Source organism: Algibacter ulvanivorans (genome assembly GCF_048381495.1).
Taxonomy (GTDB): Bacteria; Bacteroidota; Bacteroidia; order Flavobacteriales; family Flavobacteriaceae; genus Algibacter_B; species Algibacter_B ulvanivorans.
Genome location: NZ_JBLWGD010000001.1, coordinates 634,387 through 692,057 on the forward strand (window position 1 = coordinate 634,387; position 57,671 = coordinate 692,057).

A 57,671-nucleotide genomic window follows, 5' to 3' on the forward strand; every position below is an offset into this window, starting at 1 on the left:
TTGATGGGTATGTTACCATTAATGCCGATAAATTATTTTTGTGTAATTCGGCTTTTTCTCTTAAATCATCTACATCTATATTACCTTCGGCAGTAGATTTTGTTACGACAACCTTCATACCAGCCATAACTGCACTTGCAGGGTTTGTGCCGTGAGCAGACGATGGTATTAAACAAATGTTTCTATGGTTATCTCCACGAGATTCGTGGTATGCTTTTATAACCATTAATCCAGCAAACTCACCTTGAGCTCCAGAGTTTGGTTGTAGCGATGTAGCAGCAAACCCAGTAATTTCTGTTAATTGATCTTCTAATTCTTTTAATATAGTTAAGTAGCCTTTTGCTTGTTTTAATGGTGCGAAAGGGTGAATGTTACCCCACTTAAACCAGCTTAACGGAAGCATTTCTGATGCAGCATTTAATTTCATGGTGCAAGAGCCTAATGAAATCATAGAGTGATTTAAGGCTAAATCTTTGCGTTCTAAGCATTTTATATAACGCATTAATTCGGTTTCAGAATGGTAAGTATTAAATACAGGCTCAGTTAAAAAGTCTGATTGCCTTTGTATTGTTTCTGAAATATTATTGGCTTGCTCAATATTTGTAATTACAATCGTTTCTTTTTTTGCAGCCTGTGCAAAAATGGCAATTAGGTAATTAATGTCTCGAACAGAAGTTGTTTCGTTAATTGAAATAGTAACAGTTTCTGAATTTGGGTAGAAGAGATTTACCTTCTTGTCTGTCGCTATTTTTTTTATCTTTTTTGCTTTAGTTTTTATTTGAAGCGTATCGAAATACGATGTGTTTACTTGGCTGTAACCAAGTTTTTGTAAAGCAGTAGCAAGCGTTGCGGTTTTATTGTGTACTTTATTTGCTATAAATTTTAAACCTTTAGGGCCATGATAAACACCATACATACTAGCCATAACAGCTAATAATACTTGAGCTGTACAAATGTTTGATGTGGCCTTGTCGCGTTTAATATGTTGCTCTCTAGTTTGTAAAGCCATACGTAAGGCGCGGTTACCGTTGGCATCTTTTGTTACGCCAATAATTCTACCTGGGATATCGCGTTTGTAAGCTTGCTTTGTTGCAAAATAAGCAGCGTGAGGGCCTCCATAACCCATAGGGATTCCAAAGCGTTGTGTTGTTCCTACAACTACATCTGCACCAAATTTACCTGGAGCTTCTAGTTTAACTAAGCTTAAAATATCTGCAGCAATAGCAACTTTTATTCGGTTGTTATTGGCTTGAGATATAAATGATTTTATATCTGTAATTTGCCCGTCTTTGCCTGGGTATTGTAAAATGGCTCCGAAAAAGTCTTCAGAAAAATCAAAATGTTCTTCATTACCCACTACCAATTCAATTCCTATAGGATTGGCTCTGGTTTGTAATAACGATAAGGTTTGAGGTAGTATGTTTTCTGAAACAAAAAACTTATTTATGCCTGCTTTTTTTTGGTCGCGCTCGCGTACTGCAAATAATAAACTCATAGCTTCGGCTGCAGCTGTACTTTCATCCAGTAACGAGGCATTGGCAATTTCCATTCCAGTAAGGTCAATTACCATGGTTTGAAAATTTAATAATGCTTCTAATCTGCCTTGTGCTATTTCTGCTTGATAAGGCGTGTAAGCTGTATACCATCCTGGATTTTCAAGAATGTTTCTTTGTATTACAGCAGGAAGAATAGTAGGGTGATATCCTAAACCAATATATGTTTTATAAGCTTTATTTTTTTTTGATAAATCATGAATATGTAATAAATACTCGTGTTCTGTCATAGGTTCATCCAGATTTAAACCATTTTTTAAACGAATATCGTCCGGAATGGTTTCGTAAATTAACTGGTCTAACGAGTCTAATCCTAAGGTGTTTAACATTAATTTTTGGTCGTTTTCTCTAGGACCAATATGACGCAAAGCGAAAGCATTTGTATTCATTAATCAGAAATTTATTATATAATTCGCAAAAATACGTAATATTTAATGTGTTTTAATGAGTAAAATAGAAAGTTTTTAACTATTGCTAAACGTTATCAACACTTTAGTTATTTTTGTTTTATGGTGTTTTTTAAACAGTTTTTTAATTTCTATATTAATAGTAGTATTCATGTGGGTTTGTCTGTGTTCTCGTTAACATGGATTACTTTGCTTATGTTGGGTTTGGAGTATAACGAACCTGTATTATATTTTGTGTTTTATGCTTCGGTTACAGGATATAATTTTGTTAAGTATTATGGTTTGGCAAAGTTTAGGCATAGGCAGTTGGCAAATTGGTTAAAGCTAATTCAAATCGTTTCATTAATTTGTTTTTTGTTAATGTGTTATTATGCTATTGGGTTAAATTTTAGTACTTATGTTTTTATTTCTTTTTTTGCAATTTTAACTGTTTTGTATGCTATGCCTTTTAAGGCTAGCCGCAGAAAATCGTTAAGAGATGTTAGTGGTTTAAAAGTATATGTAATTGCTTTGGTCTGGGCTGGTGTAACTGTTTTTGTGCCAGTAATTGATGCGGGTTATAGTGTTAATACAGATATTGTTTTGCTTGGCTTACAAAGGTTTGTGTTTGTGTTGGTGTTAATGATTCCGTTTGAAATAAGGGACTTAAAATTTGATAATAAAAAACTATCTACCATTCCGCAAAAGTTAGGAGTGAAAAATGCTAAAATATTAGGTGTGTTTCTGTTAGTTTTCTATTTTTTAATAGAATTTTTTAAAGATGAAACTACAGCTAATATTATAAGCGTGCAGCTGTTAATGTTAGTAATTACAGGTGCGTTAGTGGTGTTTAGTAGAGTTGAACAACAAAAATATTATAGTTCGTTTTGGGTAGAAAGTTTGCCAATTGTATGGCTGGTTTTATTGTTGTTTTTTAATTAGAAACTTCTTTTAGGGCTTTGTTGAATTCTTTTTTCATTGAATCTTTACAGTCTTGGTCTAAACACTCAACTTCAGCTTTTTCTAAAGCTTTGGTAAGCTTTTTGTTTCGTTTGTAATAGGCTTTTGTGTACTTACACCAAGATAACCGAATGGTTAACTCAATCCTTTCCCAAATAGTAGATTCATCATATTGTGATTTATCACATATGTGTTGTGCTTCTTCGCAGCTTATAAATAAAAACCTCTTTTTCATTATTAAAACCAATTTTTTTCAAGACAATCGGCCATAGCTGTTCTTGCTCTATGGATGATTACCCAAAGGTTAGACGCCGTTATATCTAATTCATTACAAATTACTTCAGTTTCATAACCTAAAATAGTTTTCATTTTAAAAACATCTGCTTGTTTTACTGGTAACTTTCCTAAACAGTCATGAATGGCATCACTCAATTCACTATTTTGTAAACTATCTTCAGCAGTTTTATCAAATGGATCTGCTACACGTTCTTCAAGCCAATCACCTTCATTTTCATTATCATTATAATTAATTCTTACTTCGGCTTTGCCTTTGTTTGAATTAATTTTTCTGTAGTGATCAATAATTTTTCGCTTTAAAATAGATATTAGCCAAGTACGTTCGCTGGCTTCTCCTTTAAAGTTTTTCATGGATTTTAAACCTGCTAAAAAAGTGTCTTGAACCAAATCTTGAGCTTTTTCTCGATCGCTTACACGGGTTATGGTGTAGTTAAAGAGATAATCGGAATAAAGATCGATCCAATTATTAGGATTAATTTGATGGTTAGGCATTAATGTAACAAGTTTTTTGAGTTCCAAAAATAAGCTAAAAAAATGAATTTATTAAATATGAATTGTTCTTGCTTTAATTATTGTAAAAGCTCTTTTATGCACAAAGATAAAGCCATTAATAAAGTTTGTTTTTTTGTAATATAATTTTATTAATGGCTTGTAATTAAATTAATCCGGCGCGTTTTAGTAAGGCTTCCGGCTTTGGTTCTTGACCTCTAAAGCGTTTGTAAAGGGTCATTGGGTTTTCGGTCCCGCCTTGGCTTAAAATGTTGTTCTTAAATTTGTTGGCTACATTTTTATTGAAAATGCCTTCTTCTTTAAAGTACTCAAAAGCATCAGCATCTAATACTTCTGCCCATTTATAACTGTAATAGCCTGATGAGTATCCGCCTTGAAAAATATGTGAGAAAGCTGTGCTCATACAGGTTTCTTTAGTTTCTGGGTATAGCGATGTGTTTTTGAAAACGAAGTTTTCAAAAGCTTTTACATCTTTTATGTTTGTTGGGTTTTGCCCATGCCAACTCATATCTAGTAATCCAAAGCTTAACTGGCGTAAGGTTTGCATACCTTCGTGAAATGTAGCCGATTCTTTTATTTTTTCAATTAAATCCATAGGGATAGTTTCGCCAGTTTCATAATGTGTTGCAAAAAGTTCTAGAGCTTCTTTTTCGAAACACCAATTTTCCATGATTTGGCTTGGTAATTCAACAAAGTCCCAAAATACACTTGTTCCAGATAAACTTGGGTAGGTGGTGTTTGCTAGTATGCCATGAAGGGCATGACCAAACTCATGAAATAAAGTGGTTACTTCGTTAAAAGTTAATAAAGATGGTTTTGTTTTTGTGGGTTTTGTAAAGTTGCAAACTATAGAAATGTGTGGTCTGCTATTTTCTCCATTTTTTATGTATTGCGGTTTGTATGATGTCATCCAGGCTCCATTGCGTTTACCAGCTCTAGGAAAGAAATCGGCATAAAAAACCGATACAAAATGACCTTTAGAGTCTGTTACTTTATAGGTTAAAACATCTTCATGGTATTTGTCTATGGTATTTATTTCTTCAAAATTTAAATCGAAAAGTTTATTGGCTATTTTAAAGGCGCCATTAATAACGTTTTCTAGTTTAAAGTAAGGTTTTAGTTTTTCGTCATCAAGGTTAAAAAGTTTTTGTTTTAGTTTTTCAGAATAATAAGAACCGTCCCATTTTTCTAATCTATCTATAGCGTGTAATTCTTTAGCGAATTTTTCTAGTTTTTTAAATTCGCGTTCGGCGGCCGGTTTTGCTTTTTCAAGTATTTCTTTAGAGAAATTAAGAACAGTTTCTGGTGTTTGTGCCATACGTTCTTCTAAAACAAAGTGTGCGTGCGTTTTGTAACCTAATAAGTTGGCACGTTCTTGTCTTAGTTTAGTAATCTCTAAAACGTTGTTTTGGTTATCTAGCTCGTCATTTTTAAAGGCTTTGCTGCCAGCGGCGAGCGTTAGTTTTTTTCTTAGTTCTCTATTATCTGCATAGGTTACAAAAGGGATGTAGCTTGGGTAGTCTAGTGTAAATAACCATCCTGTTTTGTTTTTAGATTCGGCTAGTTGTTTTGCTGCTTCTTTAGCACCTTCAGGAAGTCCAGATAAATCGTCTTCGTTTGTAATTAGCATTTTAAACTTATTAGTTTCTGCTAATACATTTTCGCCAAATTTTAATTTTAATTGACTTAGCTTTTTGTCTATGTCTCTTAGTTTGGTTTTGTCTTCTTCTGGTAAGTTGGCTCCGTTTCTTGAAAAACTTTTATACTTTTTATCAAGTAAAGTGGTTTGCTCGATATTTAGGTTTAATTTAGATTTAGATTCGTAAACCGATTTAACACGTTTAAATAGGTTTTCGTTTAAAGTAATATCGTTACTAAATTCTGATAATAAAGGGGAAACCTCTTGAGCAATTTTTTGTATTTCCTCATTGGTTTCGGCAGCATTTAAATTGAAAAATATATTAGAAATTCTATCTAGCTGTTCTCCCGAAAAATCTAAGGCAACAATAGTGTTATCGAAAGTTGGAGATTCTGGGTTGTTAACTATGGTGTTAATCTCTTCTTTTGCTATTTTAATAGCTTCTTTAAAAGTGGGTAAATAGTCTTTGTTTTGAATTATTCTGAAAGGAGGGGTGTTATATTTGGTTTTAAACGGTGTTTTTAGTTCTTTTTTTATCATTTTTCTAATAAATGTGTTAAAGTTAAAGGTTTACTATGTGCGCATAGTAAATTTACTATATTTTTGCAGCCGATAATACGAAGAGTGACTAACTCAAGAGAATTATTTGTTAATAGCTGAAAAGCCCTGAATTTATTCAGGGCTTTTTTCATTATAAATCTTTTGCAGATTCGTTTACTTTAACTTTTAATCCTTCTTTATAGGCTATAATTTTATCAAGAATACAAGTATCGTTTGAGCCTATAATTTGAGCTGCTAATATACCAGCATTTTTTGCTCCGTTTAAAGCTACAGTTGCTACAGGAACACCGCCTGGCATTTGTAGTATAGAAAGTACAGAATCCCAACCATCAATAGAATTGCTGCTTTTTACAGGAACTCCTATTACGGGTAGTGGAGACAGGGAGGCAATCATTCCTGGTAAGTGTGCGGCACCACCTGCTCCAGCTATTATAACGGCAAAACCTTTTGTATGCGCATGTTTCCCATAATCAAATAATTTTTCTGGTGTACGGTGCGCAGAAACAATATCTACTTCAACTTCAATATCAAAACCTTTTAAGATGTCTATGGCATCTTGCATAACAGGAAGGTCGCTTTTACTTCCCATAATTACTCCAACTTTACTCATAAAATGTGTTTTTTGTTTAGCTAAAACCATTCAAAATTTATTTTAAATGCGTTTAAATAAACATTATTCGCTTATTACTTTTATACTTTTTTTAACTTGTTCTGCAATACGTCTAGCTTCATTTAAATTTTCATTTACAATGGTAACATGCCCCATTTTTCTAAAAGGACGTGTTTGTTTTTTGCCATAAATATGAGGTGTAACACCTTCTAATTTCATAATGTTTTCAATATTTTGGTAAATAACATTTCCTGTATAGCCTTCGGCACCAACTAGATTTACCATAACACCACCTACTTTGCTATCTGTTCTTCCTAAAGGTAGGTTTAAAATGGCTCTTAGGTGTTGTTCGAATTGTGAGGTATAGCTAGCCTCTATGGTTTGGTGTCCAGAATTATGAGGTCTAGGGGCTACTTCGTTTACTAAAATATCGTCATTTTCTGTCTGAAACATTTCAACAGCTAATAAACCAACATGGTTAAATGCTTTTGATGTTTTTAATGCTATAGCTTCGGCTTTTTTTGCTACTTCATTAGAAATTCTAGCCGGACAAATTACGTACTCAACTTGGTTAGCTTCAGGATGAAATTCCATTTCTACAACAGGATAAGTTTTGGTTTCTCCGCTAGCATTTCTGGCAACAATAACAGCTAGTTCGTTTTTAAACGGTATTAAATCTTCGGCAATACATTCGCCTTTAGGTAAGCCATCTAAATCTTCAAGTTTTCTAACTACTTTTACGCCATTACCATCGTAACCAAATTGAGCGGCTTTCCATACAAATGGAAAATTTAAACCTCCGTTGTTTATGGTATCTTCAATTTCCGATAGGTAAGCAAAACGAGTAAAACTTGAAGTTGGTATGTTGTTATCTCTGTAAAATAATTTTTGTTTCGCTTTGTTTTGGATTTGTTGTAATGTTTTAGAACTTGGATAAACTTTAACACCTTCTTTCTCAAGAGCCTCAAGAGCATTAACATTAACGTTTTCAATTTCAATAGTTAAAATATCTACTTGTTTTCCAAAATTATAAACAGCATCAAAATCCATTAAGTCTCCTACATGAAACTCGTTACTAGCCATTCTAGAAGGTGCTTCAATACTCGAATCGAGAATTGAAGTGTAGATGTCAAACTTACGTGTATTGTAAAGTAGCATTTTACCTAATTGACCTCCACCAAGAATACCTAATTTAAAATTTGAAGAGAAATAATTCATTTTAATGTTTTTATAGCGCCTAAATTAATGATATGCAAAAATACACTTAAATCTTAAAATAGTTCTTAAATCGTAAATCAAAAAAAGGACTTATATTAAATGTATTGAGTATATTGATTATCTTTGCGTTTTTAAAATTCAATATCTTTGATAAAGTTACACGACAAATACTTTAAACCCTTTATTTCTGCTAAAGAAATTGATGATGCATTAGAACGTTTAGTAGCTGAAATAGCTAAAGATGTTGGAGACGAAATTCCTGTTTTTATTGGTATTTTAAACGGTTCGTTTATGTTAACAAGCGATTTTGTTAAAAAATACCCTAAACCCTGCGAGGTAACATTTATAAAATTAGCCTCTTATGAAGGTTTAAAATCTACAGACGATATTCAAAGATTAATAGGAATAACCCAAGACTTAACAAACAGAACAGTAATTATCTTAGAAGATATTATTGATACAGGAAAAACACTACACGAGGTACACAGGATTTTTAAAAACGAAAACGTAAAATCGTTAAAAATAGCAACGCTTTTTTACAAACCCGAAGCCTATAAAAAAGACTTTAAACTACATTATGTAGGTATAGAAATTCCTAATAAATTTATAGTAGGTTATGGGCTTGATTACGATGGGTTAGGAAGAGATTTACCAGAAGTATATCAATTAAAACAAACACAATATATGACCAACTTAGTATTATTTGGCCCTCCAGGCGCAGGTAAAGGAACACAAGCAGAATTTTTAAAAGAGAAGTATAAATTAGTACATATTTCTACAGGCGATGTGTTTAGATACAACATGAAAAATGATACAGCATTAGGAGCATTGGCTAAATCTTACATAGACAAAGGACAGCTAGTACCAGACCAAGTAACCATAGATATGTTAAATGCCGAGGTAGAAAAAAATGCAGATGCAAATGGGTTTATTTTTGATGGTTTTCCGCGAACAAACGCTCAAGCCGAAGCTTTAGATAAATTAATGGATGGTAAAGATTCTCAAATTAATGCCATGATAGCTTTAGAGGTAGATGATGAGGTTCTAGTAAAACGTTTACTAGAAAGAGGAAAAACTAGCGGCCGAAAAGATGATGCAGACGAGGCGGTAATAAGAAATAGAATACAAGTTTATTACAATGAAACAGCCATTTTAAAAGACTATTATGCAGCCCAAAACAAATATTTTGGAGTTGATGGTGTTGGGAGTATTGAAGATATTACAGAACGATTAAGTACTGTAATAGATAAACTATAAATTTTAGCGAAAGCAAAAATTTAACAATTAAAAACTATAACTTTAATTTAAAGTTATAGTTTTTGTATTTTTAATAATAACAAATTTTAGCATAAGCTAAAAAAGTATAAAAGCAAGAACAAGCAAGCTTATAAATTCTAACTTTAAATAAAATCATGACAGAAGGTAATTTTGTAGACTACGTAAAAATGTATGTGTCTTCCGGAAATGGAGGTAAAGGCTCTACACATTTACATCGCGAAAAATATATTGCAAAAGGAGGCCCAGATGGTGGAGATGGAGGTCGTGGTGGTCATGTTATTGTTCGAGGTAAAGCAAACTTATGGACCTTACTACACTTAAAATTTAAAAAGCATATTAGAGCTGGTCATGGCGAGCACGGAAGTAGCGGCCGTAGCTTTGGGGCAGATGGCCAAGATGTCTATATTGATGTGCCATTAGGAACCGTAATTCGAGATACAGAAACCAACAACATTCTTTTTGAAATTACCGAAGATGGCGAAGAGCAAATACTAGCCCAAGGCGGAAAAGGAGGCCTAGGAAACTGGCACTTTAAAAGCGCAACCAACCAAACGCCACGTTATGCACAACCAGGTATTCCTATGGAAGAAAAGTACGTAACCATGGAGCTAAAGGTACTAGCCGATGTTGGTTTAGTAGGTTTCCCAAATGCAGGAAAATCCACATTACTATCTGTAGTAACATCTGCAAAACCAAAAATAGCCGATTACGAGTTTACAACCCTAAAACCCAACTTAGGTATTGTAAAATATCGCGATTTTCAAACCTTTGTCATGGCAGATATTCCAGGAATTATAGAAGGCGCAGCCGAAGGCAAAGGATTAGGTCATTATTTTTTACGTCACATAGAACGTAATTCCATTCTATTATTCATGATACCGGCCGATGCCGATAATATTAGAAAACAATACGATGTTTTGCTAGACGAATTACGACGTTACAACCCAGAAATGCTAGATAAAGAGCGCATTATAGCCATAACAAAAAGCGATATGCTGGATGATGAGCTAAAAGCAGAAATGAAAGAAGAATTAGATAACGAGCTACCAATTCCGTATTTATTCATATCATCAGTTGCACAAAAAGGCATAACCGAACTTAAAGATAAACTCTGGAAAATGTTAAATAATTAAATAGTTTTGGGCGTTACCACAAGGGTCGGGCTTTCGCAAGTCGCTCTCTGCGAGGAGTTCCAACAATAGCTCAATCCCTAACGCGGTAACCAAACTAAAATTAAAATATGGAATAATATTTGATTATTTTTATAAAAAAATAAAGCAACATGAAATTCCTAAACATAACAATTCTAGCTATATTAATAGTATCGTGCGCGCCAATTCGAGTAAATTACGATTACGATAAAACAGCTAATTTTAATACCTATAAAACATACCAATACTACGGCAGTATGGAAACTGGTTTAAGCGAATTGGACACACAACGTTTATTAAACGCTATTGATGCCAAAATGAAAGCCAAAGGCTTTGCTATTTCAGAAAACCCAGATTTTTTTATCGATATTAAAACACAACAATATCAAGCCGCCCAAAGGCAAACCGTTGGTGTAGGCGTAGGTGGTACAGGACGAAATGTTGGAGGAGGCATTTCCATAGGTTTACCTATTGGTCAAGCTAATATAAACCGTCAAATAACTATCGATTTTGTAGACGAAAACAAAAAACAACTTTTCTGGCAAGCTGTTAGCGAATCTAGTTTTAACCCAAAAGCATCACCAGAAAAACGCGAAGCGCGATTGCAGGCTATTGTAGAAAAAGTATTTGGTAGTTACCCACCAGAAAAATAATTTAATTTTTTACTAGCCTTTTGCTAGCAATACGCATATTTCCAGAATAGAAGTTGGTAATATAAACGCCTTGACTTAAATGGCTAATATCTATTTGGGTGTTTTGGTAACCCGAAAGTGTTTCGGTTTTAACTAGTTTTCCATCAATGCTTATAATTTCAGCTTTAACTTTAGCATCAGAAGGACTTTTAACCTCCAAATTTAAAATGTTTTCTGTTGGGTTTGGATACATTGATATGTTATACGTGTTAACTTCAGTTTCAATATCATCAATACCTAATGTAGAGTAATTAATAGTCCAAGAAATGGTATGTATATTTAAGGTTTCATGATTATCTATTTTTAGCATTGCTGTATTATCTATTACAGAAACACTTAAAATATTTTCTCCTGTTTGTAAATCGGTATCAGAAATTGAAACATCGTCTACATCATTAGCAAAATTAACAGTATTGAGTGTCCAAGTGCTATTTAGTGTATTAGGGATGGGTTTAACTAAATTCAATTCGAAATTTAATGGTAAACTAGGGTTGTTTACCGTAGTATCAGTAGGTGTAAAAGAGTCAATAGGAGAAACAAGATCATATATTTTTTCAATCATACCTTCTTTACAAACAGAATTGAAAGATTTGTCTATAAATTCCATAATAGAATTTTCATGCGGTTTATACCAATTTGTATATTCATTTGTTTCACAACCATCACATGTATATTGGTACACGCCAACATTGTTTGTGGCAATCCAATTTTTCCACTTTACCAAGTTAGGGTTGGTTTCTTGAGTCATATTTATAGCTTCTCCGGCAAGTAAATCGCCAGGATAATATTCGTCTTTTAAATCGAATAAAGAATGTCCTAACTCGTGCATAATTATTTTAGAGGCCCAATAACCATTGTAAGCCATAGGGAATTTGCCGCCACTACCACCATATTTTGAGGAATTTACTAAAATTAATGCATTGTCGTAATTTGGAAAATTATCAGCTAAAACAGATAGTATTTTGGCTTCGGTGTTATTAGCGTTATTGCCATCTATTTCATAGTAAAGAAGGTAAGGATTGCCAAAAGCGTTATGGGTTGCATTAAAGTATGTATCTACAAATGTATTGGTTTCTGGGTCGTCTGCACCACTTTCGTTAGATGGTACTTTTACGGCATAGATATTAAAATAGTTTGCGTATTCTTTAAAAGGCGATTCATTAAACATTTCATTCGAAAAGTTTGTAGCATCTGTAATAAAATTAGCGAGTTCGCTAGCTTGATATCCTTCACTTAAAATGACTAAGTTTATACGTTTATCATCATCTCCAGAAACTTTTATAGGTTCAATATCAAACACCTGAGCAGATAAACTGTAGGTGTTAAAAATGAGAAGTATAGCCCCTAAAAAAGATTTCATACTAATTAATTTGGGTTTTTATGAGGGTGTTATTTGTAGCAAAGTTACTAATTGTTATGAATTTAGTGTCATTTTTAAGCTGTAACCTAATAGAGAACTGCGTTTTATCGAGTTTAATAACTTGGGTTTGGAATTTCCTCGACTCATTAACAAACTCAATGTTTTTTATTAAAGGGTTTTTTATTAGCAGTTGATTAATGATTTTAGATTTTGAATTTAGTTCTGAGAAAACCAAATCGCCTTCAACACCGTTTTCTAAACGCTCTAAATCATTACGTTTTAATTTACCTTCTACTATTTTTTTGTTGATAAAGGTAATAGTTGTTGTTCCATTTAAGTTTTTACTTATGTTATAATTAAGGAATATGATTTTTGGTGTATTCGCTATTGAATTATTAGTCGAGTTTTTATAACTTTTGCAAGACATAAATAAGAAAACGAGAATAAATGATAAAAGTAAATACTTTGTTTTAATCATATTATTTACTGTTTACTGAAATTCTAACACCTTCGCTATGGCTACTAAATTCTGGTGCATACATGCTTTGAATTGTGGTTATACCATTACTCATATTACCCGCATTGTTAACGCGTAAATCGTATTCAAACACATAAACTCCTTTTGGTAAATAATCAAAAAAGAAATTTGTTGATGCATCTTTCGTGCTTTCATAGTACCCTAAGCCGTCTTGCCATTTATAAGTTGATATTACATTTGTTGGCTCTAATCCAGAAGCTCGCATGTCTTTCATGTGGATAAATTCCATATTTCTGTCTGCGCGCAACTCAATTCTAACTCTTACTAAATCGCCAACTTTTAAATGAGTTTTAGAAGTGATTTCAGATATCTCTTCGCCAGTATCGGTATTCGTTTTAAGGAATAGTTTTTTCTTTAATTTAAGAGGGGTTTCGGCTGATGTAATTTTATCTAAATCTTCAAAATATTGCCAGTATAAACTTCCCCAAGCGATACCTTCACCTTTTTTAGAAATCTTAACTTCTCCCATTTTTGGTTTAATTTCAGAAGTATTCCATGATGTTTTGTAGTAACCTGTACCAGCTTCAGCTTTAACGGCTTCAAGTTTTGATGGTTTAATATTTTGTCCTCCTAAAATCACATTAACCATATCTGTAACACTTAACCAATCGCTGCCTTGAAGCAGTAAAGCGTAAACAGCATCGGTAGTTGCTTTTGTTGTTTTCCATCGGTTGGTTTGCTTGTTTTTAAGTAACCAAATTTTTAAATTATCGATAGTTTTGGTGTCTGCTTCAATTTCAGAAAAAACTTCTATTAGCAATGCCTGTGTTTCAATTGGTGCTTGATACCAGAACCATGAATTTGTGTTGGCTTTCCAATACATACCTAATTCTTCTGAAGTGATGCTTGTTTCTTTTAGTGATTTTAAAATCTTAGAAGCCGTTTTGTTATCATCATTTCTATGGGAAATTAAAGCCATCAAACCTTTTGAGTATAAGGAACGACTTAACCAATATTTTTCAATTTGCGATTGGTAATACGCCATAATAGTTTCAACTTCTTTCGATTTTTTAATCTCAGGAAAAAAGCTTCGCATGTATAAATAATGTAGTTGCGTATGGCTTAAATGATCTTTTTCTAAATCAATATCTTTATTATATTTTTTTAAGTTTTTATATTCTTTTACAAATTCATTGTCAAGATAATTCATGGCTTTTTTAATCATAGATGCTTCAATGTTACTATCAATAACATTGAGTTGTTTTAAATGCCCAAAACCAGTAATAATATGTTGTGTAATATATCTGTTTTCGTAACCACCGTTAAACCAAGCCCAAGCTCCAGAAGGCATTTGGTTGTTTTCTAACTTTTTAATGGCAGATTGTAGCTCATTATTCATTTTGTTTAAATCGAATAGTAAAGCAATGCGTTTTTTCTGCTCGGTTTCAGTTTGTGCATCGCGTAACCAAGGGGTTTCTTGAATTAAGATAGACTTTAATTCTTCATTCTTTTCTAAGTTAGAAAGTAAAGCATTTGTGTTTTTCCATTGATTAAAAACCTCTTGAATTCTAGGGTTTGAATTTGCAATATGGCTTGCTAATGCATTAGCATAGTATCTAGAGAAAGTTTGCTCGTTACAATCATAAGGGTATTCCATTAAATACGGTAATGCTTGTACAGCATACCAAGCTGGGTTGGATGTTATCTCTAAAGTTAACTTATGGTTTTTTAGTGTGGTTGAGGTGTTATTTACTAACTTATTTAAAGTAAATGTTTTGGTTTGGTTACTTTTTACCCACATTGGTAAAGTTTCTGTAACTAACTTACGATTACTTAAAACAGGTAATGCGTTTTGCTCGCCATCGCTAAAGGTTTCCGATTTTGCAAGTACTTTGTATTGTACTGCTTGTACATTATCTGGGATTGTTAAATTCCATGATACTTGAGTGTTGCCTTGGGCATTAACAGTAAAGGTTTTGGTGTTTTCTGAATTACCAAGATTTACATTAATATCTTTTCCGGAAACAGCATCAGTCAAAATTAATTTGGCTTGCCCAGAAAGTTGTTTTTCTGTAAGATTAGCAATTTTTGTGCTTATTGTAATATGGTCGCCTTCGCGTAAAAAACGTGGTGCATTTGGCGTAACCATCAATTCTTTTTGTGTAACTGTGGTTAAGGTTTTGGTTGCGTTTTCTAAAGTTTTAGTATGAGCAAGAAGTTGTAATTTCCATTGTGTTAAAGCTTCTGGAGTTGTAAAACTAAAACTTACATTTCCAGATTCGTCTGTTTGTAACTGCGGAAAGAAAAATGCTGTTTCTTGCAGGTTTTTACGAATTTGAATGTTGTTGAAGCTTGTATTCTCATCATTATCTTTTGTGTCTTTATCTGTTTCTGGAACAGCAGATCCAGTTATAATTACTTCATCTAAATTAGAACTGTCGTTTGTTTTCATAAATGCAACCGACTCTTCAACTTCCATTTCGTCTGATACGATTTGAACACCAGATACACGGCCGCTTAACGATTTAGAGATGCTAGCATTACCTCTTATTCTTATAGTATAGTTATGCCCAAAATGAAGCCCAAACCAATTTAGTTGGTCAAAGTGTTGTTGCGAGTAATTAAAACGAGTATAATTATTATAAACCTTAAAGTTTTGTGTACCAAAACTAGTATTAGCGCTTCTATTGCTATAGGCATAATAACTGGGTTGTTGTATTGGGTTGAAATTCCAGTTATGTGGTTTAAATTGATCTAAAGATGCATCGTACATGCTAGCCAATAACTCGCTACTTACTTTTTCGCCTTGAGGGCCTTTAATTTTAAACTGCCAAGTTTCGTTAGTTCCTGATTGTAATTTATCTCTAAAGGTTAGTGTTTCAATTTCTAAATTTGTTTTAGGATATGGCACCGAAATTATCTGCGAACCCGATTTAAAACTATTAAATGCTGCAAAACTATAATGCACAACAAAGCCACCTAAATCGTTTGTAGTTACAGGAATAGAAATTGATTTTTTATTCGCATTAAGCTTAATAACTTCTGTTTTAATAATTTTTTTATTCTTCTCTACAGAAACAGTTACTGTAACATTTTGTGCCGCAGAACCTATTGTAATTTTAGCAGTTTCTCCAGTTTTATAGTGTTGTTTATCTGTTGAAATTGTAAATAATTGATTGTCTGCAGGAACAGTATCATCTGTGCTAAAAAGAGTGGTTTTAATTTCGTCTTTAACCTTTTGTCCGAATTTATCTTTACTTTCTAAGGTAATAATGTATTGGCCAGGTTGCCATTTTTTAATTTTACCTAGTTGTACAGTTTTAGATTCTTTGGTGTTAAACGATTTTTCTAAAACCAGTTCACCTTTTTCCCAAAGACTTGAATTGTGTTCGTTTAAATATGCCTCATGTGGAAACAGGTTTTTAAATTCGTTTTCAGAAATATCTTTATAATCTGGTGCAGCCCATGGGCGTTGTCTTAAAACGCTATTTGGAGCTTCAAGTTTATATATTTTTATACTTCCTTTGGCAGGAACAAATTCGCCATTTAGATTTTTTGTATCAATAGTTATTTTGTGGTCTTTATTGGTTTTGTCTAAAACATCATCAATATATATATTAGCTGTTAAAGCATGGTAACCAACGTTTACAATACTAGTTGCACTTCGTGTTTCGCCATTTAAGTCGGTAACATCGGCTGTGATTTCATAATTAAAAATAGGTAAACTATTTTTATCAACGCTTTGGTCTGGAATGGCTTTAAAAGTAATTTCAAATTCGCCTTTGTTATTGGTGGTTGTTTTACCATGTGTTATTTCTTGAGGCTCGCTGTTAGCCCAAGGTCTGTACCAAAAATACCAATGCGGGTACTGTACTTTTCTGTGTACACGATAAACCACTTTGGCATTTGTAATATTACTTCCAGCATATGCAATCGCATGACCTTTTACGGTTACAGAATCATTTATTTTAAAGGTTTCGGTTACAGGATTGAATTTTGTTTCAAACTTTGGACGTTTATATTCTTCAACAGAAATGGATGTGTTGCTTCTAAAATATTTATTAGCACTAGAGTTAAATTCAATTCTGTAAAGCCCGTTTAAACTATTGTTTGGTAAAATAAACTCGCCAGAAACCGAACCAAATGCATTGGTTTTAAATTCTAATTTTCCAACCTCTTCGTTATTTGTGTTATATAAAACTGCAAATACTTTTTCGTTTTCTAAAACTTCCGATTTACCATCGTTAGTTTTCATTGCAATGGCTTTAAAATAAACAGTTTGCCCTGGCCTATAAATGCTTCTATCTGTAAATAAAAACGATTTATAAGTAACTTTTTCTTCGGGTGTATTATATGTTTGGTTAATGTAAAAGTTACCAAAGTATGCAACATCGTTGTCGTTTTCTACTTTTAAATTTACGTTCCTATACCAACTTTTATCTTTATCAATTTTAATTTCGCCCAAGCTATTTGTGGTATAGCTTTTAGTTATTGTTTTTCTGTTGTTTCTGGAATCATAGGACACTTCAACTTTAGTATTAGCAATTGGTGCTCCATGATTTCTATTAATAATTTGAAATATTTTTTGATTTAAAGCTTCGGTTTCTACCAAAGCCATGTTAGTAACCTGAAGATTTGAAAAAGCATAGGTTTCTGTTTTATTGTTAACAAAAGCAGCAATTAAATATCTGCCAGAATTTAATTTTGGCATTAAAACTTCTGTAGAATGTATTTGGAAATCGCCTTCGTTTCTTAGATTATTATTCCAAGTTTTAGTTACATCTAAGTTTTTTATAAAACTAAGTTGTTCTTCCTTTCGGTATATTTTAACAAAGGTTTTATATTGTTTTTCTGAAAATTTGTAAGCATTAAAAGTTACAGCTTCAAGGTTTTTATAGCGTATTAATAATCTAGCATATTTTTGAATTGGCAGAAAATCTTCGGTAGTAATTTGAAGCGAAGATTGTTTTATTTGAGATTTTAAAATAGTACATTTTTCTGCGCCTTTACTTTTAGGGAATTTAGAAATTACTTGTTGGCATAACTCTAAAGCGTCTTTAGCTTTCCAACGCTGTTCTTCGTTAGATTTAGGCTGATGCGACTGACTTTGCTGATAGTAAATTGAAGCCACTTCAAAGTCATACAAACCAGAAACTTCATGGGTTTTAAGTTGCTCGCTTTCTTTTTTTAAAGCATCCAATAAGATAGCTTGTTTATTACTAAATGTGGCATACTGATTTACAAAATTTAAACGTTCAATGTTTACATCTGCTAATGCAAACTGCGACTCGTTTTTTAAATGAAAACGAATTAGGTTTTTATAGATTTTTAAAGCTTGTAATTGCAACGAAGTAGAATCTTTTGATGCTATATTTAATTGAGAAAACGTTTCGGCGTTAGCTAAAAACTCTGGATTATCAATTTCAAATTTATAAGCAGGTTTTGTAATTTGAGTCTCGTTAGTTTTGTAAAATTGTAAGGCGTTATGGCTAAGGAAATCAAATAATGTTGGCCTATAGATTTTTGAACCTTTCTGCTTTTTTAATAAAGCGTTATATTGTTTCAGCGGTTCTTGTTGTAACATTAAACCGTTTTGTAGTGATGCTTGATAGTGGGTATGGATTTCGGTAAAAAGCGTTTCTAAATCCCAAGTTCTAAAATCGTTATTATCTACTTTTTTATTGGTTTTTGTACGGTTATAAAATTGCCATCTGTGTTGGTTAAAATATTGCCAATATAAATTAGCTAAAATGTTTTCTAGAATGTTTTTTGTTGGAAAAGCACTCAATTTAATTTTAGCTTTAAAATTATTAATAATACTTAACTGTGCATCCTCTTCTAAAACCAAGGCATATTTGCTTTTAAAAAGCATAGATTTTATAAGTTGCGGGGTGTTTTTATCTTTTACGGCATGGTTTTCAATAGTTTCAACAATTTTTAAAGCCGATTTAGGTAAACCATCAACTTCAAACTTCTCAACTTGAGTCCATAAATCTTCATAGTTTAGATTTTGAGCTTGAGAAAAGGTTGAAAAAAGTATTATCATAAATAAAAGTAGTAAGCGCATCGTGTATTTAATTTTGTCTCTAAGGTATATTCAAAATCCGTTCCAAAAACTATAAATTAGTAAAATTTGAAGTTGAACGAGTTAAGTTAAGCATTTTACTAGTAAAATAATTAAAACAGGTATTATAAAAATATGAAATCCTTAATATTATCTTAATCTAAAATAAAACAACTAACAGAAAGCTTATTTTTGTATTTACCGAGTGTATGCCATGAAAAACATTTTGCTACTTTTATTAATACCTTTTGTAAATTTTGCACAAGTAAATTTAGATACTGTGCAAGCTTTAATAGAGCAAAAAGCGTTTAAAAAAGCCGAAACCAGCCTTCATGAATTTTTAAAAACACAGCAAAATAATTTAAAAGCAATCGAGCTTTTAGGCGATGTGTATGGGCTCCAAAAAAGCTGGGATAAAGCTAAAGAGAATTACAAAATATTAGTACAAGCAAAGCCCAATACAGCCAACTATCATTATAAATACGGAGGTGTTTTAGGCATGAAAGCTCTAGAAAATAAGTTAAAAGCCATAGGCTTAATAAGCGATATAAAAAGCGCATTTATTACAGCAGCAAAATTAGATAAAAACCACATAGACGCCCGTTGGGCATTGGTAGAACTTTATATGCAACTACCAGGCATTTTTGGCGGTAGCAAAAGCAAGTCTTTAAAATATGCCCAAGAGTTAGAAAACCTGTCTAAAGTAGATGGATATTTAGCAAAAGGCTATATTTACGAGTACAATAAGCAACCCAAACAAGCCGAAATATATTATAAAATGGCCATACAAGAAGGCGGTTCGTTAACCTGTTATAATAAATTAACACAGTTTTACGAAAACCAAAAACACCCTAAAAAAGCAATACAAAATATAGAAACGGCACATAAAAAATTACACCGTAATGCCTTGCATTATCAAATAGGAAAAGTAGCTGCCGAGTATCGTGTAGAACTCGAAAAAGGAGAGCAATGTCTGCATGTTTACCTTAAAAACTACTCAGCTGCAGATGGCGTTCCAAAAGCCTGGGCGCATTACCGTTTGGCACAAATACACACCCACAAAAACAGCAAAGCAGACGCCTTAAAACACATTAATTTGGCATTAAAGCAACTTCCAAAAATTAAACCATTTAAATTGCAAAAAGAAAAAATTTTAAAGCTTTAGTGTATGGGCGTTACCACAAGGGTCGGGCTTTCACTACTCGCTGCCTCCTACCGTCGGCGAGCTCAAACACACCGTTCAATCCCTAACGCAAAAATTACGCAATCCATTTTAACCTTTTAAGTTATTTAATAATAATTTGGAATTCAAATATTCTAGCAAGATATTTGTTATATGAATGTACATTTTATAGCCATTGGCGGAGCAGCAATGCACAATTTAGCACTTGCATTACACAATAAAGGATACCAAGTAACAGGAAGCGACGATACTATTTTCGAACCCTCAAAATCTAGATTGCAGGCACAAGGATTATTACCAGAAACATTCGGGTGGTTTCCAGAAAAAATAACAGAAAACTTAAATGCTATTGTGTTAGGTATGCATGCCAAAGCAGATAATCCAGAGTTATTAAAAGCTCAAGAACTAGGGCTTAAAATATACAGTTATCCAGAGTTTTTATACGAACAATCTAAACATAAAACCCGCGTAGTAATAGGCGGTAGTCATGGAAAAACAACCATAACCTCTATGATTTTGCATGTCATGCATTACCATGAAAAAGAAGTAGATTATATGGTTGGCGCACAATTAGAAGGCTTCGATGTTATGGTAAAACTTACCGAGCATAACGATTTTATAGTACTAGAAGGCGACGAGTATTTAAGCTCGCCCATAGATAGACGGCCAAAATTTCATTTATATAAGCCCAATATAGCATTACTAAGTGGCATTGCTTGGGATCATATAAACGTGTTTCCAACCTACAAGAATTATGTAGAACAGTTTAGTGTTTTTGTAGATTCTATAGTTAGTGGCGGTAGTATAAACTATAACGAAGAAGACCTAGAACTAAAGCGTGTAGTCGATGCTAGCGAAAACACCATTAGAAAAATACCATACCAAACTCCAGAATACCAGGTACAAAACGGAGAAACACTTCTAGAAACATCAGAAGGCGAATTGCCAATAGAAATTTTTGGTAAACATAACCTAAATAATCTTGCAGGAGCCAAATGGATATGCCAGCATATGGGTATAGACGAAGACGATTTTTACGAAGCCATTTCAACCTTTAAAGGCGCCAGTAAGCGTTTAGAAAAAATAGCCGAAAGCAAAACAAGTGTAGCTTATAAAGACTTTGCACATTCGCCAAGTAAAGTAGCAGCAACAACAAAAGCAGTTAAAGAGCAATATAGTAACAAAACCTTAGTTGCTTGTTTAGAACTGCATACTTATAGTAGTTTAAACGCAGAGTTTTTAAAAGAATATAAAGGCGCACTTAATGCAGCCAATGTAGCTGTGGTATTTTATTCGCCACATGCTGTAGAAATTAAAAAGTTAGAAAAAGTAACCCAAGAGCAAATAGCAGAAGCCTTTCAACGCGACGATTTAATTATTTATACCAATCCAGACGATTTTAAAGATTTTCTGTTCTCACAAAACTTTAATAATAAAGCCTTGTTACTTATGAGTTCTGGTAATTATGGTGGGTTGGATTTTGATGCTGTGAAAAACTTAATTAAATAATAATTTCTTGTTGTTATAGCTAATCAATAGACCAATCTAATGCTGAGCTAATATCATTCATTCCAAAGTATATATAGACTGTACCATTTGGTTTTATTAATAAATGATTTATTTTGAAATTAGATTTATTAAAAAATAAGTTTTCTAATAAATTATATTCATCTGAATAAATATGATTTTTTTTATCAGTTATAATTCCAAAATCTTTTGTTGCTATTAAAAAAGATTGATAACGTTTGGAGTTTCTTTTTATCCATCTCCAATAATGCTTACGTTTAGTATCTTCAAATATTTTTTTATTATTCTTACTATATAAATGAATCATAGTCTTAATTTCTGGACTATAGTCTGAGCCTATAATTTTTGTTAGAAGCATTTTTACTTGTTGGAGCTTAACAGAATCAAGTGTTTTTACTTTTTTACGCAGATAAATATTCTGAATTATAATACTATCATTTTCGATTTTTTTAGTGTAAATTTTTTCTTTGTTAAGTGTTTCAAAATAAGATTTAGAAATTTTTTCATCTTCAAAATAGTAATAAACCTCTTTGTCTGAGTTTTGCCCAAAAATTGAATTAATAGAAATAAATATAAATATTATAAAGGCTTTATTCATTTGTTATAAACTACTTTTTGGGTTATTTAAAAGCCTAAAAATAATAAGTTTTCGGCTCTTAATTCGACTTATTAAGTTTCAAAACATTTCTCTAAAAAAGCTTCAATATTTTCTTTATTAGCTCTAATTAATTCTGTTCTAGCATTTTCTATATCTTCAGGTTTTTTGTCTTGCGAGAGTTTAAATTTTCCTTCCCAACTATCAATAGTTATTTCAAACATTTTAATATAATCTAGGTAATTGTTCATGCTTTTATTGTCTGGTTCTAAAACATACTTGTGTTTTGGCGATTCTAAAAACTCAGTCATCGTAATTAACGATTGCTTTAAAGCTGCTTTGCTTTCAATCGCTTTTACTTTGCCTTTTAAATGCACTTTAATATAATTCCAAGTTGGTAATTGTTTGGTGCTATATATACTTGGCGATATGTAGCATTGCGGACCGGAAAATATAACAGTAATATCATTATCGTTATTTAAAAGTTTGGCATGTGGGTTATAAATATCAATATGTCCTATAAGCTTCCCTTCTTTATTGTAAATTAAAGGTAAATGTGTAATTAAAGGTTCGTTATTTTTAACCGAAACAAGTGTTGCTAAAGGGTACGATTTAATAACTTCTATAAGATGGTCTATGTTGTTGTTTTGGTGGTGTTTAGGAGGGTATTTCAAAACTGTCTTGTTAATTTAATTGTACAATAAAATGTTAATATATTAGAATAAAAATATCTGAAATTTACAACAATAATAGTTTATTTAAAAAAATATTATTATGTGTAAATCCCTACATTATAAAATATTATTTCCGACAAAATGTTGTATATTTCCGACAAAATGTATATTTTTGATTCCCAAATGAAACCATAATGAAAGTTCAACAAAAAACTATAACAGAAAATAATTGGCAACACAGTATAGATTCTGTAACCATTAAGGCTAACTTATTTTTATTGTTTGTTTCACCTAAATTTAATTTAAAAAATGAAGTTTTAAATACAGTAAATAAAAAATATCCAGATTCTATAATTATTGGATGTTCCACAGCTGGCGAGATATCAGATGTTACTGTAAAAGACAATACCATTTCATTAACCGCAATTCAGTTAGAAACGACAACTTTAAAAAAGGTAGCTTTTCAAATTAAAGATATGAATTGTAGTTATAAAGCTGGTGAAGAAATAGCAAGTAAATTGGATGATAATGATTTAAAGCATGTTATTGTTTTAAGTGATGGTTTAAATGTTAATGGAGCCGATTTAGTATCTGGTTTAAAATCTAAAATACCAAGTGTTAGTATAACAGGCGGGTTGGCCGCCGATGGAGCAGATTTTAATAAAACATTTGTAATTAATAACAATAAAATAGTTGATAAAACTATTGTAGGTTTAGGTTTTTATGGAGAAAAATTAAAAGTAGGTTTTAGTTCTAAAGGCGGCTGGGATAGTTTTGGAATAGAAAGATTAGTAACAAAATCTGATAAAAATATACTTTATGAGCTAGATGGTTTGCCAGCATTAAAAATTTATAAATCATTTTTAGGTGAACATGCAAACGATTTGCCAAGCTCTGGCTTACTGTTTCCTTTAAGTATGAGAAATAGCGAAAATGCAACGCCGTTAGTAAGAACCATTTTAGCAATAAACGAAGAAGATCAAAGCTTAACCTTTGCAGGAAATATACCTCAAGACTCTTATGTAAGGCTAATGAAAGCAAATATAGACAGGTTAATTAGCGGAGCAGAAAACTCTGCAATTTCTGCAAATAAAGATTTAAAAAACTCGTCAGAGTTAGCATTACTTATTAGTTGTGTAGGTAGAAGATTAGTTTTAAAACAACTGGTAGAAGAGGAGGTAGAGGTAGTAAGAGATGTTATAGGAGAAAAACCATCTATAACTGGTTTTTACTCGTACGGGGAAATAGCACCATTTGGTGAGTTTTCACCTTGCGAGTTACATAACCAAACCATGACCATAACAACATTATCAGAATGTTAAACAATAACTTACATAGACTATTAAAGCGCCAGCTTAAAAAAGCAGATTTAGATACGCTTAACAACCCTAAGTTTACTGCATTTTTAAACTCAGTAAACGAAGCTTATAAAAGTTTTGATAAGGATATTTATCACATAGAAAATATTCTAGAACAAAGCTCTAAAGAGTTGTTTTTAGCAAATCAAGAATTAATAAGCGAAAGAGATTCTACAAAAATAAAACTAAAGAATATAGTTGATAATGTAGGCGGTGTTATTTTTGAGACAGATCTTGATGGTAATTTTACATTTTTAAATAATGCTTGGGAAAAATACTCTGGATACCCTGTTGAAAAAGCCATTGGTAAAAGTTTTATAAATTTTATAGCAGGCGAAAATATTATTGGACATGAAAATAGGTACAATTTATTTACAAAAAAGCAGAAACGAATAGAGTTTATTTTTAAACACAAAATAGACGGTAATTTAAAATGGTTTGAGCTAAAATCTAAACTAATAAATAATGAAGAAAACAAGCCTTTAGGGTATATTGGTATTATTACAGATGTAACAGATTTAAAAGAAACCGAACTAAAATTAAAAAAAGCGAGTGCATCAAAAGATGAGTTTTTATCAACAATGTCTCATGAGATAAGAACCCCATTAAACGCCGTTACTGGCTTAACAAATATTTTATTAATGGAAGATTATCTTCCAGAGCAGATAGAAAGTCTTAAAGGCTTAAAATATTCAGGAGAACATTTATTAGGCTTAATAAATGATTTGTTAGATTTTGATAAAATTAAATCGGGTAAATTAAAAGTTGTAGATAAAGACTTTAGCCTAAACTATTTTTTAGAAAACATTAAATCTCACTTTCAATTAAGAGCCGAAAGTAAAGGCATAATTTTTAAAGTTATTAAAGAAAATGATATTCCAGAAAATATTATTGGAGACAAACTAAAACTTACACAAATTGTAAAAAACCTACTTAGTAATGCTTTAAAATTTACCGAAAAAGGAAGCATAATTATTAGTGTAAAAAGTTTAGGTATAAGTAATAATAAAATTACACTAAGGTTTAAAGTAAAAGATACCGGAATAGGTATATCTCCTACAAGGCAAAAAACTATTTTTAAAAGCTTTATGCAGGCTAATCAAGATACATCTGTAAAATATGGTGGTACTGGACTTGGTTTGTCTATTAGCAAAAAACTATTAAAACTTCAAAATAGCGATTTAAAAGTAAAAAGCCAATTAGGAGAAGGTGCTACATTTTCGTTTAAAATAAAATATAAAGTAAGTAATAGGCTTAACTTGTACGAACCTAAAATGGTTAAAATGCAACCCAATTACAAACCTTTAAGCCTAAACGTTTTAGTAGCAGAAGACAATAAAATGAATGTGCTTATTTTAAAAAGATTTTTTGCCAAGTGGAACGTAAGCTTTAAAGTAGCACAAAATGGCGAAGAGGTTTTAGAGTATTTTAAAAGCACGAATTTTAATTTCGATTTGGTTTTAATGGATATACAAATGCCAATTTTAGATGGCTACCAAACCACAAAAGCTATTAGAAAACTTCCAGATACGTTAAAAGCTAATATTCCAATAATAGCATTAACAGCATTTGCCCAAACCGATATTAAAGAAAAAACAAAACGATACAACATGAATGGTTTTATGGGTAAACCATTTAATCCAGAAAAACTGTATACGTTACTTAATTTTTACTCAACCCAAAATATTAAAACACGAGTGGGGTAATAAAGATAAATTAAAAACAATTTTATTGTTTCTAAAATATTCTATATTTATCTTTAACCAATGCAAGAAAAACCAGCATCATTTTCAATAAAAAACTGGAGTCAAGATGATCAGCCACGAGAAAAGTTACTACATAAAGGCAAATCAACTTTAAGTGATGCAGAGTTAGTAGCTATTTTAATAGGTTCTGGAAACCGAGAAGAAAGCGCAGTCGATTTATGCAAACGCATATTAGCAAGTACTAATAACAATTTAAACGCATTAGGAAAACTATCCATTAAACAACTTATGAAATTTAAAGGCATTGGCGAAGCAAAAGCCATAAGTATTATTGCAGCCTTAGAATTAGGACGACGACGTAGAGGAGAAGAAGCACTCGAAAAAAAGAAAATTACCTCAAGCACTTCGGTTTTTGAGCTAATGCAACCTATAATTGGAGAATTACAACATGAAGAATTCTGGATTATATATTTAAACAACTCTAATAAAATACTACAAAAAAACCAATTAAGTAAAGGAGGAATTACAGGTACTTTGGTAGATGTAAGATTGGTACTTAAAAATGCCCTAGAAGTTGGCGCGGTAGGTTTAATATTGGTACATAACCATCCATCAGGAACATTAAAGCCTAGTCAGGCCGATAAGCAAATTACTCAAAAATTAAAAATAGCAGCCCAGAGTTTAGATATTAAAGTACTAGACCATGTTATAATAACAGAAAAATCATATTTTAGTTTTGCTGATGAAACCTTACTTTAATGCTCTTAGTTTATACTCATAAAATATCGCCCAGATTAAAATATGTTTTTAAGCATATTTGTGCTCGTATTTTAGATGTAAAAGTTGGTTTTACTACTAAAATAGAAGAATTTATTGCCCATGATAGCTTAAAAATGTCTTACACTAAGCAACAATTAGGTAGCGAATTTTTTATTAAAAGTCACGATATTTTATTTGAACAAGGACTTAATGATATAGACATTAATATTCATGATTGGGAAAACACCAAATGCTTTTTTTACTTAGGTGAAAAGAGTGCCCTACCGTTTGATATTTTTTCGGCGTCTTTTTATTTATTATCCAGATACGAAGAGTATTTACCACATGTAAAAGACGAATACGGACGTTTTACAGCTACCGAAAGCTTGGCTTATAAGGAAGGTTTTTTACACCAACCCGTGGTAGATATTTGGGCGTATAAATTTAAAAATGCTTTACAAAAACAGTTTCCCGAATTTGAGTTTCCTAAAAGAAACTATAAAATAAAACCAATAATAGATGTGCCAAGCGCTTACCATTACAAATTAAAAGGTATTATGCGAACCTTAGGAGGCACACTTAAAGATTTGGCGCGTTTTAGGCTTAAAAGTCTATATACAAGATTTGCTGTGCTTTTAGGGTTTAGACATGACCCTTATGATACTTTTAAGTATATAATAAACAGGCAAAAAACATCTGCATTTAAGTTTCTTTTCTTTTTTTTAATTGGCGATTATTCTACTTACGATAAGGGAATTAACCCTAATAAAAAGAAATTTGTTTCGCTTATTAAACATGTTGGAGATTATTGTAAAGTAGGCTTAAAAATATCCTATTTTGCACTAGAGGATGAGCAACTTTTAAAAAAGGAAAAACAAAGAATGGAAGATATTTTAAATACCAACCTACAAGCCTCTAGGCAATCGTTTTCTAAGCTTAATTTGCCTGAAACCTACAGGAATTTAATAGCCCTAGAAATTCAAGAAGATTATACCATGGGATATGTAAATCGCATAGGTTTTAGAGCAGGTTCTTGTACGCCTTTTCTATTTTACGATTTAGATTATGAAGTGCAAACACCACTAAAAATAGTACCTTATCAATTAATGGATTTTACACTATTAAAATATAAATCTTTACTTGATAAGAAGAAAGTTTTAAATGAAATAATTAATGAAATAAAACAAGTTGAAGGAGAGTTTGTTCCAGTTTTTCATAATTATACCTTTAGCGATTCAAGAAGATGGAAAGGTTTTAAAGATTTGTTTAATTTAATTTTAGATTCGCCAAATGAAGCTTAAAGGCATTACAGATGTGTTTTTTGATTTAGATCATACCCTTTGGGATTTTGAAAAAAACTCTGCATTAACATTCAAAAAAATATTCGAAATCAATGCAATAAAAACGAGTGTTGACGATTTTTTAATTCAATATATACCCATAAATTTAAAATACTGGAAGCTTTTTAGAGAAGAAAAAATAGAAAAAGAAATATTGCGTTTTGAAAGGTTAAATGAAGCATTTAAAGCCATTAACTACCAAGTTAATAACGCATTAATACATAAACTAGCTGACGATTATATTACACATTTAAGCACATTTAATCATGTATTTGAAAATACTTTTGAAATTTTAGATTATTTAAGCATAAATTATAATTTGCACATTATAACAAATGGTTTTGATGAGGTGCAATACAAAAAAATGAGCCATTCTAAAATTGACCATTATTTTAAAACAGTTACCAACTCTGAAATTGCTGGAGTAAAAAAGCCTAACCCCAAAATATTTAATTTTGCTTTAAATTTAGCTAATGCCCATGCAAATAATAGTGTAATGATAGGCGATAGTTACGAGGCAGATATTTTGGGAGCTAAAAATATGGGGATGGAAGTTGTGTTTTTCGATCAACACAACACAACTGTAAATACTAATATTAAAAAAATAAATAACTTAATACAATTAAAAAAGTATCTATAAGTTTTATAACATCAAGTATCTATTTAACATCCCAAATCGTATATTTACAAATAGAATAATAAATTTAAAAACATGAAAGTTAAGTTTCTTTATATAGCAATAACCTGTTTTATAACGACTTCTGTATTTGCGCAAACTAGTATTAATAATTATAAGTATGTAATTGTACCAGAAAAATTCGATTTTTTAAAAAATAAAGACCAGTATCAACTAAACTCTTTAGCCGAGTTTTTGTTTAATAAACACGGTTTTATAGCTGTTATGGAAGGAACAGAATATCCTGAAGATTTATTATCGAATAGGTGCTTGTCTTTAAAATCTAATGTATTAAAAGGGTCTGGCATGTTTAAAACGAAACTTACTGTAGAACTTAAAGATTGTAATGATAGAGTTATTTATACAACGGCAGAAGGGGAGAGTAGAGAGAAAGAATATAAAACGGCTTATAATTTAGCGTTACGCGATGCTTTTAAATCTATTGAAGCACTAAATTATAATTATAAACCAAATACAGATATAACTTCAATTGGTAATGGTCAGGCTCAGGTTAAACCAGAGGTTTCTGCCGAAATTGAACAATTAAAAAAAGAAATACAAGATTTAAAAAAAGAAAAAGAAACCGAGGTTACTATAAAAGAAACGCCTAAACCGGAGGTTACTACTACACAGCCAAAAGCTATCGAGAAAGCCATACCTACAGCTGCTACAGTAATTCAAGGCGATACTAATGTACTGTATGCTCAAGCTATAACTCATGGTTTTCAGTTAGTAGATAGTTCGCCTAAAGTGGTTTATAAAATAAAAAAGACAAACTTAAAGGACGTGTATCTTGTTGAAAGCAAAAACGCTATAATTTATAAAAAAGATAACGATTGGGTTATCGAGTATTATGCTAGTGGTATTTTACAGCAGGATGTTTTAAATATTAAGTTTTAAAGTTAAATAAAAACGTGTTTTGCGTTAGGGATTAAGGTGTTTGTTGGAGCTCTTTTTGTGTTGTTGCACCTATGCAACACAAAAAAGCGACCACCGAAAGCCCGACCCTTGTGGTAACGCCCAAGTTATTAAATAGCTAAGTTTAGTAGTTGTATTTATCTTTCCAACGTTGTTTTAAAAATTCGCGATGTGCGTTTTCTCTAGCATTGTTTCCGGGGTCGTATAGTTTTTCGTTTTTTATCTCGTCTGGTAAGAATTCTTGAGGTGCAAAATTATTTGCGTAGTTGTGGGCGTATTTATAGTTATTGCCATAACCTAGCTCTTTCATAAGTTTGGTTGGCGCATTTCTTATTTCTAAAGGCACACTTAAGTCGCCAGTTTGTTTTACCAATTGTTGGGCCTTACCAATGGCCATATACGCAGCGTTACTTTTTGGAGAACAGGCTAAATATGTAGCACATTGGCTTAAAATTATACGAGACTCTGGGTAGCCAATTGTACTTACCGCTTGAAAGGTGTTGTTTGCAATAACTAGCGCAGTTGGGTTTGCATTGCCAATATCTTCGCTAGCCGAAATAAGTAAACGCCGTGCTATAAATTTTACATCTTCGCCGCCTTCAATCATTCTTGCTAGCCAATAAACGGCACCGTTGGGGTCGCTACCTCGAATGGATTTTATAAAAGCCGAAATTATATCGTAATGCTGTTCGCCAGTTTTATCGTAACGTACCGTATTGTTCTGTATTTTTTCTAATACAATGGCGTCGGTAATTTCAATATCATCAGTATTAAAAGAGTTAACTAGAAGCTCAAAAACATTAAGTAGTTTTCTAGCATCGCCACCAGATAACCTTAAAAGTGCATGGGTTTCTTTTAAAACAATATTTTTTTTAGAAAGGTGTGAGTCTTTTTTAATGGCACGCTCTAAAAGTGTTTCTAAATCGGTTTTATCAAAAGCATTTAAAATATAAACTTGGCAACGCGATAATAAAGCCGAAATAACCTCGAAACTAGGGTTTTCTGTAGTTGCTCCAATAAGGGTAATCCAACCTTTTTCAACGGCCTGTAATAGCGAATCTTGTTGCGATTTGCTAAATCTATGTATCTCGTCAATAAATAAAATAGGGTTTTTAGTAGTAAATAAACCACCGCTTTGTTTGGCCTTATCTATAACGTCTCTAATATCTTTAACACCAGAATTTATAGCACTTAAGGTATAAAAAGGCCGGCCAGATTCAGTTGCAATTATATTGGCTAAAGTTGTTTTGCCCGTTCCAGGAGGTCCCCAAAAAATCATAGAAGGTATAAGGCCTTGTTTAATATGTTGGGTTAACGATCCGTCTTTGCCTACCAAATGAGATTGACTCACGTAGTCTTTTAACGTTTTTGGTCTTAATCGTTCTGCAAGTGGCTCGTTTACATTCATAAACACAAAATTAAATTAAAAAATTACATTTATCATTACTACTATGCCTTAAATGATAGCTATTATTTTGGCGTGCCCCGAAAAGGGTCGGGCTTTCACTACTCAATCTTTTTGCAAAAAAGCAAAAAGGATTTCAAACAAGCCGTTCAATCCCTCACGCAACCCATTAACTGCCAATTTAGCATTGCGTATAACATTGGATAACTATTTGCTATCTTTAAAATAATGAATAATAAAGAACATTTTAAATTTACAACAGGAGTACTTGCTTATCCTGTATGTTTTGTGCTAATAATCTGGTTAGTATTTTGGTTTGAAGTCCGTTTTGGCTACAATTTTAGTAAATATGGTGTTTATCCGCAAACGTTTAAAGGTTTACGAGGTGTTTTTTTAAGCCCATTTATTCATGGCGATATAAAACACATTTACCATAATACGGTACCGTTATTCGTGCTATCTACGGCCTTGTTTTATTTTTATAGGCACATAGCATGGAAAGTTTTATTTTTTGGTATTTTATTATCTGGTTTCTTTACTTGGTGTATAGGTAGGCCATCTTATCATATAGGAGCAAGCGGACTTATTTATGTTTTAGTAAGTTTTACCTTTTTTAAAGGGGTTTTTGCCAAACATTACAGATTAATTGCCTTATCGCTTCTTGTAATATTTTTATATGGTAGCATGATTTGGTATACATTGCCCATAGAAAAAGGCATTTCTTGGGAAGGGCACATGGCTGGTTTAATTACAGGGTTATTATTTGCTTTAGTTTTTAGAAAAGAAATAGCAAAACCCAAAAAATATGTTTGGGAACAGGAAAATTACAACGAAGATAACGACCCTTTTTTAAAGCATTTTGATGAGAACGGAAATTTTATTGAGTTTAATGAACCAGAAATAGAGGTAGAGCAACCCCAAATTAATTACCATTTTAAAAAGGAAAGTAATAAGAAAGAGTAATTAAAATAAATTGTTGTTACTTTAAACGCTGCCTTACAGCTTCATATAAAAACGCACCACAAGCCACCGATACATTTAAGGATTCAATATCGCCAAGTAAAGGCAGTTTGGCTTTCGCATTAACAACCTTTAAAGTAGAAGGGTTAATACCTCTGCCTTCAGAACCCATAATTATAGCGCATGGTTCTGTAAACGAAACATCGTATAAAGTATTATTTGTTTTTTCGGTTGCTGCAATAACTTTTATACCCGAAGCTTGCATATAAAACACAGCATCCTTAATATGGTCTACTTTACAAATAGGAATTTTAAATACCGCACCTGCACTAGTTTTAATAGTATCGCCATTTACAGGAGCGCCACCTTTTTTCTGAATAATTATACCATTTACACCTGTACATTCGGCAGTTCTAATAATGGCACCAAAATTTCTAACATCGCTTAGTTGGTCTAAAAGTAAGAATAATGGTGTTTTTCCAGATTCTAATACATTTAAAACTAAAGTTTCCATGTCATGAAATTCGATTGGCGAAATTTGAGCAACCGCACCTTGGTGGTTTTTTTTTGTTAATCTGTTAAGTTTTTCAACAGGAACGTAAGATTTGTTTATTGATTTTTTATTCAATAAAGACTCTAACTCAGCAAATAACTCACCTCTTTCACCTTTTTGTAAGAAAACTTTATCAATAGTTTCGCCCGCATTTATAGCTTCAATTATGGCTCTTATCCCGAATATTTGTGTTTGGTTTTCCATGCCTGTAAAGGTATAAAAAGCAATAGTAATTAAATTATAATTGGCTTAATTTATTAATTATATCTATTTACAAGTTATTATAAATATAAAAGCCATCTAAAATAATTTTAGATGGCTTTTTAGAATATTTAATGGTAAATTACTTTATCATTATTTTATGAGTTGTTTCTATGTTATCTTTAGAAAACTTCATTAAATATAATCCAGATTGTAAACCGGTTAAGTTTAATTTACTTTCAGTTTTAGATAAATTTAAATTACTAGAATATACTCTTTTCCCAGAAATACTATAAACACTTAGTTTAGCATTTTCAATATAATCTTTAGAAACTATATTTACATTTCCGTTAGATACCGTAGGGTATATTCTTAAATTAGAATTAGAGAATACATTATCGGCAGTACTTAAAGGAGCAGCAGTAAATGGTCCAGAGAAAACACCTCGACCATGAGTGGCAGCAAATACCATGTTATCATCTCTTAAATCTAAGTCTAATACCTTTACATTACTCATTCCGTTGTATGATGTGTTCCAAGTAGGGTTAGCATCAGAGAAATTGTTTGTGTACCAAACACCAAGTTCTGTTCCAATAATAACTTCTTCTAAATTTAAAGGATTTTGTAAAATGGTTTTAACAGGTAAATCTGGTAAGTTACCATCTTTAGCTTGCCAAGTAGCACCTTTATCATTAGAATACCAAACATTGTTTACACCATAATTGTGCATAGTTACAAAAATATCATTTTCAGTTTGTCCAAATTCTAAGTCAGAAACACTACCAACAAGTTTGTTACCATCTAAATTCGTCCAAGTTGGGCTAGCACTATCTGCATTTTCAACTAATAAAACATCGCCTAAAACAGTTCCTACAAGAAGTGTAGAAGATGTTGTAGTATGTGTTGACACTGTAAAAGCTGTTGGTGTGGTTGTTAACTCTGCACTTGTTAAGTCTGTTTTAGTTAAAGTACCAGCACTTTTAATACCTGCATATCTTTTTACAATATAGTTTCCTCCTGCAGAGTAATTTGTATACAAGATATCTAAGTTTGAATCTAGAGCACCTGGATTAATAAATGCACCATTACTTAAATCTTCACTATTAATTGTAACGTTAGCACCATCAAAGTTATGTAGTGTTATAGCATCATTATATACGTAATTAGAAATTACATATCTATCGGTACCATCTTGATCGAAAAATGTATAAGCACCATCACCACCAGCAATTTCTGTGGCATTAGAATCTCCAGCTGGATCACCATTTTCTGTTAATTGCGTACCGTTATCTTGTAAGCCGCCAGCAAAATGATCGCCAGAAGGGAAAGCAGTAGTTGGTCCTACAGCTACTGTATAATATTGTGCCGTATTATAACCTACATTTCTAGATTCTGTTGTTACTCCACCATCTGCAGAATAGTATACACCACCATCATTACCAAATATTACTTTATTAGCGTCATTATGCCCAAAAGCAGCTATATGCTGGTCTGAGTGTACTTCTTGAAACCCAAATCCACCATACCAATGTGATATTTGATTCCAAGCTGTAGCACCATTAGTGGTTTTAAATAAATCGATACCACCTGTAAAAACAACTTCATCATTTGCAGGACTTACATCTAATTGTAAGTCATAGAATGCTTGACCACGAGTAAAATCTGCAGCTGTAATTCCAGTATCCGCATCATTTGGTAATGCTTTAGTTTGTACTAAAAATGTTGGATGAAAGGCATTAGTTGTTCTTTCTATAACAACACCTCCAGTTGTAAGTTCAGAAAGAACATATAATTTACGAGGGTTAGCAGGATCTGAAGATATAGCTATTTGAGTTCTTCCTCCATCAGTAACTTGGTAAGATGGATAAGTGCCATTAGCAACATCTAAAGGTTGATCGAAATTAATACCATCATTAGAGTTAAATATCATACCACCACCATCATTAAATAATTTACTTCTTGTAGTAGCTACCCAAACTCTACCATCAGTTCCAATTTCAATATCATTTGGACAATGTTTGTTGCCGTTTTCAGTTAATGGAAGTGCAATTTCAGTCCAGTTAGCACCAGCATCAGAAGATTTGTATAAGCCATAAGAAAGACCTCCAACTGTTGTAGCTGCATTTGAAGAACCATATAAAGCATCAGCAGCGGCTACAAAAACCTCTGAAGTGCCACCATTATCTCTAACTCTTATATCGTTTATATGTTGTATACCTGGCACTACGGTAGCTGTAAAGTTACCAGAAGCTGGGTTTAATGAAGCATTCACAGTTCCAGAGCCTAAAGCAGCTTCTAAAATATCACCATTTTCTTTAGTAATCATTACAGCAGGAATAGTAATTGTTGCATCTTCGCCTCCCATTGGGATAGGTTCTCCAGAAACATTGTTTAGCATAATAACACCAATAGCACCAGCATCTTGTGCATGTTTAACTTTTTGAACAAAAGAACAATCTCCTCTTCTAATAACTGCTATTTTACCAGTTGCATCTGCTCCAAAAGCATTACATCCTTCTGTAGGTTCTCCAGTTGAGTCATTTGCCAAAATAAGATCAGCTGTAATAACAGTTGTAATTTCAGACCCAAAATTATCTGTAGGGAAAGATTCGTAATTACCAGCAATACCAGCAGGACTGTTTACTGTTATATTTGAAGCCGAAACAAAATAACTAACTCCGGTATTTCCTCCAAAAATGTTAGACCATGTGTTACCGCCATCTGTAGATTTCCAAATACCATCTCCATTTACCGAACCATCAGTATGCCCAACGTAAGATTCTCCTGTACCAACATAAAAGATATTGGTATTGTTTGGGTCGTAAGTAATACAAGAAACAGCTAAGTTTTCTGGAATACCAACTCTTACCCATTCTGAATTTGGACTGCTAATATTTGTGTTTTTCCATAAACCACCAGCTACACCACCAGCAAAAACTGTATTGTCACCAGCGTCATTTGGATCGAACATGATAGCTCTAGTTCTTCCTCCAACATTGTTGGGTCCTCTGTCTATCCATAAATTATCGGCTTTATCACCTGGAGTACGAGAAGCAAATTTAGTATTTAGTAATTCTTTTTGAAGTTCAGCAACTTTATTAGGAGTAGGCCTACCAAGTTCCGGGTTCATGGTTAAAACCCATTGCTCTTCGTTATATTTATTAGGAGGAATTCCTAATTGTTTACGTTCTTTTTTTGAAAGCTTTAAAGTTTCAGTAAAAGGATGTTTTTTTAAATTTTGTTTATGTAGTTCTTTTGTTTTGCTTATATCAGTCAAGTTAGATTCTTCAGAATTTAAATTATAGACTAAATAAACTCCAAAAGCAACTACTAAAACAGAAAGAATAGTTTTTTTCATAGTTTTTAAAAATTAAAAACACCTCTGAAAATAAATAACAGAGGTGTTTTGTTTTAATAATAATATTTATTAGAATAAATATACCTCAAATTAGAAAGGAGCTACAGTATAGTTATATCCACTTTTTGTTACTGTTGCAATTGCAATAGTCCCTCCAGCAGAATCTGTTGTGTAGTCGCTAGTATTTGTTATAGTTCCACTATTGTCAAAGTTATCTTGACTGTAGTTTAGGTTTACAGCAACTGTTTCTCCTAATTCTAAACCACTTAAGTCGTTACCATATAAATCTACAACGATTATGTAGTCTCCATCTGGCATACCACTACCAAAAGATACATGTTCTGGACATGCTCCTGTAGCACCATCATAAATACCAGTATCTGCGAATGAAGCATCGTAAATTAAAATATCAAAATCCATTGCACATAAGTTATAAGTTGCAGTTACATTGTCTTCATCAATGGTAACTTCTCCATCCCAGTTTAACTCAATATCTAAGAAATCTGTTACATAATCATCTGAAATAGTAGCAGAGAAAGTGTATGGAGCAATGTCAAAATTAGCTCTAGACTTACCAGAAATTTCTAAAGTCTCAGTCCCTTCTATTTCACCTGTTTGTAAGATATCTACAGTCGCAGAGCTAGTTAAAGAACCGGCAGGAATAGTAATAGTATGAGCTTCAAAATCGCCTGCATCAGCAGAACCTCCAGATTGAACTAAATCTATTACAGCGTCAACAGGTTGCGCTTCTGCTAAGGTAGCTGTAATTTCGATTTGATAAGTACTTGCAACATCAGCATTAATTCCGCTTTCAGCAAATGTTGTAGGTGAAGATGATGATAAAGTTACTGTTGCTGGAGAATAGTTAAGTATTGAATCTCCTGTGTTATCATCAGAATCACAAGAAGTAAATGCTAAACAAGATAGAGCAAATACCCCAATTTTATTTATTATATTTTTCATAATTATAAAAGTCTATTTTTAATTAGTTTTTAAACATGGTATATGCACCTCCTTGAAGCCCTGTACCAGCAACACTTACTGAAGTCCATACTAAATTTCCATCGGCATCTACATAACCAGTTCCTGAAACAGGGTTACCTCCAGAGAATCTCCATTCGTTAATATCGAATGATATTACTCCACAAGTATCAGTAAATCTAACCCAGTAACCAGAAGTTGGCCATCCAAGCATTTGATCACTTTCATATTTACCAGGAGAAACCTCAGTAACGTTATAAATAGCTGGGCCACTTGTATAGTTTACAGTATAAGAACCAGCTAAATCTGATGCACAGTTAATTACTAAAGAGTAATCACCCATTGAAGAATTAAAGTAGTATACGCTACCATCTGTTTTATAAACTTTAGTTCTAAAGTTTAAAACGTCTCCAATTCTTAAAGCATTAGCAGCAACACCAGTACCAGCTAATAAATCATCAAGAGATGATACTTCAAGAGTATAAGGTAATGAAGTACTTTCTCCAAGAGAGATTTCTTCTCCACCGTTAAAAGACTTTACGATTTCAATTTTTTCTAATTGATTAATAGATCCAGCCGTTTTACTAACTGTCATGTTTAGGTAAGCATTAGTTACAGTTACTTCTGCATCTTCTAAATCAACTCCAGGAGCAGGGTTACCTAAAATAGAGCTATTAGATGTAGCAGAAACACTTACTAAAAGACCAGCTTCATCTTTAATCTCGGCTACGGTATCCGCATCCGTTTCGCAAGCAACAAACGCTAGCAAAGCCGCTGTTGCTAAAAATAATTTTCTTAAATTTTTCATCTTTTTCTTTTTTTTAATTTTGCCACCAAAGTGGTGTAGTTAAATTGTCCGTACCTTGAGCTGAAACAGCTGATGTATAATTTTCATTATTTAAAGACTGTTGCGATAGTGGATAGTTGTATCTAGAAGGAATACTAGATTCAACAGCATCAATAGCTAAAGGTAAAGCAGGGATACCAGTACGTCTCCATTCTGCCCAAGATTCAAGACCTTGCATATATAGAGCTACCCATATTTGTTCTCCAATTTGAGTTAAACCAGTAGCGCCACCAGCGTAAGAAATTGCTGGGAATCCACCAACTCCATTATTTGCTACAGAAGCTGCAACACCTTTGTTAAAGTAATCAGCAGCACTACCACCAATATAACCTTTTTCTGCAGCTTCAGCCATTAATAAGCTTAAGTGCGCATAAGTCATAAAGTAAAAAGGTTGTTCTGCTTCTAAATATTTTGTTCCTATTAAAGATACATTGTTAGAATCACCATAGAAAGAATCACCAATGGCTCTAATACCTGCTGGTTTACCAACATAGCCACCACCAGAACCATCTCCACCAACTTCTTGAGCGTATACAGGTAATCTAGGGTCATTTGAGTCTGACATATAGTTAACTAACTCTTCTCCCATACACCATTCTGTATCACGACCACCATCAACTAAAGCTTCGAAGAAAGGGTTTGCGTTTGGTGCAGCTGATAAGTAAACTAGTTTAGCTTCATCATCGTTACCTGCAAATAAGTTTCCTGAGTTTACTAATGCAGTTAACTCTCCAGAAGCATTATATCCACCTGAAGCAGCACGCATTAATACTTTGAATTTTAAAGATGCTGCATATTTCTTCCATAATGTCCAGTCTCCACCGTACATTAAATCTTGACTAGCATCAATAGAACCATTTCCGTTTAAAAGCCCAATTGCTTTGTCTAACATCTCTAATATTGCAGGGTATACTACAGTTTGGCTATCATCATAAACTGGAGTAATAATTCCGGCATCACCTTGTAAAGCTTCAGACATAGGAATGTTACCATATAAATCTGTTAGTATATGAAAAGCATTTGCTTTTAAAACTATTGCAACACCTTCTAAGTTGTTGTTACCTTGAGCATTTGCTAACTCTTCCATAATAGCAGCATCTTTAGCTACTACATTGTATAAGTTTTGCCAAACCCCATCAATAGTTGTTTGTCTAGGAATATAAAGTTCATTTGTGTTGTAAACTGGTTTTCCTAGGTGTTGTACCCAACAAGAACCTGTTTCACCACCGTTAAAAGCACTACCAACAGTATTACCAGTACCTCTAATAACACCAGCTAATAATAACTCTGCAGGAACTTCACTTGGATCGTTTGGATTTGAGTTGACTTCGTCAAATCCGCTATCGCAACCAGTAATCATGAATACTGGACTTAAAGCAATAAGTAATATTAAATATTTAAGTTTTTTCATTTTCTTTTTTTTTTAGAATTTAACATTTAAGCTAAAACCAAGACTTCTTGTTGGAGGAATCTGAGCATATTCAAGACCTTGTTGACCTGTAGAACTACTAAATGCAGATTCTGGATCGATGTGTGGTACTTTTTTGTAAAGAATAGCTAAATTTCTTGCAGTTAATCCAAGAGAAATTTGATCTACAGCTATGTTAGTAAATAATTTAGCAGGAAGTGTGTAAGTTAATGAAAGCTCTCTCCATTTAACAAAAGAAGCATCATAAACTGAAGACTCAGCAATGTTTTGTGAATACGTAGAGCTAAAGTGAGTTTGAGCAGGTACAACTACGTTGTTTTCAACATATCCGCCGTTTCCGTCAGACATAACACCAACTCCTATAATACCAGTTTCTCTTCCTTGCATTGTTTCTTCAAGAACACCTGCTAATTTACCCCAAGAGTTTGTTTGCGAGTAAATATCTCCACCTTTTTTAACATCGAATAAAGTTGTTAATCTAAGGTTTTTGTAAGACATGTTTATTCCTAAACCACCAGTCCAATCAGCATTAATGTTACCTAATACTTTGTTTGTAGGGTCTATTTGAGCAATACCATTTTCGTAAATAATATCACCATCATCTGTTCTAAGGAATGCAGGACCATATAATGCACCTACAGCTTCTCCTTCTTGTGCAATTACATCAACGTTCCATAAGCCTCCTAATACTACACGACCATTGTTTGTTGTTGGGTCATCATCAATGTTTTGAGCTTCACCTACGTTTTTAGCAAAGTTTATATTCATGCCTAAGTTGAAACCGTCATCATTTTTAATAATGTCCGCTCCAAGAGAAATTTCAATACCTTTATTTGTAATATCGGCAACGTTGTCCCAATATGCAGTATTACCTGAAGAAGGATCAATATCTTTAGCCATAATAACATCGGTAGTTTCCTTGTTGTAGTAAGTGAAATCTAAACGTACTCTACTTTTAAATAAACGTGCTTCAAACCCAACTTCTTTTTCTACAGTATCCTCATTTTTGATATCTGGATTCCATAAAGTACTTGGGAAAAATGCTACTGGAGTTGTTCCCCATGGCTCACCAGAAAATGCGAAACTTGGTTCTATACTGTATGGTGCTAAAGGACCAGCACTACCAGTTTTAGACCATCCACCTCTTACTTTTAAGTAAGATACGAAATCGTTAGACATATCGAAAATATCACTAACAATAGCACTACCTGTTACACTTGGGTAAAAGAAACTGTTGTTTTGTAATGGTAATACAGATGCCCAGTCATTTCTTCCTGTTACATCTAAGAATAAAAAGTCTTTATAAGAAACTCCCATAAAACCAAAAACACTATTTATTTTTCTGTCTTGGTGTTCTTGGAATAATCCAGGAGATACACCATCTCTTGTGTTTGAGATATTGTATAAATCTGGAATTTGTAATTCTGAAGCAACCATTTGTAATCTGTGGTAGTTGTTAACCATGTTGTTACCACCAATGTTAGCATTGAATTTAACATCTTCTCCGATGTTTGTGTTAAAGCTTAAAATAGCTTGAGAGTTTATCTCATATCTAGTACGTTGGAACTCTTCATAACGACCTCTTACGTCTTCATAAGTACCAAATGCACGTCTTTTTGTATCTAAAGAACTAAAGTAGTCAATACCTGTTTGTGCGCTAAAAGAAAGTTTATCGCTTATTTGGTAGCTAATAGAAAAGTTTCCTAATAACCTGTTTCTATCAAATGTATTCGTGTTAGTGTCTAAAGACCAGTAAGGGTTGTTGTTGTAAGCTAAGTTCCAGTTTATTGGAGTAGCTACATCTGCACCAGCTGCAAATCCTGTAGGTAAATTTTTGTAGTCTCTTAAAGCGTTCCAATCTACATTACGACCAGACCATACAATTTGACCTAACTGGTTGTTAGCATCTCCATAACCTACAGAAGGTAAGTTGTCACTTTCTGTTTTAATATAGTTGGCACTTAAACCTACAGTCCACTTATCAGATAAGTTTAGGTTTATTTTACCACTAAAGTTATATTTTTTTAAGTCAGTATTATAAAGAATACCTTTTTGGTCTGTTAAACCGACAGATATTCTACCATTATAATCTTCATTTCCTTTAGAAAATGAAAGGTTATTGTTAGTCGTTAAACCAGTTTCAAAAAAATCTTTAATATTATCTGGTTGAGAAACCCATGGTAAAGCTTCTCCATTTTCTGAATTCCATTGGATGAATTCTAAACCTACATCTAGAGCAGGACCCCAGCTTTCATCAACTCCACCGTCACCAGTTACACCATCTGTAAATTCGAAATATGTAGAACTTGGTCCTTGACCGTAAGAGTTTTGGTAGTCAGGTAATACATAAGCGTTTTCTATACTTACACTAGAAGAAAATTCGATACCTAATTTGTTGTTGTTTTTACCAGATTTAGTTGTTACAACAATTACACCGTTAGCACCACGCATACCATAAAGAGATGTTGCAGCACCACCTTTTAATACGTTTAGTGTTTCAATATCGTCTTGGTTTAAATCGGCTAAACCGTTTGGTGTACTATTACCACCACCATTACTTGAATCACCGTAAGAAGTGTTATCCATTACGACACCATCAACTACTACTAAAGGTTGAGCATCTCCACTAATAGAAGAAATACCTCTAATTACTATTCTACTTTCTGCACCAACGGCACCAGAAGCACTAGTAACACTAACCCCTGCAATTTTACCACTTAAAGAGTTTACAATGTTTGCGTCTCTTACCGTAGTAATATCTTCAGAAGAAACACTTTGAGTTGAGTAACCTAAAGCTTTTTCTTCTCTTTTAATACCAAGAGCTGTAACTACAACTTCTTCTAAAGCCTCTGCATCTTCTTGTAATGTTACGTTAATTGAATTGGCAGCACCTACTAAAACTTCTTTGGTAGTATAACCAACAAAACTAAATACAAGAGTACTCCCTTGAGATGCATTTATTGAGTAGTTACCATCGAAATCTGAAGATGTACCCGATGATGTACCTTTAACTAAGACTGTTGCTCCAGGTAAGGGTAAGCCAGATCCATCTGATACTATACCTGAAATTGTCTTTTCTTGTGCAAACGATAGCTGCACAACAAACGCTAGTAATAGCGTTAGAATTCCACTAAACTTTGTTTTCATTTTATAATTATTTGAATTAGTCAATGCCAAAAATCATAAAATAAAGTTAATAAAACAATAAATAATGGTTAAAATTTGACAAAAAGCTCGAATTTTTAAGAAAACAATAATTTGAAACTAGAAATTAGCAGTTAAACTGAGGTGTATTTTAGAATTGGATAGTTTAAATGGAGTATTCTCATTTTTACCATTTGCGTAATTAAATTTTAAAAGCCCAGCTTTTGTTAAAACGCCAAAACCAAATCCGTAGCTAAATAATTTTTCTTTGCTTTTTAGTATTTTGTTTTCAAAATAACCGGCATCAATTATACTGTGTATAAATATTGAGTTATTTAGCTTTAATCTGTATTCTGTATTTAATGTTGCAAATAATGTAGCAAAAAGACTGTTTTCTTCAAAACCTCTTATTGAGTTTATACCTCCAAATCGTAATAATTCATTTTCAAAATAAGAATCGGATATTAAATTGGATCCATTTCCTCTTATATAGAAGCTGTTTTTTGAGTTTAGTTTAAAAATATTAAAGACGTCGATGGTGTATTGCGATTGTTTTTCGTTGTTATTCGTTGTTTTTCTATTTCCAAATTCAGTTTCTATATATAGTCTTGTGTTGATGGGAAATAATAAATTATCTATTTCTGGTTTTATATAAAGGTAGGCTGTGTTGAAATATTTTGTTTTGTAATCTACAATAGGAAGTCTTGTTTCTTCTTTTAGTAAGTTGTTTGATTCGGTTGTTGTTAACCCTCCGTATATTTTGTTTTTAGAATTGATTTGATAATGTAATCTTGCGGATTGGTTTATAGTTGTGAATGATGAATCTTTTTTGAAAATTTTCAGAAACAAATCAACTCCAATTGGGCTGTTTAATAAATAAGGGATGGTGATATCTGCTTTAAAAGTTTTTTGACTGTTTTCATCACTTTTGTAAAGTAAACTAAAAGCCTCTCCAAAGTTTAAGTTGTTAATTAGGTTTAGGTTTAAATAACCATCAAATTCTAATGTGTTAGTTTCTTCATTAGTTCCAAAGCCTAAAAAGCCATCAAAAGTATTGCTTTTAGATTTTTTAAGATATAAGTATAAGGTTGTCGAGTCTTTGGTAAATAAAACTTCAGGAGGTTTAATTTCGTCTGCAAAACTTAAACTATTTAATGCGTTGGTTTTGTTTTTAATAGTGTTTATGTCGAAAATTTGTTTGGTTTTTATTTTTAAGAAATGTTTTATATAAGATTTAGGAAACTCACTATAGCCTTTAATTACTATATTGTCTATAGTTCTTTTTGTTTTTGTGAAATTGGTGGTTAAATTGGCTTTAAGGTTAATGGAGTCTTTAATCGATATGTTTGATAGTTTTAGTTTGGAAAAGGGAAACCCTTTTTTTGATATTTTGGTGTTAATTACTTTTAAGGCGTCTTTTATTTCAGAGAAACCTAAAATGAAATAATTGTTGAAAACTTGGTTTGAGACAGATTTTAATGATGCAGCGTCTATGTCAGACTGTTTGTAGTATATGTAAATAAAATTAAATTTCTTTTTTAAATTTATATGATACTGAAATGTGGTGGCGTCTACTTTTTTTATGTGTTTAACTTCGCTTTCAATATATCCTATATTATATAGGGTGTTTAGAATGTTCTTAATTTCAAATTCAACAGATGAAACATCAACATGTTCTTTCAGGTAACCCAAAGAGTCGATTACTGCTGTTTCATGTTTAGAATCGCCTTTGATTTTTAATTTAAATTTTTGACAGAAAGCTTCTGAAAAAAAAAAGACAGATATGAATAGTATTAAATAAAACTTTTTTTGCACGTTTTTTAACTGCTATTTTAACTGTAAAACTAACGGAAAAATACAAGCTTATTATATAGTTGATGCTATTATTTTTGAAAACTCTTAAAAATTAATGATTTAGGATTTGAATTCTAAAATTTAATTTCTACATTTGCACCCCTCTTAGAAGAGGATAATAAATTTATATTAATATATATGCCAACAATTTCGCAATTAGTAAGAAAAGGAAGAGCCAAAATAACCAAGAAGAGTAAATCGGCTGCTTTAGATTCTTGTCCGCAAAGACGTGGTGTGTGTACTCGTGTTTACACAACAACTCCAAAAAAACCTAACTCAGCAATGCGTAAGGTAGCAAGGGTTCGTTTAACAAACGGTAACGAGGTTAATGCATACATCGGTGGTGAAGGACATAATTTACAAGAGCACTCGATAGTATTGGTTAGAGGTGGAAGGGTAAAAGATTTACCAGGAGTTAGATATCACATTGTTCGTGGTGCTTTAGATACAGCAGGTGTATCGGGTAGAACGCAACGTAGATCTAAGTATGGTGCAAAACGCCCTAAAAAGTAATTAAAACTTTAAAAAGAAGACATGAGAAAAAGAGCAGCAAAAAAGAGACCGCTTTTACCAGACCCAAAATTTAACGATCAGTTAGTTACGCGTTTCGTTAATATGATGATGTGGGACGGTAAGAAGTCTGTCGCTTTTAAAGTATTCTATGATGCGATAGATATTGTAGAATCAAAGAAAACTGACGAAGAAAAAACAGCATTAGAAACTTGGAAAGACGCTTTATCAAATGTGATGCCTCACGTAGAAGTACGTAGTCGTCGTGTAGGTGGTGCAACATTCCAAATTCCAATGCAAATTCGTCCAGATAGAAAAGTTTCAACAGCAATGAAATGGCTAATTGGCTATGCTCGTAAAAGAAACGAAAAATCTATGGCATTGCGTTTAGCGTCAGAAATTTTAGCAGCAGCTAAAGAAGAAGGTGCGGCGGTTAAGAAAAGAGTAGATACTCACAAAATGGCAGAAGCTAACAAAGCATTCTCTCACTTTAGATTTTAATACGACATGGCAAGAGATTTAAAATACACAAGAAATATAGGTATTGCTGCACATATTGATGCAGGAAAAACCACTACAACAGAACGTATTCTTTATTACACAGGTGTTTCGCACAAAATTGGAGAGGTGCACGATGGTGCTGCTACAATGGATTGGATGGAGCAAGAGCAAGAGAGAGGTATTACAATTACTTCTGCAGCTACAACTTGTGAGTGGAAATTCCCAATTGAGAATGGAAACCCAACACCAGATACTAAAGGGTATCATTTTAATATTATTGATACTCCTGGTCACGTTGATTTTACTGTAGAGGTAAATCGTTCATTACGTGTTCTTGACGGATTAGTGTTCTTATTTAGTGCTGTTGATGGCGTTGAGCCTCAATCAGAAACTAACTGGAGACTAGCTGATAACTATAAAGTACCAAGAATTGGTTTTGTTAATAAAATGGATCGTCAAGGATCTAACTTTTTAGGTGTTTGTCAGCAAGTAAAAGATATGTTAAAATCTAATGCTGTGCCAATTGTATTAAATATTGGTGATGAAATAGATTTTAAAGGTATTATAGATTTAGTAAAGAATAGAGCTATCGTTTGGCATGACGAAACTCAAGGGGCAACTTTTGATGTTATTGAGATTCCAGAAGAGCTTAAAGCTGAAGCAAGAAAATATAGAGCTTTACTTATAGAGGAAGTAGCAACTTACGATGAAAATCTTTTAGAGAAATTCATGGAAGATGAAGATTCTATTACAGAAGAAGAAGTGCACGCTGCGCTTAGAGCTGCTGTAATGGATATGGCTATCATTCCAATGATTTGTGGTTCTGCTTTTAAAAATAAAGGTGTACAATTCTTATTAGATGCAGTATGTCGTTATTTGCCATCACCTACAGATAGAGATAATATTGTAGGTACTAACCCAACTACAGGAGAAGAAGAAGTACGTAAGCCAGATGCTAAAGAACCTTTCTCTGCATTAGCATTTAAAATTGCTACAGATCCTTTCGTGGGGCGTTTAGCATTCTTCCGTGCATATTCAGGGCGTTTAGATGCAGGTTCTTATATCTTGAATAATCGTTCAGGAAAAAAAGAACGTATTTCACGTATCTACCAAATGCACTCTAATAAGCAAAATGCTATCGATTTTATTGAAGCAGGAGATATTGGAGCGGCAGTAGGATTTAAAGATATTAAGACTGGTGATACTATGTCTGATGAAAAAAATCCTATTGTACTAGAGTCTATGGATTTCCCAGATCCAGTAATTGGTATTGCTGTAGAGCCTAAAACAAAGGCAGATGTAGATAAATTAGGTATGGCTTTAGCTAAATTATCTGAAGAGGATCCAACATTTACTGCAAGAACAGATGAAGCTTCAGGACAGACTATTATTTCTGGAATGGGTGAGCTTCACTTAGATATTATTGTAGACCGTCTTAAGCGTGAGTTTAAGGTTGAAGTAAATCAAGGTCAACCACAAGTAGAGTACAAAGAAGCTATTACGCAACGTGCAGAACACAGAGAGGTTTATAAGAAGCAATCTGGTGGACGTGGTAAATTCGCAGATATTGTATTTACTTTAGAACCAGCAGAAGAAGGAAAAGTAGGATTAGAATTCGTTTCAGAAATTAAAGGAGGTAATGTACCTAAAGAATTTATCCCTTCAATTGAAAAAGGATTCAAAATGGCTATGGTCAATGGTCCGTTAGCAGGTTACGAGGTAGATGCTATGAAGGTAACATTAACTGATGGTTCTTACCACGATGTAGATTCAGATCAATTATCATTCGAATTAGCTGCAAAATTAGGGTTTAAAAACTCTGCAAAAGCTGCTAAAGCAGTAATTATGGAGCCTATTATGAAGCTTGAAGTAATTACTCCTGAAGAGAATATGGGTGATATTGTAGGTGATTTAAATAGAAGAAGAGGGCAAGTGAGTGATATGGGTGATAGAGCAGGTGCAAAAACAGTAAAAGCAACTGTTCCATTATCAGAAATGTTTGGTTATGTAACGACATTAAGAACATTATCTTCTGGACGTGCAACATCAACAATGGAATTTTCACACTATGCTGAAACTCCTTCTAATATTTCAGAAGAAGTAATAAAAGCTGCTAAAGGCGTTGAATCGTAAATCTTAAGAAAATGAGTCAAAAAATCAGAATAAAATTAAAATCTTACGATCACAACTTAGTAGACAAGTCTGCTGATAAGATTGTAAAAACAGTAAAAAGTACTGGTGCTGTTGTAACTGGACCAATTCCATTACCAACTCACAAGAAAATTTTCACTGTATTACGTTCACCACACGTAAACAAGAAATCAAGAGAGCAATTTCAATTATCATCTTATAAAAGATTATTAGATATTTACTCTTCGTCATCAAAAACGATTGATGCCTTGATGAAACTTGAATTACCAAGTGGAGTAGAAGTAGAGATAAAAGTTTAGTTATAAACTTACATGTCCTGAGCTGCGTGCAAGGGAAAAACGGTAAAATACAATTCAAGGCTGAAACGTATTTTTCAGCCTTGAATTTTAATAACAAATAGTAACAAATTAAATAAATTATAAATATGTCTGGGTTAATTGGAAAGAAAATCGGTATGACCAGCATTTTTGATGAGAACGGGAAAAATATTCCTTGTACTGTAATCGAAGCTGGACCATGTATCGTTACCCAAGTCAGAACTGAAGAAGTTGACGGCTATTCTGCCGTTCAATTAGGTTTCGATGACGCGACAGAAAAAAGCGCTACAAAAGCAGACCTAGGTCATGCTAAAAAAGCGGGTACTTCTGTAAAACGCAAAGTTGTTGAATTTAAAGGTTTTGATGCGGAGTACAAATTAGGAGATGCAATTACTGTAGAACATTTCGCAGAAGGCGAATTTGTTGATGTATCAGGAACATCTAAAGGAAAAGGATTTCAAGGTGTAGTAAAACGTCATGGTTTTGGTGGTGTAGGTCAAGCTACTCACGGTCAACATAATCGTTTAAGAGCACCAGGGTCTATTGGAGCAGCATCTTACCCTGCAAGAGTTTTCAAAGGAATGAAAATGGCAGGAAGAATGGGTGGAGACACAGTTAAAGTTCAAAATTTAAGAGTTTTAAAAGTAGTTGCTGAAAAGAATCTACTTGTGATTAAAGGATGTGTTCCTGGTCACAAAAACGCTTATGTAATTATTAGAAAATAATGAAAGTAGCAGTTTTAGATATAAACGGAAAAGACACAGGTAGAAAGGCAGACCTTTCTAAAGATGTGTTTGCTATTGAGCCTAATAATCATGCAGTATATTTGGATGTTAAACAATATTTAGCAAACCAACGCCAAGGAACTCACAAATCTAAAGAAAGAGGAGAGATTTCTGGAAGTACACGTAAGATTAAAAAGCAAAAAGGAACTGGTACAGCAAGAGCAGGTAGTATTAAGTCTGGTGTGTTTAAAGGTGGTGGTCGTATGTTCGGTCCAAGACCTAGAAATTACAGCTTCAAACTTAATAAAAACTTAAAGCGTTTAGCGCGTAAATCTGCCCTAAGTATCAAAGCAGGAGAAAAGTCAATTACAGTTTTAGAAGACTTTAATTTTGATACTGTAAAAACTAAAAATTTTACAGCGGTATTAAAGGCTTTAGAGCTTGAAAACAAAAAAACACTCTTTGTGTTGGGTGAGTCAAATAATAACGTATATTTGTCATCGCGTAATTTAAAAAGCTCAGAAGTTGTAACTTCTTCAGAGTTAAGTACATACAAAATACTTAATGCAAATCAAGTAGTATTGTTAGAAGGAGCTTTAGCAGGAATTGAAACAAACTTAAGTAAATAAGAAACAGATGAGTATCTTAATTAAACCTATAATCACAGAAAAAGCGACTGCAGATAGCGAGTTAAGAAATTGCTATACTTTCGCAGTGAACACAAAGGCGAACAAGGTAGAAATCAAAAAAGCAGTTGAGGCTGCTTATGGAGTTTCTGTTGAAAAAGTTCGTACTATAAATGTCCGTCCAGATCGCAGTACCAAGTTTACAAAAACGGGTATTCAACATGGTAAAACAAATGCCGTTAAAAAGGCAATTGTACAACTGGCGGAAGGTGAAATGATTGATTTATACAGTAACATGTAATTAAAGACAAATGTCAGTAAGAAAATTAAAACCAATCACACCAGGACAGCGATTTAGAGTAGTAAATGGTTATGACGCCATTACTACTGATAAGCCGGAAAAAAGTTTACTTGTTCCGAATAAAAGGTCTGGTGGTAGAAACAGTCAAGGAAAAATGACTATGCGCTACATAGGTGGTGGTCATAAACGAAAGTATCGTATTATCGATTTTAAAAGAGACAAAGCAGGTATTCCTGGCGAAGTAGCTTCTATTCAGTACGATCCAAACAGAACAGCTTTTATCGCATTATTGAATTATCAAGATGGTGAAAAAAGATACATTATTGCACAAAATGGTTTGCAGGTTGGGCAAAATGTAGTATCTGGTAAAGAAGGTGTAGCTCCAGAAATAGGAAATGCAATGCCATTAAGTGAAATTCCATTAGGAACTATTATTTCGTGTATAGAGTTACGCCCTGGTCAAGGTGCTATTATGGCGCGTAGTGCAGGTGCTTTTGCTCAATTAATGGCAAGAGATGGTAAGTTTGCTACAGTTAAGTTACCATCAGGAGAAACACGTTTAATATTAGTTAATTGTATGGCTACTATTGGTGTTGTTTCTAATTCAGATCACCAATTATTAGTTGGTGGTAAAGCTGGTAGAACAAGATGGTTAGGTAGAAGACCACGTACTAGACCAGTAGTAATGAATCCAGTTGATCATCCAATGGGTGGTGGTGAAGGTAAATCTGCAGGTGGACACCCTCGTTCTAGAAACGGTATTCCAGCTAAAGGTTACAGAACCCGTTCTAAGACCAAAGCGAGTAATAAATATATTGTAGAACGTAGAAAGAAATAAGACATGGCAAGATCATTAAAAAAAGGACCTTACGTTCATTATAAATTAGAAAAGAAAGTAGCTGTTAATGTTGAAAACAACAAAAAAACAGTAATCAAAACTTGGTCTCGTGCTAGTATGATTACACCAGATTTTGTTGGGCAAACTATCGCAGTACACAATGGCCGTCAATTTGTACCAGTATATGTTACAGAAAATATGGTAGGTCATAAGTTAGGAGAATTTTCACCAACACGTTCATTCCGTGGACATGCCGGTGCTAAAAATAAAGGTAAAAAGTAGTAAGCTATGGGAAGTCGTAAAAAACAAATGGCAGACGCTATTAAGGAAGCAAAAAAGCATGTTGCTTTTGCTAAACTTAATAACTGTCCTACATCACCAAGAAAAATGCGCTTAGTAGCCGATTTAGTAAGAGGCGAAAAGGTAGAGAATGCACTTAATATTTTGAAGTTTAATCAAAAAGAAGCATCTGGTCGTTTAGAGAAGTTGTTATTATCAGCTATCGCTAACTGGCAATCTAAAAATGAAGATGCAGATGTTGAAACTGCAGAATTGATCGTAAAAGAGATTAAAGTGGATAGTGGATCTATGTTAAAAAGATTACGTCCAGCACCTCAAGGTCGTGCACACAGAATTAGAAAACGTTCAAACCACGTAACATTAGTGGTAGGAGCTAACAATAACACACAAGCTTAATAAGAGTATGGGACAAAAAACAAATCCAATCGGAAATCGCTTAGGAATTATCAGAGGATGGGAATCTAACTGGTACGGAGGAAACGATTATGGTGACAAACTTGCCGAAGACGATAAGATTAGAAAATACGTTCACGCGCGTTTATCTAAAGCTAGTGTTAGTAGAGTAATCATCGAAAGAACTTTAAAACTTGTAACCGTTACTATCACTACCGCTAGACCTGGTATTATTATCGGAAAAGGAGGGCAAGAGGTAGACAAGTTAAAAGAAGAACTTAAGAAAATTACTGGAAAAGAAGTTCAGATTAATATTTTTGAGATTAAAAGACCTGAACTAGATGCATTTTTAGTAGGATCTAGCATTGCCCGTCAAATTGAAAACAGAATTTCATATAGACGAGCAATTAAAATGGCTATTGCTGCTACTATGCGTATGAATGCTGAAGGAATTAAAATTCAAATTAGTGGTCGTTTAAATGGTGCTGAAATGGCACGTTCAGAGCACTATAAAGAAGGACGTATTCCTTTATCAACTTTTAGAGCCGATATTGACTATGCTTTAGTTGAGGCACACACTACTTATGGTAGATTGGGTGTTAAAGTATGGATCATGAAAGGTGAAGTATATGGTAAAAGAGAGCTTTCTCCGCTTGTTGGATTATCTAAGAAGCAAGGAAAAGGTGGAGCCGGAAGAGGAGGAAATAAAGGACCTCGTCGTAGAAAGTAATTTTTTATAAAGTAAAGAAAAATGTTACAGCCTAAAAGAACAAAATTTCGTAAACAGCAAAAAGGACGCATGAAAGGTCTTTCTAGTAGAGGACACCAACTTTCAAGCGGAACTTTTGGAATAAAAGCAATGGACGCTACGTTTATTACAGCTCGTCAAATTGAAGCAGCTCGTATTGCCGCTACACGTTACATGAAGAGAGAAGGTCAACTTTGGATTAAAATATTTCCAGACAAACCTATAACAAAAAAGCCTCTTGAAGTACGTATGGGTAAAGGTAAAGGTGCCGTAGAATTATGGGTAGCTGTATGTAGACCAGGACGTGTATTATTTGAAGTAGGAGGAGTGCCATTAGATGTTGCTAAAGAAGCATTGCGTCTAGCAGCACAAAAACTACCTGTAAAAACTAAGTTTATAATCGCTCGCGATTACGAAGCATAATAATTTAAGATGATGAAACAATCAGAAATTAAAGAATTATCTGTAGCCGAGTTACAAGAAAAACTTGGTGAGATAAAAAAGAGTTATTCAGACCTAAAATTGGCTCATGCAATATCTCCTTTAGAAAATCCAATTCAATTACGATCTATTAGAAGAACAGTAGCTAGAATTGCGACCGAATTAACTAAAAGAGAATTACAATAATTCTGCTGAAAGATGGAAACAAGAAATTTAAGAAAAGAACGTATAGGAGTTGTTACAAGTAACAAAATGCAGAAATCTATTGTGGTTTCTGAGGTGAAAAAAGTAAAACATCCTATGTATGGAAAATTCGTTTTAAAAACGAAAAAGTACGTAGCACACGACGAAAAAAATGACTGCAACGAAGGTGATACAGTAAGGATCATGGAAACAAGACCTTTAAGTAAATCTAAATGTTGGAGATTAGTAGAAATCCTAGAAAGAGCTAAATAATTATGTTACAGCAAGAATCAAGAATAAAAGTAGCAGACAATACTGGAGCAAAAGAAGTTTTAGTTATCCGTGTTTTAGGTGGTACTAAAAGAAGATATGCTTCTGTAGGAGACAAAATAGTTGTTTCTGTTAAAGATGCAACCCCTAATGGAAACATTAAGAAAAAAGCAGTTTCTACAGCAGTTGTTGTGCGTACCAAGAAGGAAGTAAGAAGACCAGACGGATCTTATATAAGATTTGATGATAATGCTTGTGTTTTATTAAACCCAACGGGTGAGATGAGAGGTACACGTGTTTTTGGTCCTGTTGCTAGAGAGCTTCGTGATAAACAATTCATGAAGATTGTATCATTAGCACCAGAAGTGCTTTAATACAAAATATAAGTAAGATGACAAAGCTTAAAATAAAAACTGGAGATACTGTAAAAGTAATTGCTGGCGACCATAAAGGATCTGAAGGTAAAGTACAAAAGGTATTAATAGAAAAGAACAAAGCGATTGTAGAGGGTGTAAACATGGTAAAGAAACATACTAAGCCAAGTGCGCAAAACCCTCAAGGAGGAATCGTAGAGAAAGAAGCAGCTATTCATATTTCAAACTTATCATTGTTAACTTCAAAAGGAGAAACAACACGAGTTGGTTATAGAATGGAAGGCGATAAAAAAGTAAGATTTTCAACAAAATCTAATGAAGTAATATAGTTATGGCATATTCACCAAGACTTAAAGAAGAGTATAAAAGCAAAATAATTGCAGCTCTTACAGACGAATTTGGATATAAAAATGTAATGCAGGTTCCTAAACTTTCCAAGATAGTAATATCTAAAGGAGTTGGAGCAGCAGTAGCAGACAAAAAGTTAATTGACTACGCAGTAGAAGAGTTAACAACTATATCTGGACAAAAAGCAATTTCTACATTATCTAAAAAAGATGTTGCTTCATTTAAATTACGTAAAGGTATGCCAATTGGCGCTAAAGTAACTTTACGTGGTGAAAGAATGTATGAATTTTTAGATCGTTTAGTAACATCTGCACTTCCACGTGTTAGAGATTTTAACGGTATTAAAGCTACAGGTTTTGACGGTAGAGGTAATTACAACTTAGGAATTACTGAACAAATAATATTCCCTGAAATAAACATTGATAAAGTGAACAAAATTTCAGGAATGGATATTACATTTGTAACAACTGCTGAAACTGACAAAGAAGCAAAATCATTATTAACTGAATTAGGATTACCTTTTCAAAAAAACTAAGACATGGCTAAAGAATCAATGAAAGCCCGTGAGGTGAAAAGAGCTAAAACAGTAGCTAAATATGCTGAAAAACGAAAAGCTTTAAAAGAAGCTGGAGATTACGAAGCATTACAAAAGCTACCTAAAAATGCATCTCCTATCCGTCAGCATAATAGATGTAAATTAACAGGAAGACCAAAAGGCTATATGAGAACCTTTGGAATTTCTCGTGTAACTTTTAGAGAAATGGCCAATCAAGGTCTTATCCCTGGAGTAAAAAAAGCAAGTTGGTAATATTATTTAAATAATCAGGTTTAAGGTTCGAAATAGTTCGAAAACCAAGACCACAAAATCAATTCATTATGTACTCAGATCCAATTGCGGATTATTTGACTAGAATTAGAAATGCTGTACGTGCCAATCACAGAGTGGTTGAGATACCAGCATCTAATTTAAAGAAGGACATCACTAAAATATTATTCGAACAAGGATATATTTTAAGTTATAAATTTGATGATTCTTCAGTACAAGGCACTATCAAAATAGCGCTTAAGTACAACAAAGAAACAAAAGAACCAGTAATTAAAAAACTTCAAAGAATTAGTACTCCAGGTTTACGTAAGTATGCAGGTGCTAATGATTTACCTAGAATCTTAAACGGTCTTGGTATTGCTATTGTTTCAACTTCTCATGGAGTTATGACAGGTAAACAAGCTAAAAGAGACAATGTAGGTGGCGAAGTTTTATGTTACGTATACTAATTTAAAGCCAGAAAGAAATGTCAAGAGTAGGAAATAATCCAGTAGCCATTCCAGAAGGTGTAACAGTAGACGTTAAAGATAACGTAGTAACTGTAAAAGGAAAATTAGGAGAATTAACGCAAAATTTCAACGCCGTTGAAATTAAGGTAGAAGAAGGAAATGTTTTAGTAACACGTTCGTCCGATTCTAAAGATCAAAAAGCTAAGCACGGCTTATATAGATCTTTAATGAATAATATGGTAGAAGGTGTATCTAAAGGATGGACTAAAGAATTAGAATTGGTAGGTGTAGGTTATAGAGCATCAAACCAAGGTCAAAAATTAGATTTAGCTTTAGGTTTTTCTCATAACATAGTTTTAGATATTGCTCCAGAAGTAAAAGTAGAAACTATCTCAGAAAAAGGAAAAAACCCAATTGTAAAACTAACATCATTCGATAAACAACTTGTTGGTCAAGTCGCTGCGAAGATCCGTGGATTTAGAAAACCTGAACCTTACAAAGGAAAAGGAGTTAAGTTTGTTGGTGAAGAAATAAGAAGAAAAGCAGGTAAATCAGCTTAATAATTAAGTTATGGCATTGACAAAGAACGAAAGAAGATTAAGAATTAAAAACAGAATCCGTAAGGTTGTTTCTGGTACAGGAGCAAGACCTAGATTAGCTGTTTATAGAAGTAATAAAGAAATTTATGCTCAAATAGTTGATGATGTTACTGGTACTACTATTAGTGCAGCATCTTCAAGAGATAAAGACATTAGTTCTGCGAAAGCAACTAAATCTGAAGTAGCAAAATTAGTAGGCAAAGCAATTGCCGAAAAAGCTTTAAAAGCAGGTATAGAAACTATTGCTTTTGATAGAGGAGGGTATTTATACCACGGTAGAATAAAATCACTAGCCGAAGGTGCTAGAGAAGCAGGACTTAAATTTTAAGAAATTATGTTTCAAAAATATAAAAGCGCAGAGTTAGTAAAACCAGGTGGATTAGATCTTAAAGATCGTTTAGTTGGTGTACAAAGAGTTACAAAAGTAACTAAAGGTGGTAGAGCATTTGGTTTCTCAGCAATCGTAGTGGTTGGAGACGAAGCTGGTGTTGTAGGACAAGGTTTAGGGAAATCTAAAGATGTAGCTAGTGCCATTGCAAAAGCTGTAGAAGATGCAAAGAAAAACCTAGTTAGAATTCCTATTATTAAAGGAACATTACCACACGAACAAAAAGGTAAATTTGGTGGAGCGAGAGTAAATATTATTCCTGCTGCTCCAGGTACCGGTGTAATTGCTGGTGGTGCTGTTAGAACAGTACTTGAGGCTGTTGGTGTACACGATGTATTATCAAAATCTCAAGGATCATCAAACCCTCATAACGTTGTAAAAGCTACTTTTGATGCTTTATTACAATTAAGAGATGCAAATGCAATTGCAAGAGACAGAGGTATTTCACTTGAACAAGTTTTTAACGCTTAATACAGACAGAAATGGCAAAGATTAAAGTAAAGAAAGTTAAAAGCGCTATCAATCGTACGCAAAGACAAAAAAGAACTTTAGAAGCTCTAGGTCTTAAAAAGATTGGTCAAGTAAAAGAGCATGAGGCTACACCAAATATACTTGGTATGGTTGCTAAAGTTTCACATTTAGTTTCTGTTGAAGAAGCTTAAAAATATAAACTGAAAAATGGATTTAAGTAATTTAAAACCTGCAGAAGGTTCAGTAAAAAACCAAGGAAAGAGAGTAGGTAGAGGACAAGGTTCTGGAAAAGGTGGTACGGCAACACGTGGTCACAAAGGAGCTAAATCTCGTTCTGGTTATTCTAAGAAACTAGGATTTGAAGGAGGACAAATGCCACTTCAAAGACGTGTACCAAAATTTGGTTTTACTAATATTAACCGTGTTGAGTATCAGGGAATTAATTTGGATACTTTACAAGCATTGGTTGATGATAAGAAAATTAAAGATACTGTTGATTTCGAAACTTTATTTACTAATAATTTAATTGGAAAAAATGATCTAGTTAAAATTTTAGGAAGAGGCGAGTTAAAATCAAAATTAAAAGTATCTGCTCATAAGTTTACTGCTACAGCAAAAGCTGCTATTGAAGCTGCTGGAGGAGAAGCTGTAACTATATAAGACTTTTTAAAAGTATGAAATTTATAGAATCAATTAAGAATGTTTGGAAAATTGAAGAACTAAGAAACAGAATCATAGTTACTTTGAGTTTGTTATTAGTTTATCGTTTTGGTGCTCAAGTGGTATTACCAGGTATTGATGCAGCTCAATTAGGTGGTTTGGCAGAAAAAACAGACGGAGGTTTGTTAGGTTTGCTTAACGCTTTTACAGGAGGTGCTTTTGCTAATGCTTCGGTTTTCGCTTTAGGTATTATGCCTTACATTTCTGCTTCTATTGTTGTACAATTAATGGGTATTGCTATTCCTTACTTGCAAAAATTGCAAAAAGAAGGGGCTAGCGGTCAGAAAAAAATAAATCAGATTACACGCTGGTTAACAATAGCTATTTGTTTATTGCAAGCACCAGGCTATTTGGCAAGCTTACCAGCCTTAGGTATTCCAACAAGTGCTTTCTTGTTAGGTACAGGACCTTTATTTTATTTCTCATCAGTTACAATATTAGTAACAGGCTGTATTTTTGCAATGTGGTTAGGAGAAAAAATTACAGATAAAGGAATAGGTAATGGTATTTCATTATTAATTATGGTTGGTATTATTGCTACATTGCCACAATCGTTTTTACAAAACGCAGCTACCAGATTAGAAGGTGGTGGAAATGGAGGTTTAATGATGGTATTAATAGAGTTTGTAATTTGGTTTGTTATTATTTTAGCTTCTATCTTATTAGTAATGGGAGTTAGAAAAATAGCTGTACAATATGCAAGAAGAACAGCATCTGGCGGTTACGAAAAAAGTGCTATGGCAGGTTCTAGACAATACATCCCATTAAAACTTAATGCTTCAGGTGTAATGCCAATTATATTTGCTCAAGCTATTATGTTTGTTCCTAGTTTAATAGGTGGATCTTCTTTCTTGAAAGAAACATCTGTTGGGACATGGATGCAAACAAATTATTCTGATATGTTTGGGTTTTGGTACAATTTAACTTTTGCTTTATTAATTATAGTATTTACATACTTTTATACAGC

The 57,671-nt window shown here is 33.0% G+C and carries 57 protein-coding genes (2 of these 57 only partly in view); 38 read left to right on the forward strand and 19 right to left on the reverse strand.

The genetic code is table 11. The annotated features are described in order from the left end of the window. Positions 1-1,942: the 5' portion of an aminomethyl-transferring glycine dehydrogenase gene (gene gcvP, locus ACNG5D_RS02935; RefSeq protein ID WP_418182001.1), read on the reverse strand. 908 nt of this gene lie to the left of the window's left edge; the window shows 1,942 of its 2,850 coding nt (coding positions 1-1,942); its start codon is at positions 1,940-1,942; the stop codon falls past the left edge of the window. Between the two features lie 120 nt (positions 1,943-2,062). Here gcvP and ACNG5D_RS02940 point away from each other — a divergent pair, with 120 nt between their 5' ends. After that, positions 2,063-2,881: a UbiA prenyltransferase family protein gene (locus ACNG5D_RS02940; protein ID WP_418182002.1), complete on the forward strand. Its 819-nt coding sequence runs from the start codon at positions 2,063-2,065 to the stop codon at positions 2,879-2,881. Here the strand turns inward: ACNG5D_RS02940 and ACNG5D_RS02945 are convergent. The 5 genes from ACNG5D_RS02945 to ACNG5D_RS02965 form a co-directional block, all read right to left on the reverse strand. Continuing rightward, positions 2,874-3,134 (reverse strand): hypothetical protein, encoded by a 261-nt coding sequence (locus ACNG5D_RS02945; protein ID WP_418182003.1) that lies wholly within the window; start codon positions 3,132-3,134, stop codon positions 2,874-2,876. The two genes, ACNG5D_RS02940 and ACNG5D_RS02945, sit on opposite strands and share 8 nt — an antisense overlap. A 2-nt stretch (positions 3,135-3,136) precedes the next feature. Continuing rightward, positions 3,137-3,688, reverse strand: coding sequence for a sigma-70 family RNA polymerase sigma factor (locus tag ACNG5D_RS02950; RefSeq protein ID WP_418182004.1), 552 nt, complete (start codon positions 3,686-3,688; stop codon positions 3,137-3,139). 163 nt (positions 3,689-3,851) lie between these two features. Then, positions 3,852-5,885, reverse strand: a complete 2,034-nt coding sequence (locus ACNG5D_RS02955) for a M3 family metallopeptidase (RefSeq protein ID WP_418182005.1) — start codon at positions 5,883-5,885, stop codon at positions 3,852-3,854. Between the two features lie 151 nt (positions 5,886-6,036). Continuing rightward, the gene (gene purE, locus ACNG5D_RS02960; protein ID WP_418182006.1) at positions 6,037-6,516 is read right to left on the reverse strand and encodes a 5-(carboxyamino)imidazole ribonucleotide mutase; all 480 of its coding nucleotides are present in this window, start codon (positions 6,514-6,516) and stop codon (positions 6,037-6,039) included. A 63-nt stretch (positions 6,517-6,579) separates the two neighbouring features. Continuing rightward, complete coding sequence (locus tag ACNG5D_RS02965) at positions 6,580-7,734, reverse strand: 5-(carboxyamino)imidazole ribonucleotide synthase (protein ID WP_418182007.1); 1,155 nt, start codon at positions 7,732-7,734, stop codon at positions 6,580-6,582. 147 nt (positions 7,735-7,881) lie between these two features. Between ACNG5D_RS02965 and ACNG5D_RS02970 the strand changes: the two genes are divergently transcribed. From ACNG5D_RS02970 to ACNG5D_RS02980, 3 genes are all read left to right on the forward strand, one after another. Beyond that, positions 7,882-8,991, forward strand: coding sequence for an adenylate kinase (locus ACNG5D_RS02970; RefSeq protein WP_418182008.1), 1,110 nt, complete (start codon positions 7,882-7,884; stop codon positions 8,989-8,991). A gap of 155 nt (positions 8,992-9,146) precedes the next feature. Continuing rightward, positions 9,147-10,145: a GTPase ObgE gene (gene obgE / locus ACNG5D_RS02975; RefSeq protein WP_418182009.1), complete on the forward strand. Its 999-nt coding sequence runs from the start codon at positions 9,147-9,149 to the stop codon at positions 10,143-10,145. Positions 10,146-10,294: 149 nt separating this feature from the next. Beyond that, the gene (locus ACNG5D_RS02980; RefSeq protein WP_418182010.1) at positions 10,295-10,816 is read left to right on the forward strand and encodes a DUF4136 domain-containing protein; all 522 of its coding nucleotides are present in this window, start codon (positions 10,295-10,297) and stop codon (positions 10,814-10,816) included. Position 10,817: 1 nt separating this feature from the next. On the opposite strand, the gene ACNG5D_RS02985 is transcribed toward ACNG5D_RS02980, so the two are convergent. Genes ACNG5D_RS02985 through ACNG5D_RS02995 form a run of 3 tightly spaced genes read right to left on the reverse strand, consistent with a single transcriptional unit; the run spans position 10,818 to position 18,739 of the window. Further along, positions 10,818-12,215 (reverse strand): T9SS type A sorting domain-containing protein, encoded by a 1,398-nt coding sequence (locus ACNG5D_RS02985; RefSeq protein WP_418182011.1) that lies wholly within the window; start codon positions 12,213-12,215, stop codon positions 10,818-10,820. Between the two features lies 1 nt (position 12,216). Then, positions 12,217-12,693: a hypothetical protein gene (locus ACNG5D_RS02990; protein ID WP_418182012.1), complete on the reverse strand. Its 477-nt coding sequence runs from the start codon at positions 12,691-12,693 to the stop codon at positions 12,217-12,219. Position 12,694: 1 nt separating this feature from the next. After that, complete coding sequence (locus ACNG5D_RS02995; RefSeq protein WP_418182013.1) at positions 12,695-18,739, reverse strand: alpha-2-macroglobulin family protein; 6,045 nt, start codon at positions 18,737-18,739, stop codon at positions 12,695-12,697. A 232-nt stretch (positions 18,740-18,971) separates the two neighbouring features. On the opposite strand from ACNG5D_RS02995, the gene ACNG5D_RS03000 reads away from it, so the two are divergent. Next, positions 18,972-19,922, forward strand: coding sequence for a tetratricopeptide repeat protein (locus ACNG5D_RS03000; RefSeq protein WP_418182014.1), 951 nt, complete (start codon positions 18,972-18,974; stop codon positions 19,920-19,922). Positions 19,923-20,093: 171 nt separating this feature from the next. Further along, a complete protein-coding gene (locus ACNG5D_RS03005) occupies positions 20,094-21,449 on the forward strand; it encodes a UDP-N-acetylmuramate--L-alanine ligase (protein ID WP_418182015.1) in 1,356 nt (451 codons plus the stop codon). Positions 21,450-21,468: 19 nt separating this feature from the next. Here the strand turns inward: ACNG5D_RS03005 and ACNG5D_RS03010 are convergent, their stop codons facing one another. Continuing rightward, positions 21,469-22,065, reverse strand: a complete 597-nt coding sequence (locus ACNG5D_RS03010) for a hypothetical protein (protein WP_418182016.1) — start codon at positions 22,063-22,065, stop codon at positions 21,469-21,471. 71 nt (positions 22,066-22,136) lie between these two features. Next, the gene (locus ACNG5D_RS03015) at positions 22,137-22,736 is read right to left on the reverse strand and encodes an FMN-binding negative transcriptional regulator (protein WP_418182017.1); all 600 of its coding nucleotides are present in this window, start codon (positions 22,734-22,736) and stop codon (positions 22,137-22,139) included. Positions 22,737-22,930: 194 nt separating this feature from the next. Between ACNG5D_RS03015 and ACNG5D_RS03020 the strand changes: the two genes are divergently transcribed. From ACNG5D_RS03020 to ACNG5D_RS03045, 6 genes are all read left to right on the forward strand, one after another. Beyond that, positions 22,931-24,058, forward strand: coding sequence for an FIST signal transduction protein (locus tag ACNG5D_RS03020; protein ID WP_418182018.1), 1,128 nt, complete (start codon positions 22,931-22,933; stop codon positions 24,056-24,058). Then, positions 24,052-25,800: a PAS domain-containing hybrid sensor histidine kinase/response regulator gene (locus tag ACNG5D_RS03025; RefSeq protein ID WP_418182019.1), complete on the forward strand. Its 1,749-nt coding sequence runs from the start codon at positions 24,052-24,054 to the stop codon at positions 25,798-25,800. The genes ACNG5D_RS03020 and ACNG5D_RS03025 overlap by 7 nt, the downstream gene beginning before the upstream one ends. 60 nt (positions 25,801-25,860) lie before the next feature. Next, positions 25,861-26,559, forward strand: coding sequence for a RadC family protein (gene radC, locus ACNG5D_RS03030; RefSeq protein ID WP_418182020.1), 699 nt, complete (start codon positions 25,861-25,863; stop codon positions 26,557-26,559). Beyond that, entirely contained in the window at positions 26,559-27,860 is a 1,302-nt protein-coding gene (locus ACNG5D_RS03035; RefSeq protein ID WP_418182021.1) for a polysaccharide deacetylase family protein, read from the forward strand. Before radC ends, ACNG5D_RS03035 begins: the two co-directional genes overlap by 1 nt. Then, entirely contained in the window at positions 27,850-28,539 is a 690-nt protein-coding gene (locus tag ACNG5D_RS03040; protein WP_418182022.1) for a YjjG family noncanonical pyrimidine nucleotidase, read from the forward strand. The genes ACNG5D_RS03035 and ACNG5D_RS03040 overlap by 11 nt, the downstream gene beginning before the upstream one ends. Before the next feature lie 72 nt (positions 28,540-28,611). Continuing rightward, on the forward strand, positions 28,612-29,475 hold the full coding sequence (locus ACNG5D_RS03045; protein WP_418182023.1) for a hypothetical protein: 864 nt from the start codon (positions 28,612-28,614) through the stop codon (positions 29,473-29,475). A 142-nt stretch (positions 29,476-29,617) separates the two neighbouring features. On the opposite strand, the gene ACNG5D_RS03050 is transcribed toward ACNG5D_RS03045, so the two are convergent. Continuing rightward, positions 29,618-30,901 (reverse strand): replication-associated recombination protein A, encoded by a 1,284-nt coding sequence (locus tag ACNG5D_RS03050; RefSeq protein ID WP_418182024.1) that lies wholly within the window; start codon positions 30,899-30,901, stop codon positions 29,618-29,620. Positions 30,902-31,126: 225 nt separating this feature from the next. Between ACNG5D_RS03050 and ACNG5D_RS03055 the strand changes: the two genes are divergently transcribed. Next, complete coding sequence (locus tag ACNG5D_RS03055; RefSeq protein WP_418182025.1) at positions 31,127-31,861, forward strand: rhomboid family intramembrane serine protease; 735 nt, start codon at positions 31,127-31,129, stop codon at positions 31,859-31,861. Between the two features lie 16 nt (positions 31,862-31,877). On the opposite strand, the gene rlmB is transcribed toward ACNG5D_RS03055, so the two are convergent. The 7 genes from rlmB to ACNG5D_RS03090 form a co-directional block, all read right to left on the reverse strand. After that, on the reverse strand, positions 31,878-32,615 hold the full coding sequence (gene rlmB / locus ACNG5D_RS03060; RefSeq protein ID WP_418182026.1) for a 23S rRNA (guanosine(2251)-2'-O)-methyltransferase RlmB: 738 nt from the start codon (positions 32,613-32,615) through the stop codon (positions 31,878-31,880). Between the two features lie 139 nt (positions 32,616-32,754). Continuing rightward, positions 32,755-35,970, reverse strand: coding sequence for a PA domain-containing protein (locus ACNG5D_RS03065; protein WP_418182027.1), 3,216 nt, complete (start codon positions 35,968-35,970; stop codon positions 32,755-32,757). A 90-nt stretch (positions 35,971-36,060) separates the two neighbouring features. After that, a complete protein-coding gene (locus ACNG5D_RS03070; protein WP_418182028.1) occupies positions 36,061-36,933 on the reverse strand; it encodes a hypothetical protein in 873 nt (290 codons plus the stop codon). Positions 36,934-36,955: 22 nt separating this feature from the next. Then, positions 36,956-37,759 (reverse strand): hypothetical protein, encoded by an 804-nt coding sequence (locus tag ACNG5D_RS03075; RefSeq protein ID WP_418182029.1) that lies wholly within the window; start codon positions 37,757-37,759, stop codon positions 36,956-36,958. A gap of 13 nt (positions 37,760-37,772) precedes the next feature. Continuing rightward, positions 37,773-39,209 carry a SusD/RagB family nutrient-binding outer membrane lipoprotein gene (locus ACNG5D_RS03080; RefSeq protein WP_418182030.1) on the reverse strand — a complete coding sequence of 479 codons (1,437 nt, stop codon included), beginning with the start codon at positions 39,207-39,209 and terminating at the stop codon, positions 37,773-37,775. A gap of 12 nt (positions 39,210-39,221) precedes the next feature. Next, complete coding sequence (locus ACNG5D_RS03085; protein ID WP_418182031.1) at positions 39,222-42,374, reverse strand: SusC/RagA family TonB-linked outer membrane protein; 3,153 nt, start codon at positions 42,372-42,374, stop codon at positions 39,222-39,224. 117 nt (positions 42,375-42,491) lie between these two features. Continuing rightward, positions 42,492-44,186 carry a POTRA domain-containing protein gene (locus ACNG5D_RS03090; protein WP_418182032.1) on the reverse strand — a complete coding sequence of 565 codons (1,695 nt, stop codon included), beginning with the start codon at positions 44,184-44,186 and terminating at the stop codon, positions 42,492-42,494. Positions 44,187-44,363: 177 nt separating this feature from the next. Between ACNG5D_RS03090 and rpsL the strand changes: the two genes are divergently transcribed. The 25 genes from rpsL to secY all read left to right on the forward strand — a co-directional run. Continuing rightward, on the forward strand, positions 44,364-44,738 hold the full coding sequence (gene rpsL, locus ACNG5D_RS03095) for a 30S ribosomal protein S12 (RefSeq protein WP_019386263.1): 375 nt from the start codon (positions 44,364-44,366) through the stop codon (positions 44,736-44,738). Between the two features lie 21 nt (positions 44,739-44,759). Further along, on the forward strand, positions 44,760-45,236 hold the full coding sequence (rpsG, locus tag ACNG5D_RS03100; protein ID WP_418182033.1) for a 30S ribosomal protein S7: 477 nt from the start codon (positions 44,760-44,762) through the stop codon (positions 45,234-45,236). 6 nt (positions 45,237-45,242) lie between these two features. Further along, positions 45,243-47,369: an elongation factor G gene (gene fusA / locus ACNG5D_RS03105; RefSeq protein WP_418182034.1), complete on the forward strand. Its 2,127-nt coding sequence runs from the start codon at positions 45,243-45,245 to the stop codon at positions 47,367-47,369. An 11-nt stretch (positions 47,370-47,380) separates the two neighbouring features. Then, a complete protein-coding gene (gene rpsJ / locus ACNG5D_RS03110; RefSeq protein WP_007650482.1) occupies positions 47,381-47,686 on the forward strand; it encodes a 30S ribosomal protein S10 in 306 nt (101 codons plus the stop codon). A 125-nt stretch (positions 47,687-47,811) separates the two neighbouring features. Beyond that, complete coding sequence (gene rplC, locus ACNG5D_RS03115) at positions 47,812-48,429, forward strand: 50S ribosomal protein L3 (RefSeq protein WP_418182035.1); 618 nt, start codon at positions 47,812-47,814, stop codon at positions 48,427-48,429. Beyond that, the gene (gene rplD / locus ACNG5D_RS03120; protein ID WP_418182036.1) at positions 48,429-49,058 is read left to right on the forward strand and encodes a 50S ribosomal protein L4; all 630 of its coding nucleotides are present in this window, start codon (positions 48,429-48,431) and stop codon (positions 49,056-49,058) included. The genes rplC and rplD overlap by 1 nt, the downstream gene beginning before the upstream one ends. Before the next feature lie 7 nt (positions 49,059-49,065). After that, positions 49,066-49,356 (forward strand): 50S ribosomal protein L23, encoded by a 291-nt coding sequence (rplW, locus tag ACNG5D_RS03125; protein ID WP_019386269.1) that lies wholly within the window; start codon positions 49,066-49,068, stop codon positions 49,354-49,356. A 10-nt stretch (positions 49,357-49,366) separates the two neighbouring features. After that, positions 49,367-50,194: a 50S ribosomal protein L2 gene (rplB, locus tag ACNG5D_RS03130; protein ID WP_418182037.1), complete on the forward strand. Its 828-nt coding sequence runs from the start codon at positions 49,367-49,369 to the stop codon at positions 50,192-50,194. Between the two features lie 3 nt (positions 50,195-50,197). Then, the gene (gene rpsS / locus ACNG5D_RS03135; RefSeq protein ID WP_034043300.1) at positions 50,198-50,476 is read left to right on the forward strand and encodes a 30S ribosomal protein S19; all 279 of its coding nucleotides are present in this window, start codon (positions 50,198-50,200) and stop codon (positions 50,474-50,476) included. Positions 50,477-50,482: 6 nt separating this feature from the next. Beyond that, on the forward strand, positions 50,483-50,890 hold the full coding sequence (gene rplV, locus ACNG5D_RS03140; RefSeq protein WP_418182038.1) for a 50S ribosomal protein L22: 408 nt from the start codon (positions 50,483-50,485) through the stop codon (positions 50,888-50,890). Positions 50,891-50,897: 7 nt separating this feature from the next. Beyond that, positions 50,898-51,617 (forward strand): 30S ribosomal protein S3, encoded by a 720-nt coding sequence (gene rpsC / locus ACNG5D_RS03145; RefSeq protein ID WP_092847748.1) that lies wholly within the window; start codon positions 50,898-50,900, stop codon positions 51,615-51,617. A 21-nt stretch (positions 51,618-51,638) separates the two neighbouring features. Then, positions 51,639-52,058, forward strand: a complete 420-nt coding sequence (gene rplP, locus ACNG5D_RS03150; RefSeq protein WP_418182039.1) for a 50S ribosomal protein L16 — start codon at positions 51,639-51,641, stop codon at positions 52,056-52,058. 12 nt (positions 52,059-52,070) lie between these two features. Further along, positions 52,071-52,262, forward strand: coding sequence for a 50S ribosomal protein L29 (gene rpmC / locus ACNG5D_RS03155; RefSeq protein WP_418182488.1), 192 nt, complete (start codon positions 52,071-52,073; stop codon positions 52,260-52,262). A 12-nt stretch (positions 52,263-52,274) separates the two neighbouring features. After that, positions 52,275-52,532 (forward strand): 30S ribosomal protein S17, encoded by a 258-nt coding sequence (rpsQ, locus tag ACNG5D_RS03160; RefSeq protein ID WP_418182040.1) that lies wholly within the window; start codon positions 52,275-52,277, stop codon positions 52,530-52,532. 2 nt (positions 52,533-52,534) lie between these two features. After that, positions 52,535-52,903, forward strand: coding sequence for a 50S ribosomal protein L14 (gene rplN / locus ACNG5D_RS03165; protein ID WP_069831953.1), 369 nt, complete (start codon positions 52,535-52,537; stop codon positions 52,901-52,903). Between the two features lie 17 nt (positions 52,904-52,920). Beyond that, the gene (gene rplX / locus ACNG5D_RS03170; protein ID WP_418182041.1) at positions 52,921-53,232 is read left to right on the forward strand and encodes a 50S ribosomal protein L24; all 312 of its coding nucleotides are present in this window, start codon (positions 52,921-52,923) and stop codon (positions 53,230-53,232) included. Positions 53,233-53,234: 2 nt separating this feature from the next. Further along, positions 53,235-53,786, forward strand: coding sequence for a 50S ribosomal protein L5 (rplE, locus tag ACNG5D_RS03175; RefSeq protein ID WP_418182042.1), 552 nt, complete (start codon positions 53,235-53,237; stop codon positions 53,784-53,786). A gap of 3 nt (positions 53,787-53,789) precedes the next feature. Further along, positions 53,790-54,059, forward strand: a complete 270-nt coding sequence (gene rpsN, locus ACNG5D_RS03180; protein ID WP_092579393.1) for a 30S ribosomal protein S14 — start codon at positions 53,790-53,792, stop codon at positions 54,057-54,059. A gap of 68 nt (positions 54,060-54,127) precedes the next feature. Further along, on the forward strand, positions 54,128-54,526 hold the full coding sequence (gene rpsH / locus ACNG5D_RS03185) for a 30S ribosomal protein S8 (RefSeq protein WP_298239218.1): 399 nt from the start codon (positions 54,128-54,130) through the stop codon (positions 54,524-54,526). 17 nt (positions 54,527-54,543) lie between these two features. Further along, positions 54,544-55,086: a 50S ribosomal protein L6 gene (gene rplF, locus ACNG5D_RS03190; RefSeq protein ID WP_418182043.1), complete on the forward strand. Its 543-nt coding sequence runs from the start codon at positions 54,544-54,546 to the stop codon at positions 55,084-55,086. Positions 55,087-55,096: 10 nt separating this feature from the next. Continuing rightward, positions 55,097-55,453, forward strand: coding sequence for a 50S ribosomal protein L18 (rplR, locus tag ACNG5D_RS03195; RefSeq protein ID WP_418182044.1), 357 nt, complete (start codon positions 55,097-55,099; stop codon positions 55,451-55,453). Between the two features lie 6 nt (positions 55,454-55,459). Further along, on the forward strand, positions 55,460-55,984 hold the full coding sequence (gene rpsE, locus ACNG5D_RS03200) for a 30S ribosomal protein S5 (RefSeq protein WP_418182045.1): 525 nt from the start codon (positions 55,460-55,462) through the stop codon (positions 55,982-55,984). 11 nt (positions 55,985-55,995) lie between these two features. After that, positions 55,996-56,175: a 50S ribosomal protein L30 gene (rpmD, locus tag ACNG5D_RS03205; protein ID WP_019386285.1), complete on the forward strand. Its 180-nt coding sequence runs from the start codon at positions 55,996-55,998 to the stop codon at positions 56,173-56,175. A 16-nt stretch (positions 56,176-56,191) separates the two neighbouring features. Further along, the gene (gene rplO / locus ACNG5D_RS03210) at positions 56,192-56,644 is read left to right on the forward strand and encodes a 50S ribosomal protein L15 (RefSeq protein WP_418182046.1); all 453 of its coding nucleotides are present in this window, start codon (positions 56,192-56,194) and stop codon (positions 56,642-56,644) included. Positions 56,645-56,658: 14 nt separating this feature from the next. Then, a protein-coding gene (secY, locus tag ACNG5D_RS03215; protein WP_418182047.1) for a preprotein translocase subunit SecY crosses the window boundary here: on the forward strand, positions 56,659-57,671 show its 5' portion. 343 nt of this gene lie beyond the right edge of the window; only the first 1,013 of its 1,356 coding nucleotides appear in the window; the start codon lies at positions 56,659-56,661; its stop codon lies beyond the right edge, outside the window.

Coding starts and splice junctions, on each gene's coding strand:
- ACNG5D_RS02995 (WP_418182013.1), bottom strand. CDS start 18,739: ATGATAATACTTTTTTCAACCTTTTCTCAAGCTCAAAATCTAAACTAT.
- rpmC (WP_418182488.1), top strand. CDS start 52,071: ATGAAACAATCAGAAATTAAAGAATTATCTGTAGCCGAGTTACAAGAA.
- rplV (WP_418182038.1), top strand. CDS start 50,483: ATGGGAAGTCGTAAAAAACAAATGGCAGACGCTATTAAGGAAGCAAAA.
- rpsJ (WP_007650482.1), top strand. CDS start 47,381: ATGAGTCAAAAAATCAGAATAAAATTAAAATCTTACGATCACAACTTA.
- rpsH (WP_298239218.1), top strand. CDS start 54,128: ATGTACTCAGATCCAATTGCGGATTATTTGACTAGAATTAGAAATGCT.
- rlmB (WP_418182026.1), bottom strand. CDS start 32,615: ATGGAAAACCAAACACAAATATTCGGGATAAGAGCCATAATTGAAGCT.
- rplR (WP_418182044.1), top strand. CDS start 55,097: ATGGCATTGACAAAGAACGAAAGAAGATTAAGAATTAAAAACAGAATC.
- ACNG5D_RS03035 (WP_418182021.1), top strand. CDS start 26,559: ATGCTCTTAGTTTATACTCATAAAATATCGCCCAGATTAAAATATGTT.
- ACNG5D_RS02965 (WP_418182007.1), bottom strand. CDS start 7,734: ATGAATTATTTCTCTTCAAATTTTAAATTAGGTATTCTTGGTGGAGGT.
- fusA (WP_418182034.1), top strand. CDS start 45,243: ATGGCAAGAGATTTAAAATACACAAGAAATATAGGTATTGCTGCACAT.
- ACNG5D_RS03025 (WP_418182019.1), top strand. CDS start 24,052: ATGTTAAACAATAACTTACATAGACTATTAAAGCGCCAGCTTAAAAAA.
- rplP (WP_418182039.1), top strand. CDS start 51,639: ATGTTACAGCCTAAAAGAACAAAATTTCGTAAACAGCAAAAAGGACGC.
- ACNG5D_RS02945 (WP_418182003.1), bottom strand. CDS start 3,134: ATGAAAAAGAGGTTTTTATTTATAAGCTGCGAAGAAGCACAACACATA.
- ACNG5D_RS02990 (WP_418182012.1), bottom strand. CDS start 12,693: ATGATTAAAACAAAGTATTTACTTTTATCATTTATTCTCGTTTTCTTA.
- ACNG5D_RS02940 (WP_418182002.1), top strand. CDS start 2,063: ATGGTGTTTTTTAAACAGTTTTTTAATTTCTATATTAATAGTAGTATT.
- ACNG5D_RS03020 (WP_418182018.1), top strand. CDS start 22,931: ATGAAAGTTCAACAAAAAACTATAACAGAAAATAATTGGCAACACAGT.
- rpsQ (WP_418182040.1), top strand. CDS start 52,275: ATGGAAACAAGAAATTTAAGAAAAGAACGTATAGGAGTTGTTACAAGT.
- ACNG5D_RS03045 (WP_418182023.1), top strand. CDS start 28,612: ATGAAAGTTAAGTTTCTTTATATAGCAATAACCTGTTTTATAACGACT.
- rplC (WP_418182035.1), top strand. CDS start 47,812: ATGTCTGGGTTAATTGGAAAGAAAATCGGTATGACCAGCATTTTTGAT.
- rpsS (WP_034043300.1), top strand. CDS start 50,198: ATGGCAAGATCATTAAAAAAAGGACCTTACGTTCATTATAAATTAGAA.
- ACNG5D_RS03055 (WP_418182025.1), top strand. CDS start 31,127: ATGAATAATAAAGAACATTTTAAATTTACAACAGGAGTACTTGCTTAT.
- rplO (WP_418182046.1), top strand. CDS start 56,192: ATGGATTTAAGTAATTTAAAACCTGCAGAAGGTTCAGTAAAAAACCAA.
- ACNG5D_RS02985 (WP_418182011.1), bottom strand. CDS start 12,215: ATGAAATCTTTTTTAGGGGCTATACTTCTCATTTTTAACACCTACAGT.
- ACNG5D_RS02980 (WP_418182010.1), top strand. CDS start 10,295: ATGAAATTCCTAAACATAACAATTCTAGCTATATTAATAGTATCGTGC.
- ACNG5D_RS03000 (WP_418182014.1), top strand. CDS start 18,972: ATGAAAAACATTTTGCTACTTTTATTAATACCTTTTGTAAATTTTGCA.
- rplD (WP_418182036.1), top strand. CDS start 48,429: ATGAAAGTAGCAGTTTTAGATATAAACGGAAAAGACACAGGTAGAAAG.
- ACNG5D_RS03010 (WP_418182016.1), bottom strand. CDS start 22,065: ATGAATAAAGCCTTTATAATATTTATATTTATTTCTATTAATTCAATT.
- rpsG (WP_418182033.1), top strand. CDS start 44,760: ATGAGAAAAAGAGCAGCAAAAAAGAGACCGCTTTTACCAGACCCAAAA.
- rplW (WP_019386269.1), top strand. CDS start 49,066: ATGAGTATCTTAATTAAACCTATAATCACAGAAAAAGCGACTGCAGAT.
- ACNG5D_RS03080 (WP_418182030.1), bottom strand. CDS start 39,209: ATGAAAAAACTTAAATATTTAATATTACTTATTGCTTTAAGTCCAGTA.
- ACNG5D_RS03050 (WP_418182024.1), bottom strand. CDS start 30,901: ATGAATGTAAACGAGCCACTTGCAGAACGATTAAGACCAAAAACGTTA.
- ACNG5D_RS03065 (WP_418182027.1), bottom strand. CDS start 35,970: ATGAAAAAAACTATTCTTTCTGTTTTAGTAGTTGCTTTTGGAGTTTAT.
- rpsE (WP_418182045.1), top strand. CDS start 55,460: ATGTTTCAAAAATATAAAAGCGCAGAGTTAGTAAAACCAGGTGGATTA.
- purE (WP_418182006.1), bottom strand. CDS start 6,516: ATGAGTAAAGTTGGAGTAATTATGGGAAGTAAAAGCGACCTTCCTGTT.
- ACNG5D_RS03005 (WP_418182015.1), top strand. CDS start 20,094: ATGAATGTACATTTTATAGCCATTGGCGGAGCAGCAATGCACAATTTA.
- rpsN (WP_092579393.1), top strand. CDS start 53,790: ATGGCTAAAGAATCAATGAAAGCCCGTGAGGTGAAAAGAGCTAAAACA.
- rplX (WP_418182041.1), top strand. CDS start 52,921: ATGACAAAGCTTAAAATAAAAACTGGAGATACTGTAAAAGTAATTGCT.
- rplE (WP_418182042.1), top strand. CDS start 53,235: ATGGCATATTCACCAAGACTTAAAGAAGAGTATAAAAGCAAAATAATT.
- rpsL (WP_019386263.1), top strand. CDS start 44,364: ATGCCAACAATTTCGCAATTAGTAAGAAAAGGAAGAGCCAAAATAACC.
- ACNG5D_RS02950 (WP_418182004.1), bottom strand. CDS start 3,688: ATGCCTAACCATCAAATTAATCCTAATAATTGGATCGATCTTTATTCC.
- radC (WP_418182020.1), top strand. CDS start 25,861: ATGCAAGAAAAACCAGCATCATTTTCAATAAAAAACTGGAGTCAAGAT.
- rpsC (WP_092847748.1), top strand. CDS start 50,898: ATGGGACAAAAAACAAATCCAATCGGAAATCGCTTAGGAATTATCAGA.
- rplN (WP_069831953.1), top strand. CDS start 52,535: ATGTTACAGCAAGAATCAAGAATAAAAGTAGCAGACAATACTGGAGCA.
- ACNG5D_RS03085 (WP_418182031.1), bottom strand. CDS start 42,374: ATGAAAACAAAGTTTAGTGGAATTCTAACGCTATTACTAGCGTTTGTT.
- rpmD (WP_019386285.1), top strand. CDS start 55,996: ATGGCAAAGATTAAAGTAAAGAAAGTTAAAAGCGCTATCAATCGTACG.
- ACNG5D_RS03040 (WP_418182022.1), top strand. CDS start 27,850: ATGAAGCTTAAAGGCATTACAGATGTGTTTTTTGATTTAGATCATACC.
- rplF (WP_418182043.1), top strand. CDS start 54,544: ATGTCAAGAGTAGGAAATAATCCAGTAGCCATTCCAGAAGGTGTAACA.
- rplB (WP_418182037.1), top strand. CDS start 49,367: ATGTCAGTAAGAAAATTAAAACCAATCACACCAGGACAGCGATTTAGA.
- obgE (WP_418182009.1), top strand. CDS start 9,147: ATGACAGAAGGTAATTTTGTAGACTACGTAAAAATGTATGTGTCTTCC.
- ACNG5D_RS03075 (WP_418182029.1), bottom strand. CDS start 37,759: ATGAAAAATTTAAGAAAATTATTTTTAGCAACAGCGGCTTTGCTAGCG.
- ACNG5D_RS02955 (WP_418182005.1), bottom strand. CDS start 5,885: ATGATAAAAAAAGAACTAAAAACACCGTTTAAAACCAAATATAACACC.
- ACNG5D_RS03070 (WP_418182028.1), bottom strand. CDS start 36,933: ATGAAAAATATAATAAATAAAATTGGGGTATTTGCTCTATCTTGTTTA.